The organism is Pseudodesulfovibrio profundus, from assembly GCF_900217235.1.
Classification (GTDB): Bacteria; Desulfobacterota; Desulfovibrionia; order Desulfovibrionales; family Desulfovibrionaceae; genus Pseudodesulfovibrio; species Pseudodesulfovibrio profundus.
In genome coordinates this window covers 1,639,049-1,696,719 of sequence record NZ_LT907975.1, presented here as the reverse complement: position 1 = coordinate 1,696,719, position 57,671 = coordinate 1,639,049, and the positions used below count along the sequence as shown (strand labels likewise).

Sequence of the window (57,671 nt, the reverse complement as noted above, 5' to 3'; positions counted from 1 at the left end):
CACGGACTGGTTTCGTGACCAGAGGACGGTTTCGACCCCGTTGTCGGCCAGCATGTGGGCAAGGGCGGTGCCCCAGGCTCCGGCGCCGAGTACTGCTGTCTTCATGGGTATGCTCCCTGTTTGCGTCAAAAGGAGGCACAACATACGCAGGGGGCAAAAGGGTGGCAAGGGTGAAACCGGTTTTGTCACATGGAATTATTTTCAGGCTGATGCAGAGCTTTTTCCTTCCTGCTGTTGCATCCCGTCGCAGGGGGCGGTATAGACCACGCCATGGCTATTCAATTTACCGAGACCGAAGAGAAGATATTGGCCCTGGCGGGCACTGACCTGCCGGATACGGAGCAGCCGTTCAAGACCATCGCGGAAGCGGTCGGTGTTGATGAGCAGACCGTCATCGATCTGCTGGCTGACCTCAAGGAGCGTAAAGTAATCCGTCGCTTCGGAGCCACCCTGCGCCATCAGAAGGCAGGGTACGGCCATAATGCCATGGTCGCCTGGAGAGTGCCCAAGGAGCGGAGCGAGGAGGTCGGCGAGCTGTTTACGGCCCGTCCGGAAATCTCCCATTGCTACATCCGTCGCACCTATCCGGAGTGGACCTACAACTTCTACACCATGATTCACGGCGAGTACCCCGGACACGCCGAGGAAGTGGTGGCCGAGTTGGAGAAGGCCATCGGCATCGATGACAATTGCATTCTCCGGTCTCTCAAAGAACTGAAGAAAACCTCCATGGTCTACTTCAAATAGGAGCCGAACCAACATGGATTCCAAATCATTATTCGCCAAAGCGCAGACCCTGATGCCCGGAGGCGTCAACTCTCCCCTGCGCGCTTGCAAGTACGTCAATTCCGAGCCTGTCTTCATTGAAAACGCCAAGGGCGCGTATCTCTGGGATGTCGAGGGCCGACAATACATCGATTACGTTTTTTCCTGGGGCCCCCAGATTTTGGGCCATCAGGACCCGGCCGTCTCCGAAGCCGCGCACAAGGCCATTGACCATGGCTCTAGTTACGGCGCTCCCTGCTACGGCGAGATCGCCCTGGCCGAAGAAATCAACAAGCTCATCCCCTCCATGGAGATGATGCGCATGGTCTCTTCCGGCACCGAGGCGACCATGTCCGCCCTTCGTCTGGCCCGTGGTTACACCGGTCGCAACAAGTTCGTGAAGTTCATCGGCAACTATCACGGTCATGCTGATGCGTTTCTGGCTGCTGCCGGTTCCGCTGCCGCGGTTGTTCCCGGTACTCCCGGCGTGCCCGAGGAAGTGACCAGCCACACCCTGCTTGCCCAGTACAACGATCTTGATGCGGTCAAGGAGTTGTTCAAGGAATCCGGCGACGAGATCGCCTGTGTCATCCTTGAACCGGCCGCCGGAAACATGGGGCTGGTCCTGCCGACAGACGGTTTCCTGCAGGGGCTGCGTGACCTGTGCGACCAGTACGGCGCACTCTTGATATTTGATGAAGTCATCACCGGCTTCCGGCTCGCCCGTGGCGGCGCGCAGGAGCGGTATGGCATCACCCCGGACTTGACCACCCTCGGCAAGATCATCGGTGGTGGTTTCCCGGTGGGCTGCTACGGCGGCAAGCGCGAAATCATGGAGCACATGGCCCCGGTGGGCGGCGTGTTCCAGGCAGGCACACTGTCCGGCAACCCTGTTGCCATGGCAGCCGGTCTTGCCACCCTCAAGCGATTGCAGGAATGCGATTACGAGGCCCTTGAGAAGAAGACCATCGCCCTTTCAAACGAGCTGGTCTCCATCATGAAGGAAAAGGGACAGTCCGTGTATCTGGCGCAGGCCGGCTCCGCGTTCACCATGTACTTCTCCGACAAGCCCGTGACCAACATGGTTGAGTCCGGGCAGTGCAACGCCGATGCGTACGCCACCTACTGGCAGCAGATGCTGGCTAACGGCATCTACCTCGCTCCGGCCGGATTCGAGTGCTCCTTCACCTGCTTCGCCCATACGGACGAAGACTTCGAGAAGACCCTTGAGGCCGCCAGAAAGGTCCAGTTCTAGTTTTAGAAACAGGATTCCACGAATACAAAGGGATGCGTCACCACTTGTGGCGCATCCCTTTTTTATTGGGGGAAATCTAAAATGTCGCTGCCGAGATGCTTACGGGGCTACAGAAACCTGCGATTCGCTGACTCCCGATATGAAGAGTTGCGCCGGTTCAAAGGTCTTACCGAACATCTTGTAGGACGGCTTGCCGGGCTGGGAGGCGAGGATTGTTTCTTCTGTCGCGAAGAGAATGGAATGCTCGGGCTGTTCGGCAAAAACGTGATCGATGGTCAACTCGCGAATTTTGCCCGGCGGGTCCGAGGCGATGATCGACGGCATGGGAGCCTGGGTGGTCGTGGTCAGGTTGCGCAAGGTGATCTGCTTCATGGTGCCGACCTCCACGTGGATAAGACGGCGTGAGGCCACAATGAAGAGGGGCGTCTGCGCACCATCCACCTGAATGGAGTCCAGCGTGATGCCGGTCGCGTCGCCACCGTCCACGGTGGTCATGAAAATACCGGCCCGCATCTCCTTGGGCATGGGGTTGTAGATGGTTCGCCTGCCGCGCTCAACAATGCAGTCCCTGAACTCGATATTGCGAAAGCCGCCGATGGATTCCGTGCCGACCTTGATGCCGCGCTTGCCGCTGCGCAGGGTGCAGTTGCGCACGAGGATATTCTCGCTGGGCGTGGATGTCGTGGATTTGATGGCGATGGAATCGTTGTAGGAGTCAATGGTGCTGTTCTCGACCAGGACATTGCTGCACGAGTCGATATCCAGTCCGTCCGATGCGCTGCCGAACACGGCATAGACCGTGATGTCGCTGATACGGATATTGTCGCACAGCAGATACAGCTGGGTCCAGTTGGCCGTGCCTTCCAGTGCGACACCGCTGACCTCGACATTGGTGCAGTCAACGAACTTGATGATATGTGGGCGCTCATGGCGCTCATACAGTATCGGATCGATCAGCCCGAAATTGTAAATGGTGCCTTTGCCGCGAATGGCGATGTTCTTGACGCCTTCTGCGTAGAGCAGGGCGTGATTGCTGATCTTGTTGGAACCGGCTTCGGCCCGGGTTTGGATGCGGGGGAACAGCGATGGAATGGGGGCGGCGATGATTCGTGCGCCTTTCTCCAGTTCCAGCGTGACATTATCCTTGAAGAAAACCGTGCCGGTTATCCAGAAGCCGGAAGGGACGACGACCGTACCGCCGCCATTGCTGGAGCAGGTGTCGATGGCTGTCTGCAACTGGTCGGTGTGCAGCCGGGACCATGACCACTCCTGGCTGAAGTCATCAAGATTGTACGTAGCACCGAAGCATAGAGGGGCCAACAGTAGGTAAAGAGCAAGGACCCCGAGGAATATGACGGCTTTTTTACGCATGATGAGAAATACTCCAAAAAATGAAAGGAAACACCGACCTGCGAATACGGTAGGCGCATTCGTGGCGTATTTCAATCCATTCTGTCAATAATCATGCGCTCATTTATAGGGAGCGTTCGGATGAAATAGTCGAGATGGGACCCAGCTTGTTTCGTGTGCCTATGGGAAAGGTGTTGCTACCTGACGAAGTGGTTTGAGCTTGGATCAGGCAGCCACGTTGCTGCCGAATATCTCCCATGTTTTCAGGAATGTGGCGTCAAAGGTCCGGGTCTTCACATGTGATCTGGCCCGTTTTCCCATGTATTCGATGCGCTCGGGGGTATCGATCATATGGACAATGGCCCTGAGCAGGGCGTCGGTGTCGTCGGCGGGGAAGATCAATCCGGTTTCGTTGGGAATGATGTTTTCACACGGGCCGCCCTTGTCGGTGACGATGACCGGCAGCCCCGAGGCCTGCGCCTCCAGTACGACATTACCGAAGGTATCCGTGGCCGAAGGAAAGACGAACAGATCGGCACTGGCATAGGCTTGGGCCAGGGATTCCCCTTTGAGCGCCCCGGTAAAGGTCACGGGCAGCCCCTTGAGCCGCTGCTGCATCTCCTTGAGGTACGGGCCTTCCCCTACAATGACGAGTTGCAGTGAATCGCGAATTTTCGTCGCCTTGATGAATGCGTCGGTCAGGGTATCCAATCCTTTTTCACGGGATACGCGGCCCACATACAGCAGTTTGGTACGGTTCTGGATCGCGTACTGTTGGTAGAACCCGTTCCGTTTTTCCGGGTGGAAGCGTTCCGTGTCTACACCTCGTGGGTATGTGACGATCTTTTCCGGATCGATCCCCCGGTCGGCCAGTTCGAATTTGGTCGCTTCGCTGGGGGCGTAAATGACCTGCATCTGGTCATAGAACCAGCTCATATACCGCCAGCAGCCGTCTTCCAGCGTGGCATCTTCGGTAAAAGCCCCCACATATTCGGGGAATGCCGTGTGGTAGGTGCCGTGGAAAGGGAGCTTGAGAATCCTGGATATGGCCAGGGCTGCCAGACCGACGGGACCGGGCGTGGCCGCCAGGATGCAGTCATACTCCTGCTCGAAACAGTGGGTGAGCATGTCCAGAAACGGCGGGTAGGACAGGGTTATCTCCGGGTATTCGGGGATGGTGAACCGACCCACCGGAGCAAAGCTGACTGCGCCGGGGATGTCTGCCATGCCGCCGCAGGTGATAACGGTCATGTCCTTGCCGTGTCGGGCCACCATCCTGAGCTATTGTCGGATGGTGCGGGCCACGCCGTTGATTTCGTCAAAGGTATCGGTGAAGTGGGCGATCTTAAGGTTGCGCGAACTCCGGGTTTCGGCCTTTTGGCGGAACCGGTCATGACACTTCATGGAGAATTTCCGTTCGCTGGAGAACAGGTCGTATCCGACGAAATAGGGAGCGAGCAGCGCGTACAGCGATCCGGCGGAACCGATGGAGTGGAACACGTCGAACAGGTTGGCGCCGAGGGCCGAGTGGAGCGTGCGGTCCGCGAACTGGGACAGGACCCGGTTGGCGGCCAGCGACACAAATCGGGACCACTCGCGTTCCAGCTTGAGGGTGTTGGTCTCCTTGCCTTTCACTATCTGCATCAGCTCGGCATCATTGGCAATGATCTTGCCCGCTTCCTTGAGCAGCATGTGCTGAACCGAATCAGCAGTGCCGTACTCGCGGTGCAGGGTGGACTTGCCCCGCCCCAGGAGCTTGAGAAACCGGTCGACAAAGGAGTGGGTATTGTCCGGTTCCGATGCGCTCGGTTCCAATGCGCCTTTGGCAAAGCGCAGGCAGATGTGCTCGCTGGATGCGTGATCCAGACTGCCTATCCGCGAGCGGTAGAATTGATACGCGATCCCGTAGAGGTTGTGCGCCATGGTCCGGGGGGTGGCTGCCGTGCCGCTGGGCGTGGCCGTATGGCTGAGCACTCCGTCCAGCACATTGCGCAGCTCGGAAGTCCCCATGAAGGTGGTGTGCATCCGGGCGATGTTCAGTGAGCTGTGGTCGTCGGAGCCGCCGATAATGCCCTTGTTCCACGGCTGATCTCCGTACGGTTCCATGTTGTAGGTGTTGGCGAGGCGGTCCATGTCCAGCGGAGTGAGCCGGGTGAGGATATCCCGCAGCACCTGATTCTGTCGTGCGTCGCGGGTGCCGTTTTCCTCGAAAACGTCGAAGAGGAGCAGTGATCGTTCGAAGTGGGCCGGTGTGAGTCGGTCGTTGACGGCGAAGAGCGGGTGGGCCAGGGCATGGACGATGCCCTGTTCCCGCAGATAGGGAATCAGGTCGAAGATGTTTTCCCTGTGGCGCTGGATGTCCTGATGTTGCGCTTCGGTTATGTCATAGGCCAGCACGTGGAGTTTGCACTTGTCCTCGGGGAAGTAGGTGGTGATCTCCTCGCTGATGAACGTACCGGGCAGATGGGCGATCTCCAGCGCTCCGTCAATGGTATTGTGGTCGGTGATAGTCACCATGTCCATGCCGTGCGAACGGGCAATTGCGTAGAGGCTGGCCGGTTCGGTGAAACTCTCCGGGCAACCGATCTTCTGCAGCAGCCACTGGGACGGGCGGGTGGAGAACTTGGAGTGGACGTGCATGTCCACCTTGAAGCGCGATTCAACCATGGGTAACTCCGCTGTGGGTGGTTGGGGAAGTGGACGGTTAGTGGGATACACCATCTTCCACTGCGGACTGGCAGGTCACGCACAGGCGGGCCGATGGGTTGGCCTTGAGTCGGGCGATGCCGATCTCTTCGCCGCACTCTTCGCAGATGCCGTAGTCGGTTTGACTCAGCCGTTTGAGGGCGTTTTCGTATTCCCCCATGCGGGCCATACGGCGGCGCTGCATGGCGACGTTCACGCCCTGCTGGGCCAACTGGGAGGCGAAGTCGGTTTCATCGGGGCAGTTTTCAACAACAAGGCTTTGGCCGGTGGCTTGGGAACTCAAACAATCGATACCCTGCATCAGGTGATTCTTGATTTCCCGACGTTGCGTTTCAGTCATTGTGATTCCTTCTTTCCCTTTGATTGAAGTTTGCTGTTTTTTGACTGTCACCGATCTATCGGGAAACACGGGGCCGTGAATGGCGCTCCGGTTACGAAAAAACGACAATTTCGTAATGTATCGAAACTATTATCCGTGGACGAACCGTGTAAAGCCGGATATCGTTGCCCCCATGAAATGGTTGTTCATATTGCTCGGACTCCTCGCGGGAGCCACCATGCCGCTTCAGGCGGGGTTGAACCTGCGACTCAGGCACGCTCTGGATGATCCCATCTGGGCGGCGCTGATTTCCTTTGCCGTGGGGACGGCAGCACTGGCTTTTTACTGCTTTGCGTCGCGTCCGCTGCCCACGGCTGCCATGGCTGCATCGGCTCCCTGGTGGGCATGGCTCGGGGGATTTCTTGGTGCGTTTTTCGTATCCATGACCATCGTGCTGGCCGCCAATCTCGGGGCGACCGCAACCATGGCGCTTTTGTTGGCCGGTCAGTTCACGGCCGCGCTGCTGCTGGATCATTACGGATTGGTCGGGTTCGATATTCACGCCATCAGTTGGCAGCGGCTGGTCGGCGTCGGACTGCTGATCGCCGGGGCGTTGATGGTCAATCGATACTGATGCCGAGCGTGCGCGGGGGAGTCTCCCGCGGTGTTGCGATGGTCCTTTTCTCAATGCATTTTACGGAAGTCGGGGTGGATGACACCCTGTAGCCTTCCTCAATGACGATGCGGTGTTACGCTTGTACCGATTCATGCCCTGTGGCGTGGGTTGAGACGAAAAATGGAGACAGATATGGCTTTTAAGAAAGATTTCATTGCCGTGTGTCGGATGATCAAGATCGAACACTCGGTGTTTGCCCTGCCTTTTGCCTATATCGGCGCATTCCTGGCTGCCGGAGGCTGGCCCGGGTTGTACAACATGATCGTGCTGACCATCGCCATGGTTGCCGTGCGCTCCTTTGCCATGGCCTTCAACCGGTATGCCGATCTGGATATCGACCGGGACAATCCCCGGACCAAGGATCGGCCACTGGTCACCGGCGAGCTGTCCACTTCGTTCACCCTGATGTTCATCATGGGAGCGGCTGCCATCTTCGTCATCATGTGCGGATTGATGAATACCCTGTGCCTGATGCTCTCCCCGCTGGCACTGGCCCTGTCGGCCTTCTACAGCTACTGCAAGCGGTTTACCTACTGGTGTCACTTTGTACTGGGCATGGTGCTCGGTCTGGCTCCGGTGGCGGGCTGGCTGTGCGTTGATCCGACCCTGACCCTGCCTGCGGCGCTCTTCTTCTGCGGCGTGACGCTGTGGGTGGCCGGATTCGACCTGCTCTACGCGAGCCAGGATGCCGAGTTCGATGCCGAACGCGGGCTGTGGTCCATCCCTGCGCGACTGGGCATCCCCGCGGCGCTGGCCATCTCCACCCTCAGCCATGTGGTCACGGCGGTGCTGTTTCTGCTGGCTGGCTGGGCTGCCGGTCTCGGCTGGGTATACATGCTGGTGGCAGGGGCCGTTGGAATCATTCTCGTAGCCGAGCACCTGCTGGTCAAGGCGGATGACATGAGCCGTGTCAATGTCGCCTTCTTCACCATGAACGGTGTCATCGCCGTCTGTCTCTTTTTCGGCGTGCTCCTTGATATGTTCCTTGTCTCTTGATAGCCAATAGAGAATCGAGGATTCCATGGAACAAACCGTACAATCGATATTGCAGTTTCTGCTGGACTGGTTGCACACCAATGTCCTGACCATGACCACCGCTGCCCAGTGGGTGTGCGTGGGTATTTCCTTTGTTCTGACCGCTCTCATCTGGCGCGGATTCGAACGCCGCCTGTACGAGGCCATCGATCGACGGGAGACCAGCGATATATTCCGCTCCGTACTGCGTGCCGTGGTGGATGTGGGCAATGTGCTCGCATTCATCGTGTTGCTGCAGATATGTGCGGCGGTGTTCGAGTCGCTGGAGCACGTTCCATGGGTCTTGAACGCAGCCAGTGATCTGGCCGTGGCCTGGATCATCATTCGGCTGCTGACCAGCTTCATACCCAATCGCTTCATGGCCCGGGTGGTGGAGTTGACCGTATGGATCGTGGCGGCCTTGTCCATTTTCGGCCTGCTGACGCCGATCACGGGATTCCTCGAAGGAATCAGTTTTTCCATTGGCGAAAACTCCTACAATGCGCTGGGCATCATCAAGGGACTGGCACTGGCTGCCGTGTTCCTGCAGGCGGCTTCGGTTGCCGCACAGTTTGCCGTGGCCCGCATCGAAAAAACTGAAGGGCTGACACGTTCCCTTCAGGTACTGCTAGCCAAGGCCATCAAGATGCTGCTGTTCACGGCGGCGATCCTGTTCGCCATGTCCAGTGTCGGCATCGATCTGACCAGCCTCGCCATCTTCTCCAGTGCCCTTGGTGTGGGTATCGGTTTCGGACTCAAGACGATTTTTTCCAACTATGTTGCCGGTATCATCCTGCTCATGGATAATTCCATCAAGCCCGGGGACACCATCGAGGTCAGCGGCGTCTACGGCGTGGTCGGTAACATGCACGCCCGGTACGCCTCGGTCCTGACCCGCAGCGGCAAGGAATATCTTATTCCCAACGAACTGCTGATCACCGGCGAGGTGGTCAACTGGACCTTTTCCGACAGTAACGTGCGCCTCGAAATACCGGTTGGCGTCGCGTATGAATCGGACGTACCCAAAGCCCTGGAGCTGATGAAGGAGGCTGCCAAGGATGTGCCGCGCGTGCTGCGCAATCCCGCTCCGGTCGCCTGGCTGATGGGATTTGGCGACAGCTCGGTCGATCTGGAGTTGCGCGTCTGGATAGCTGATGCAGAGAGCGGCGTGGCCAGTGTGCGTAGTGGTGTACTGCTTAATGTGTGGAACCTGTTCCATGAGCATGGTATCGCCATTCCATTCCCCCAGCGGGACGTATTGCTCAAGCAGGATTCGAGCCTGGCCGTACATCTAGAAACACCGGAACAAACCATAACGGAAGGCCCCCCGGAAAACAGCAAGGAGTAGCACATGCGCGGATTGGGAATGTTCGTTCTGATAATCGGCCTGTTCGTCCTCTGGGACGTGGGGTGGTGGATCGGCGGACATGTGCCTCCGCGCAGTCCGTGGACGCTCAAGGAGCAGGTTCGAGATGGCAACCTGCCCACGATTGTCGATGTCCGTACACCGAGCGAATACGAGGCTTTCCACATTCCCGGCGCATTCAATATTCCCTACCCGGCCTCGATCGAAGAGGTGAAACGGATCGCTCCGGACCCAAACGAACCCGTGGTGGTCGTGTGCATGTCCGGTCATCGTTCTCCACCGGTGGCGCACAAGCTTGTTAAAGACGGCTATACCAATGTCTCCAACCTGACATGGGGGATGCTCGCGTGGAAGGTCTTCGGCGGCGAAACCATCTCGGGGAGAAGATAACAGGCCGGGGAACGACCCGCGAAATTCAGTCGGCGCATCACGCATGTGCACGCATATTGAACATGTTGGCCTCTGGAGCATTGACCCGGGGCGGGACCTGCCTTATTTCACCAGTCATGAGCGAATACATCGACAATCTCGACACCGACTCCTCCTTAGGAGTGGTGGAACGCCGGGAGTTTTCATTCGGCAGCACAGAGGAGCCTCTGGTGCTGGAGAGCGGACGGACCTTGTCCTCCGTTACCCTTGCCTATGAAACCTACGGCCAATTGAACGCGGACAAGTCCAATGCCATCGTGGTCTGTCACGCCCTGACCGGCGATTCCCATGCCGCGGGCGTCTACTCCGAAGACGACCCGAAACCGGGATGGTGGGACATCATGGTCGGTCCGGGCAAGCCCATCGACACTGATAAATATTTTGTCATCTGCTCCAATGTGATCGGCGGGTGCATGGGGTCCACCGGGCCAGCCAGCACCAACCCGGAAACAGGGCGTCCTTACGGCGCGGATTTTCCGGTGGTGACCATTGGCGATATGGTTCGCTGCCAGCGACGGCTGGTTGATCATCTCGGCATTGATAAGCTGCTGGCCGTGATCGGTGGTTCCGTGGGCGGCATGCAGGTGCTTGAGTGGGCGGTTCGGTATCCCGAGCGCGTCTGCGCTGCCATGCCCTTGGCGACCACGGCCAAACATTCGGCTCAGGCCATTGCTTTCAACGAGGTGGCCCGTCAGGCGATCATGGCCGACCCCACCTGGAACAGCGGCGATTATTACGAGACAGGACGCCCGGAGCATGGGCTGGCCGTGGCCAGAATGGTCGGGCACATCACCTATCTTTCCGACGAATCCATGCGCCACAAATTCGATCGTCGGTTGCAGGACCGGGGCGAGCTGTCCTTTGATTTCGAGGCGGATTTTCAGGTGGAAAGCTATCTGCGCTATCAGGGGAATAAGTTCGTGGAGCGCTTCGACGCCAACTCGTTTCTGTACCTGACCAAGGCGGCTGATTATTTCAATCTGGAAAATGAACACGGCGACGGTTCGCTCATGGCCGCCTTTTCCCGTTCCAAATGCCGGTATCTGGTCGTGTCGTTCACATCGGACTGGCTGTACCCGACCTATCAGTCCAAAGAGATGGTCAAGGCCATGAAGAAGAACGGGCTGGATGTCAGTTTCTGCGAGATAGAAGCGCCGTGGGGGCATGATGCCTTCCTCCTTCCCAATGAACGGCTCAACTCCCTGATGCGGGGATTTCTGGAGCGTGCTGCAATGGAAATGAACGGAGGTTCCCATGCGTTTTGATCTGCAAGTCATTGCCTCCTGGATCGAGCCGGAATCCAAGGTACTTGATCTTGGCTGTAGGTCCGGGTCCCTGCTCGACCATCTGCGTCAGGAGAAACGGATCGTTGGTACCGGTATCGAGATAGACGAAGTGGCGGCCGGAGAGGCCATTGCCAAGGGCTTGTCCGTTATCCACGGCGATATTTACGAGGAAATCGAGGATTACCCGGACAACGTGTTTGATTACGTGATCCTGTCCCAGACGCTGCAACATGTCTATGAGCCTGAGAAGCTCATCCGCGAGATGTTGCGCGTTGGCAAGCGGTGCATTGTCTCCTTCCCCAACTTCACGCACATCAAGAACCGGTTCCAGATGTTCTTTACGGGGCGCGCGCCCGTGTCCAAGGAATTGCCCTACGAGTGGTACAACACGCCCAATATCCGCGTCATTCCCATTACGGATTTCCGGCGGTTCTGCAATCAGCTGCATGTGCCTATCGTCAAGGAAGTGGCTATCGCCACCCATCATCACGACACCAAAGGGTTGGTAATCACGTTCCTGCCCAATCTGTTCGCCACCTTCGGCATCTTCATGCTGGGGCAGGCCGAGTGGTAGCTGCCACGGTCCGACTGGCGACCTGATCCGAGTGCATCCTTTCGCGAACCGGTGATTGGCTTTTCTCCAATGTTTGGTGTAGCGTACCGGTGCTTTAAATTACACTAACCATTCCCGTTGGTTCGACGGGTCGGAGGCTGGCATATGAGTACGATTTTTGTGGCCGGAGCCAATGGCAGAATAGGTGGTGCGGTCCTGAATGCCCTCATTGGTGCGCAGATGGACGTTGTCGCTGGAGTACACAGCGAGGAACGTGCGGAAGCGTTCCGAAAGGATGGACAGGAAGCCCGGGTTGTTGATTTCACGGATCAGTCTTCCATGGTTGCTGGCATGGAGGGGTGCGACAAGCTGTTTCTGGTCTTGCCGCTCGTTGAAGGCATGACCCGCATGGGCCATCTGGCGGTGGAAGCGGCCAAGGAAGCCGAGATTACATATATCGTACGATCTTCCGGCTATGCTGCTTCATCAGATGCCCATTGGATGCTGGGCCGCGAGCACGGCATGGTCGATCAGTTTGTTGAAGACTCCGGCATCGACTTCACGGTGCTGCGTCCCAACTCCCTCATGCAGAATTTTTCGACTGCTTTGGCACCCATGATCCAGTCCGGCAATATCATGCTGCCGGAAGATGATGCCCGGGTCAGTTACCTCGACGCCCGTGATCTGGGCGCGTGCGCTGCGACTCTGTTCCAGGATGCCGGGGAGCATCGCAACAAGATGTACGCCCTGACCGGTCCCGAAGGACTGTCTCTTGCCGAAGTCGCCACCACCCTGACCGACGTGGCAGGACACAGCGTCACCTATACGCCCATCGAAGAGGATCAGTATGTGGAAGGGTGTGTGCAGGCCGGTGTGCCTGAATGGACCGTTCGGATGCTGGTGTCCCTCAGTCGTGTGGTCAAACTCGGCATGGCCGGAAACGTGACCAAAGCCGTGGAATACATCACCGGCTCCCCGGCTCGTACCTTTGGTGATTTTACCCGGGAACACGCGGATATCTGGAAGTAGGCATAGTGGAAAAAGGTAAGGGGCTGTCCTAGCTAACTAGGATTTTCCCCGCTGATTAATCCACTTTTTCAGTTGCTTAAGTAACATTTTATGGTCACCACAATTGAACCGCCACTCACACTCTTTAAGGAACAGGAAAAAACTGTCCCTGGGGATGCCGTTGAACCGGCGGAGGTGGCGCTTGGCTTGGTTCCAAAAGTTCTCAATCCCATTGATGTGGTTTTGCCTGTCCACGAACCTTTCAGAGTGATTGATCCGCACATGGTGGAAGTCCGAGACATCCAGCGCATCATAGCTTCTGAAAGCGTCAGTGTACACGATACTGTCCGGCAAGATCATACGCTCCATGATGGGGAGAAGTGTCGTGCTCCGGGCGTTTGGGATCATGACCGTATAAACCCGCCCTCCACGCTTCAACAAGCCGAAAACAGGGACTTTCCCTGCAGCACCTCGACCGCGCTTGCCTTTCCTGACTCCTCCGAAGTAGCTCTCATCAACTTCAATCTCACCGTCGAATGGCGATGCCTTTTCCATCTCATCGGCAATGATTTTCCTCAGCCGAGTGAAAAACGTGGCCGCCGTGTTCTTGTTGACGTCCACCAGTTGAGCGGCAGCACGTGCCGTTGTGCCGGCAATGAAGTGCTCAATGAGCCTGGCCCGCTTCTGTGGGCTGAGCCTGCTTTTCCTTTCGTACATGATGCCATCCTAAGCCTAAGCGGAGTGCTTAGCTAGGACAGCCCCAAAGGTAAAGAGCGCCTGCTGGCCGCCATCAAGGATGTGGCAGCGGGGAATTATTCCAACGAGATAATGGAACTGACCGGCCCGGAGTACCCGGAAGATGTCCGGGAACTGGCCGAAGCTGTTTCGGTGATGATGGTCCGCATTGAAGCCAGAGAGCTGCATTTGGAGCAGCTTAATGAACGGATCAAATACAATACGCTGAATACCGTGACCGCTGTTGCCGATGCGCTCGGTGCACGGGATGCCTACACCGAAGGGCACGGTGAACGGGTTGGTGCCTATGCGGAACGACTGGCTCGCAGGCTCGGGCTGGACGACCTCAAGGTGGAGCAGGTTCGTGTTGCCGGTATCCTGCATGATATCGGCAAGATCGGTTTCAGTGATCAGGTCTTTTCCAGCGACGGTACGGCCGACAATGCCGATCTGCTGCTCGAAATCCGGTCACACCCCCAGTGGGGCTATGACATCCTGCGCAATCTCGATTTTCTTGGTCCGGCAGTGGATTTTGTTTACGGCCATCATGAGCGCATTGATGGGCGGGGGTATCCTCGTGGGTTGTCCGGCGAAAACATCCCGCTCGGGGCGCGTATTCTTGCCGTTGCCGACTGTTTCGATGCCATGACGACCAATCGTCCCTATCAGCGTGGGCGCACCCCGCAGGAGGCGTTCGGCATCCTGTGCGAGCTGGCCGGAAGCGCCCTTGACCCGGACATCGTGGAAGCGTTCATCGAAGAGGTCGAGTCCGGGGGCATGGAAGAGTGACCACGGGCGAAACCCTGGAAGAAAAGATTCAGCGCGTTCTTCGCGATCATGTGGAACTGGTCGAATATGATCCTGCATGGCCTGCGATGTTCGAGGCGGAAAAAAAGCACCTGCTGGGTCTGTTTCCCGGTGGGTTGATTCGCCGTGTCGAGCATTATGGCAGCACCTCCATCCCGGGCATGACCGCCAAACCTATTGTGGACATGCTCATAGAGGTCCGCGATCTGGAAGAGACCCGTCAGGCTGTACCACCTGTTCTGGAAGCTCTGGGCTATGATTTCTTCTGGCGGCCCTTGGGTGAAAACGACGGGCCGCCGCACTATGCGTGGTTCATCAAGCGGGACAGACAGGGCCGTCGGACGCATCATCTGCATATGGTGGAGGCGGATTCCTTTGTATGGGAAGGGCTGGTCTTTCGGGACTACCTGCTTGCTCATCCTGAATGGGCTGCCCGCTATCTGGAACTCAAGCGGGACCTGTGCCGACGGTATCCCGATGATCGAATCGCCTACACCCATGGAAAAGGCGACTTTGTTAGTCAGGTTCTCAAACTGGCAACATCCCGGTAAACCTGAAAAACTGTTGTCAGCCGTGGAAAAGCGGCGTGCGCAAGCGGGAAAACAACGTAGATTCTCATTGACTTTTGTGGTGTGGACCTTACTTTCTCTGCCTCTGGAGAGAGAAATAATACATGAGAAGTATCCTGACCATTTTCATACTGGCAGTGGCAGTTTTTGCGCCTGAAGCGGCGTACGCCTGGGGGCCGGGAGTCCATCTTGCCCTTGGCAATTCCGTGCTCGGCAACCTGGGGTGCCTTCCGCCACTGGTGGGCGGTCTTCTGGCGTGTCATAAAAACGCCTTTCTATACGGATGTCTTTCCGCGGATATTTTTATCGGCAAGGGAACGACATTCCGACCGGGCCACAGCCACAACTGGGTGACCGGTTTCAAGCTGCTTCAGTCGGCCAAAGATCCGCGTGTGACAGCCTACGCCTACGGATACCTTTCCCACCTCGCTGCCGATGTGGTGGCGCATAACTACTATGTTCCCAATGCCCTGTGGCGGATGTCTTCCGGTGGTAAAATCTCGCATGTGTATGTCGAGGCCCGTGCCGATTCTCGTTTTGAAGAGGAACGCGAGCTGGCGCTGCGGCTGTTCAAGCATCCTAACCGGGATACCGATAACACACTGCTTTCCGCCATGGAGCGAAGAAAGCTGCCCTTTCTGCTCAAGAAGCAGATCGTCAAGGGAAGCCTGCGCGTGACCGGGTCCAAGGAGTGGGGAAATTCCCTGCGATTTGTGGATAATCTGCTTCCATGGCCCCAGAAGACCAGCGACCTTGATGAAATGGTCAACCTTTCACGTAATCTGGTGTTCGAGTTTCTGTCCGACCCCAAAGGATCCTCTGCTGTTTCATTTGATCCCATCGGGTCTCGCAATCTGCGTGTTGTTCGCGAGATGCGCTCCAGAAACAGGCGCCGTAAAGACAAGTCGTCCCTTTTTCAGCCCCATGCGACTCTTGCCGGAATCGCAGCGCCCTGCCCTGTGGAGGGTGTCGCTGCTGTTGCCGGCGCTTCAGGATAGTTGCTCCTGTTTTTGCATTTGATTGGTTGATTTCGTGGCACCTTCTGCTAAGGTGTTGCGAGATAACCCTTTTAAAAACCAATGAATGCAAAATATGACGCGACGTACCGCATATCTCATTCCGCTCATTGTCGGCTTTGCCCTTGCCGTTGCTCTCTTTATTGAGTTGCACGCGGAAAACGAGCGCCATATGCAGGCTTCACGTCTTGAAGTCTTTTATAAAATGTCGGTTGTCCAGGGTCATCTGGAAGAAGCGGTTGCCACGCGATTGCAATTAGGTGGCGCTTTCAAGGCGTTTGTCATGCTCAATCCCGAGGTCGAGCAGGAGACCTTCCAGGCCCTTGTTCGATCCCTGTTGGGCAACATGAGTGGCGTGCGCGCCATTTTGCTGGCGAAAAACAATATCGTCACGCATGCCTTTCCTAGGGATATCGAGGAAGTGGTCCTCTCGAAGAGCCTCTTGAGTGACTTCCCTGTCCCGTTGCAAAATCTCACCAGAAAAATGCTCCACGCCCGAGTGCGTCAGGTCTCTCGGCAGTTTCCTCTGGAAGGGCGGGATGTTGTCGCTATCATGACCCCTGTCTATCTGCCGGACCCGACCACCCTGACCACCAGTCGCTACTGGGGTAGTGTGGTTGTTTTCATCGATGCACAGACTATCTACCGTGAAGCAGGGCTGATAAGTCATAAGCCGACACTGGAGATGGCACTGCGCTCCATAAGCGACGGTTCCGGAGCCGGAGAAATGCTGGTGGGGGCGGAGAAAGTCTTTGAAATGTCGCCGGTGACCATGAATATTTCCATCCCCGGAGGCTACTGGCAGATGGGGGCGGTTCCCAAGGGGGGCTGGCCGCCTTCTCCGTATCAAAACCACTTGATATACGGGGGCGGAGCTGTGGTCCTGGCGATCACGGGACTACTTCTTGCCACCGTGTATTTTCTGTTGAACGGTATCAAGGAACGCGAAAAATACCGCTACCTTGTCCAAAATGCCAAATCCATCATTCTGCGCGTCGATGTCAATGGCGTCATTACGTTTTGCAATGAGTATACGGAGTCCTTTTTCGGATATGAGCCGGGAGAACTTGTCGGGAAGGAGCTTGTCGGGTCGCTGATTCCGGCCAAGAGTCTGGATGGCAAGCCCATGAAGCGTATCATCAACCGTCTTATTCATACCGAGAAAGGGACGGTTTTCAACGAGTACCTTCACAAGCGGAAAAACGGTGAAATGGTCTGGGTGTCATGGGCAACTGAGCCGGTTCTTGGGCGTGACGACGTTGTCATGGAATTGTTGTGTGTCGGGACGGACATCACGGATCGAAAGATTACAGAGGAAGCCCTCAGGCAGAGTGAACGGCAATACCGCATGCTTGCGGAAAATATCACCGACATCATCTGGGGGTTGGATGCGGGAAGGCGATTCACGTATATCAGTCCGTCCGATGAGTCCCTTCGCGGTTTCAAACGCCATGAGGTGCTCAGCCGACCCATTGGCGAGTTTCTGACTCCCCAGTCTTTGCGCGAGTTCGAGGAGTCCGTGAAGCGACTGCTTTTCCATATCGCAGATGAAGGGAATCCACCCTCCACCATTCTTGATCTTGAATTCTTGTGTGCTGATGATTCCACTGTGTGGCTGGAAACACGGATCGGACTGATGCTCAATGATGATCGGGAATTGATCGGCCTTCAAGGGGTGGGGCGTGATATCTCCGACCGCAAGCGAGCCGATGCCTTGCGTGACGATGTGGAGCGCATCGCTCGGCATGATCTCAAGACGCCGTTGGGGGCCGTGGTAGGTCTTCCCGAAGAGATACGTCGCCTGGGCGGGCTGAGCGGTACACAGTATGAAATGCTGAGCACCATTGAGACTGCTGGTGAGACCATGCTTGATCTGATCAATCGATCACTGGATCTCTTCAAGATGGAATCAGGGACCTATGAGCTGAGAAAAACGAGCGTCGATGTGCTTAAGGTCATTGATTGCATTCGCAAGGAGTCCCGAGCCATCATCCATAAAAAAGGGATCAGCCTTGGTGTCGAAGTCCTTGATCAGACCTTCACCAATGAATTTAGGGTGTTTGCCGAAGAACCGCTGCTTCGCTCCATGCTCTCCAACCTGTTGCTCAACGCGTTCCAGGCATCACCGGAAGGGTGCTCTGTCACCGTCACACTGACGCGGACGCCGGATGTGGTCATCGTTATTCGGAACAAGGGCGAGGTGCCGCCGGGCGTTCGTGAAAATTTCTTTGAAAAATATGTCTCGTCCGACAACAGCAGCGGGTCCGGTATCGGAACATATTCCGCACGCCAAATCGCCCGGACACACGGCGGCGATATCATGGTGGACACCTGTGAACCCGGACATACCTGTGTGACGGTTTCCCTGCCTCGATAATTCCTTCGTACTCAGCTGCACATGGCTTCCCTTTTCAGTGTGCTTGTTTTGATATGGAGCGGGTACCAATTCCGGTGTCCGCTTTTTTAGTCTTGCCCAGTTAACTAAGATCCATAGATACGTTGAATTATGCCGCTGGAATAGCGTTTTGACCCTACCGTTGCGCGTTGGGAAGCACGCCATTCCACTCTTGTTTAACGTCAGTGACGAATGGTGACAAATCAATAGAAAAGGCCGGTCCCGCATGAGCGGAACCGGCCTTGATGTGCTGTGTCGCTGCTGGCTAGTTCAGCAGGTCGGGACGGGCAATCACGATGTTCGCTTCCTTGCGGAGGTCCGTCATGAATGCGGTCAGCGCTTCGGTCTGGTAGTTGCGGCTTGCCTGTTCGATCCAGGTGTCCTTCTGCTGTTCCCACATTTCTTCAGGGGCAGCGATACGTTCATGCAGCTTGGCAACGATAATCGAGCCGGAAGGCATGACGTAGGATTCGGACAGCCACGTGGTACCGTCGGAGTCAAAGACAGCCTTGGCGAGCTTCACGTTGCGTCCCAGGCCGGGAACAACGCCCTGACGGGAGAACTGCTCAGAGGTCTTGATACGATCAGCCAGCTCCTTGGCACCTTCGGGTGAGGAGAGCTTGGCGAGAATCTCGTCAGCAGCAGCTTTGGCCTTTTCCGTGGCTTTCTCGGTGGTGATGGCGTTGATGATGACCTGCTTCACCTGATCCAGCTCCATGGGAGCGGCAGGGATGTCCTCGACCTTTTCGAGCAGCATGTAGCCGCCGTCGATGGCAAGCGGGGTCTGGTGGGCTTCACCGGCCGGAATGGCCATGATGACCTGAGCAGCTTCCGGGGTCATGCCGAATGCCTGCGGCAGCGAGGATTCGGGCATGGGACGGGAAGTGACGGCCAGCAGACCGAGTTCGTCGGCAATGGCTTCGAGGTCCATGCCGGACACAAGACGGTCCATGGACTGGTCAAGCATGTCAGAGATGACTTCAGCAGCCTTTTCTTCGGCAATGGCCTGAGCGATCTGGTCCTTGACGTATTCAAGAGACTTGCTCTCGGGGTCCTTGCGATCATCTACGTAGATGATGTGCCAGCCGAACTGCGTCTTGATCGGTTCGGATACCTCTCCCTTGGGAGTGGCAAAGGCGGCTTCTTCAAATTCCGGCACCATGGCGCCGCGTCCGAACCAGCCCAGTGCGCCGCCATTGGAAGCGGACGGGCCTTCGGAGTAGGTCTTTGCCAATTCGGCGAAGTCTTCACCGGCCTTGGCCTTTTTGTAAATGCGGTCGATCTTGTTGCGCGCTTCCTTCTGGACGGACTCGGTGTCGGAGTCCTTGGTCATGACCAGGATATGGCGGGCGTTGACCTCTTCTCGCTGAACGAGGTTGTCGGCGTTGGCATCATAGTATGCCTTGATCTCTTCGTCGGTGACTTCCTGGTAGGTTGCCAGAGCCTTGGGAGTGAAGGTCAGGTAGCGGATGCTGGCCTGTTCGGGAACCATGAAGCGGGATTCGTTCTCGGTGTAGAACTGGCGAATCTCTTCGTCAGTCACGTCAATGGCATCAACGAACTGGCGCGGGGAAGTCTCGATGTAATCGATGGTCACTTCTTCGCCAACCCAGTTGTAAAGCTCACGGGTCTGCTCTTCAGTGGCGTTGCCGGTGGAGCGGACCATATCCTTGACTTTTCCGGCGATATATTCGTTGCGGAAGTTCGCTTCGAACTGGGCCGGGGTCATGCGGATGGAGCGCAGGGCAGCCTGGTAGATATTCCGGTCAAACTTGTCTTCGGCATTCCAGAAGATGGATTGGCGGGTGATGGCGGCAAATACTTCTTCGTCGGATGCTGAGATGCCGAGTCGCTCGGCTTCCTCCAGCAGCAGTCGGGAGTTGATCAGTTCATTGAGAACAAGCTGCTTGAACTGTGGGTCCTGCAACTGAGCGGAAGTAACGTTCGGATTGGCCTTGCGCAATCCTTCTGCGGCGCGCTGGAAAGCGTCTTCAAACTCGGCGCGGGTGATGATCCGGTCATTGACAGTAGCCAGCACGGGATCATTGCTGGTGTCCAGCCCGCTCATACCGAAGGCGAAGACGAAAACGATGATGATAATGGCAAAGAGGATCTTGACGATCCACCCCGAAGCGTTCTCACGCATGATGTCTAACATTGTGTCTCCAACAAATGCTTTTTACGCCACCTCCCACCAATGGGAGGTGGCGATGTATTTCATCCGTTACGATTGGTTGTTGCGGACTGCATTGAGCAGACCACCTGACTGGATAATCTCCAGTTCCTTTTTGGTCAAATCATTTGTGACCGCGACAGTCTTGCCGGAAGCGGTGGTGATATCGATAGTGCCACCGGGAGTCATTGCACCCGCAGGAATGACGAGATCGTCACCTTCCGACAATTTGTCATAATCAGAAGGATCGACAAGAAGCAAGGGCAGGATGCCGAAGTTGACAAGATTTGCCCGGTGAATGCGAGCCAGCGACTTGACGATTACGGCCTTGACGCCCAGATGACGGGGGCCGAGAGCCGCATGTTCGCGACTGGAACCCTGGCCGTAGTTTTCGCCGCCGAGAATCACACCCGTGCCGTGTTCCTTCATCCGATTGACGAATTCGGCGTCCACGCGGCTGAAAATGTACTGGCTGATGGCCGGGATATTCGAGCGCAGAGCCGTGATTTCGGCACCGGCAGGCAGGATGTGGTCGGTGGTGATGTTGTCCTCGACCTTGAGCAGTACCTTGGCCTCCACGGTTTGGGGCAGTTCGTCGAAATCTTCAAGGGCCACGATGTTGGGGCCTCGCAGAATCTCCACCACACTCTTGTCTTCGGGCGGGAAGACGAATAGGTCGCGGATGGAAGGCACATCCTTGGGCAGTTCCACACGCTCGGGCGCAGGACCCCAGGTGGCGGGATCAGTGAACTCGCCTTCGAGTGCAAGGCGGGCCGCTGTCTGCGCAGAAGCCAGATAGACCTGCCCGTCAAGGGTGCCGGAGCGTCCCTCGAAGTTGCGGTTGAAGGTTCGTACAGACACACCGGCAGAAGTCGGAGAACCACCCATGCCGATGCACGGGCCGCAGGAACATTCCAGGACGCGTGCGCCCGCATCGAGCAGCGGTTCGATCAGCCCTTCTCGGGCCAGCATCTTCACCACCTGCTTGGAGCCGGGGGAGATGAGCAGGTCCACTTCGGGCGGCGTCTGCTTGCCGGACAGGATCTGGGCCGTATTCTTGAGATCGGAATAGGAAGAGTTGGTGCAGGAACCGATGGCGCACTGGTCGATCTTCTTGCCGGCCAGGTCTTTGACCTTGCACACGAGGTCGGGCATGTGCGGCTGGGCAACCATGGGCTCCAGTTCGCTCAGGTTGATCTCGATGACCTCGTCGAACACGGCGTCTTCGTCAGCCACCAGTTCGATCCAATCGTTGCCGCGACCCATCTTCTCAAGGAAGTCCTTTGTCTTGGCATCGGACGGGAAGATGGAGGTGGTAGCGCCAAGTTCAGCACCCATGTTGGTGATGGTGGCGCGATCGGGCACGGAAAGGGATTCCACGCCAGGGCCGCCGTACTCAAATACCTTGCCGACTCCGCCCTTGACCGTCAGGCGGCGCAGCAACTCAAGGATGACGTCCTTGCCAGCAGCCCAGCCGGTGAGCTCGCCGGTCAGGTGGACTTTGACGACCTTGGGCATGGGAATGAAGTACGCTTCACCGGCCATTGCCAGAGCTACGGACAGGCCGCCCGCTCCCATGGCCATGGAGCCGATGCCGCCCGCGGTGGGGGTGTGGGAATCGGAGCCGATGAGGGTCGCGCCGGGTTTGGCGAAATTTTCCAGATGCAACTGGTGACAGATACCGGTGCCTGCCGGGGAAAAAACGGCGCCGGATTTGGCAGCCACGGTGCGCAGGTAGCGATGATCGTCCGGATTGCGGAAGCCCATCTGCAAGGTGTTGTGGTCGACGTAGGATACGGAAATGTCGGTCCGCACTTCACCGATGCCGATGGCCTCGAACTGCAGCCATGCCATGGTGCCGGTGGCATCCTGGGTGAGTGTCTGGTCGATGCGGAGGCCAACCTCCGTGCCGGGCACCATCTCGCCGCTGACGAGGTGCTGCTCAATGATCTTGTGGGTTATGGATTTTCCCATCAATCTGCTCCTGCTTAGTGGTTATCGGGGTACTCTCATGTCTCCGCAAGTCCTTTGCAGGTTCGCCCGTGCGGCTCTCTCGTACCGTTGGGGCGTGTGTTTGCGGGGTGAAATGAAATAGTCACATGTTACGTTTTGTTTCAGCTGGCCCTGTTTCTTCGTGTGCCGAGTCAATTGATTGAGGCGGTTGAAGCAGGAAACCATATATAAAGAACAGCCGGATGGATCATCTCCATCCGACTGTCCAATACTATGCTAAAACAGGAATCCGCTCTTCACACCATCGCTGACCTGGCTCTCGTCCATGCCGAGATTGATCCGGTTGATCTTGTTGGTGCGAAACTTGATGTCCACGTCCAGGCGCAGCTTTTCCTGCTGCATCTGGAATATCTCCTCGTGATGGAAGATCTTGTTGGCAGGGTCTTCTGCGTCCCGGAGGTCGCGGATTGCCTGCATGACCTTTTCACGGTGGAGGGTCATCTCGGCCACCTCGGCTTCGAGGGTGGGGATGTCGTCGCTCAGCCGAGTTTCTTCCGGCTGTTCGGGATTAACGGACTTTGATTCTTCTGCGTGTGTCATCTTTTTTCTCTTGTACCGGTTTCGGTTTCATCTTTCCGGTGGGCAGGGAGTTGTAGAAGTTCCAGAATTCCGGCCAGGTGGCGGTTACTTCACCGTGGTTCTCCAGCTTGATGCCAGGTACGGCGTAGGCTGTCAAAGCACAACCCATGGACCAGATCGGGGCCGGGCTGTACCAGGTGTCGGACCAGCTGCGTTCGCCGGAAAGGATGACGATGCCTTCTTCGGACTCTTCATAGGCAACGCTCATGCGGTCCAGAAGTTCAATCATGGTTTCGTCGGATGTACCCTTGATTGTGGCTTTTTCGAGCTTCATGGCGAGGGCCATGGTCAACGGGCGCAGTGCTTCATTGTCGCCCAGTGTCAGGGTTGCTGATTTCGGCAGCTCGCCTTCCATGGTCGCAATGACGTTCTCTGTGGCGATATCGATGCGCAAACCAAGTGCCTTGAGCTCTTCGAGGACGCGGTCCCCCATTTCGCTCTTGGGCCAGTTGCCTTCGATGTTGATGGAACCACCAGCCATGATGGGCAGGGCCATGAGCATGGAGCACAGCGGTACGGACAGCGGGAGCACCGGATTGGTGTCGATGGTCGGAACGCCGTCGGAAACGGTGACGGAGTCTTTTTTCAGCTCTGCCTTGATGCCGCAGGCAGTCAGCACGTCCACCACTTCGGCCACGCGCTCACGGGCAGCGGAGTTCAGGCCTTTAATGGTCAGGCCGCCGGGATAGGTCCATGCGGCCAGGGTCAGACCGGCTGCGAAGTCGGGATGCATGCCGCCGGGCAGGGTGATCGCCTCGTCCATGGGACCGCCGCATTCCAGCCGTGCAGGAAGGCCGGGGTTGTTGGGGTTCATGGGAACCAGTCGGGCGCCGAGCTTGGGCAGAATCTTGTTCAGGCTGGAGATATCCATGAGCTGGAGCGCGGGCTTGCCGGTGAATTTGCATCGTCCGGCATGTGCCAGGGCAAAGCCAAGCAGCATGTAGAAGTTGAAATTGTCTTCGCCCACGAAAATCATGTTGTTTTCGAAAGCAAGGGTCTTGCCGCCCTCGTTGCGAATGAAGTCGTCGTCCCAGGAGATGGGAGCGCCGGCCTGCTTCAGGGCTTTTGCGAGGTCTTTGTTCGGGGCGTTCATGGTCACAGGAGCCAGACGGGTCTCAGCTCCGGCGCTGGCGGCCATGGCCAGCATCATCCGGGTGTAGCGAAACGAGCGCGGGCCGGAGATGGAAGCCTGGATCGGCTCCACACGCGGGGCCAGCTTGTAGGCGTCGCCGGTGAATTTCTTGCGGATATCGGCAAGGGAGAACTGGTTGAGCAGGGTGAACAGCTGCTTGGTCAGCTTGGCGTCCAGCCCGAGTTCGCCGGCCTGTTTGTCAAAGGAGGCGCGGAGCAGTTTCTCCAGCTTGGGGTCTACCAGAGACTTCTGGCGGGACTTGCGCCATGCTCCTTCCTTGCGGATAAGGAATGCACGCTTTTCCAGCAGGCTGAGAACCTGTCGGTCGATGTCGGAAATATCGTTGTATCGGTGATTGGAGACAACTTCGGATTTATCGATGTCGTTGTCGCTGCCACCGCGGTTATCTCTGCCGCCACGGTAGTCACTGCCACTACGGTTGTCTCTGCCGGAACGGTTGTCCTGGCGTCGGTAGTTGCCGGTCTTTTCGAATCGACGCGGCCCATCACTGTTGCTGCGTCGGTGGTCACCGGAGGGACCACGCCTGTCGTCTTTACGGATCTTGATCATACGTCTTACCGTCTTCCTTATAAAATAATATGGTCTCCCTCCTTGCAGAGGGGAACCGCTTTCCTATCGTGAATTTTGTTCGGATGCAAGTGTTGGATTTCAGGTCGGAACCTTTGGGACGCCGGGGTTTTCAGTGGGTTGAAAAGACCTGAAATCGTGGTGAAATATGCGGTTGAAATGGTGGGATGGTTGACTGCGAGGGGAATTAACAACGCTGTGAACCGATTATAAATTGCTCAAAAAGGGCACGCCCGGACCGCGCATGGCGATCCGGGCGTAAAAACAGGTGTAACCGGTCGGGCTAGACGTAATCGCCGCGATTGAACTTGAACTGTTCGGTTGCGGTGAGCGTTTCCAGTTCATCGACAATGGACTTCAGCCCCGGGTCAAGGTTTGGCTGGCTTTCCTTGATGGCTGCCACTTCATTGGCGATCTCATCAAGGGTGCCGTATGCGGACTTGAGTCCGGATTCGGAGCCGGCAAGGCTCGCTGCATAGTTGTCCCACTTGTCCAGAACGGATTCCACTTGTCCGGCCACGGCGGAGTCAACGGCATTCGCATTGGTTGCCGTCGCTGCCTCGGCTGCGATCAGGGGATTCACTATCAGGGGCGGCGCGACGCCGACCGGAGCCATGGGAGCATTGCCCTTGGCTATTTCCTGATTGAGAAGATCCCCGAAGGCTTGCCCCGGCTCTTGTGCCTTGTTCTTCCGTTGCGTTTGCTCCGGTTGAACGCCCTCGATCTGATCAGGACGGATCTTCATGGTTCACACTCCTATCCTGTGGTTTGTCTATACTTTGCAAAGAGCTTGCCAAACAGGCCGCCTTGACAATTTGTTGAAAATACTTACTAATTTTACAAGATGGCTCGGCAAAAAATGCCGTTTCTCCTGTTTTCCCTTTTCAGGGGACCATTTCATGGTAAAGCAGAAGAAAATAGTTGTCTATGGTCTCTGCCTCTGGCAGATAATAGTAATAGATATAGTAATACAGGATGCAGGTGCCGTTCATCGTGAAATGGTGTTGCATCAGCGAAACAAGGAGGACGAATATGGCAGATATCAAGAAGATTATTTGTGCGGTGGATTTTTCGGACTATAGCCCCAAGGTGGCGGAGTATGCCAGCATGATTGGTGGCTGCGTCAATGCACAAATCGTTGTTCTCTATGTCGCGCCTTCTCTCAGCCAGTATGTGGGCTTCCATGTCCCGCCCAGCTCCATCGAAAGCTTTGTTGGCGAAATCGTCACCGGCGCAGAGGATACCATGAACGAGTTTGTGAAGGACAATTTCAAGGATCTGAACGTGCAGGGCAAGGTTGTGACCGGCTATCCCGCCGAGGAAATCCTGTCCATTGCCGAAGCGGAAAAGGCCGACATGATCGTCATGGGAACCCATGGACGAAAGGGCATCGATCGCATCCTGTTCGGTTCTGTTGCCGAGAAGGTGGTCAAGTCGTCCTCCGTGCCTGTGCTTACCGTGCGTCCAGAGTAGTATTATGCCTCTTTACGGGCGTGGATAAAGTTTATACAAAGGACGGCTTCGGCCGTCCTTTTTCATGTTGTATCGGTTTTCTTCGATACCTTAGGCCCTCACTGTACCAACAGGAATGGAACATATGAGAGAATTCACCGTCCGCCCGGAGATAATGGAGTTCGATCCGTACAAGCCGGGTCTGACCATAGAACAGATTCAGGCCCAGTATGGACTTGATACCGTCATCAAGCTCGCCAGCAATGAGAATCCGCTTGGCGTGTCGCCCATCGTGCAAAAGACTCTTGATCGCAATGCGGCCAAAGTTTTCCGGTATCCTGAAAACCATTCCCCCCGGTTGACTGAAGCCATCAGTCGTCATGTGGGTGTGCCTAAGGAATCCATTCTCGTTGGAAACGGCTCCGACGAAATCATCGACATGCTCTTTCGCATGAAGGCCCGACCCGGGAAATCCAATGTGATCTGCTATGAGAACTCCTTCTCCATGTATCGCATGTGTGCCAAGCTGGCCGGGGTGGAGTATCGCGAGGTCAAGCGCGGCGAAGATTACGAATTGCCCCTGGACAAGCTGGCCGAGGCCGCGGACGAGGACACCGCCATGGTTATCGTCACCAGCCCGGACAACCCGACCGGTCTTGCCGCAGGCATTGAAGATATTTCGGTGCTGGCGGGTGTGTTGCCCAAGGACTGTCTGTTGGTGGTGGATGAGGCCTACATCGACTTTGTCTGGCCGCCGGAGTCCTATACCCCGGTGCAGGCGTACGACAAGTTCGACAATCTGGTTGTCCTTCGCACTTTTTCCAAGGCGTACGGTCTGGCCGGTCTGCGTGTGGGCTACGGCATCCTGCCGCAACCGCTTGCCGCACTGCTGAAGAATGCCCGCATTCCGTTCACGGTCAATCTGCTGGCCGAAGATGCCGCCATTGCCGCACTTGAGGATGACACCTTCTACAACGAAACGCTGTCCGTGGTCATGCGGGGGCGTGAATATTTCACCGAAGAGTTGCGTAAACTCGGTTGCAAGGTGTGGCCCAGTCAGGCCAACTTCGTGATGTTCGAGCCGACCAAACCGGCCCAGTCCGTGTTCAAGGCGCTGCTCAGGAAAGGCATCATCGTTCGTCCCCTTGCCAGCTTCGGCCTTGGCAAGAACATACGGGTCAACGTTGGCACCGATGCAGAGAACAAACAGTTCATTCGCACGCTGGGAGACATTCTGAATGGCTAAGCGTATCGTCACCATTGATGGTCCGGCCGGCGTCGGCAAATCCACCATGGCCAAGCAGTTGGCCCGTGAACTCGCTATTCCCTATCTGGATACCGGAGCCATGTTCCGGGCCATTGCCTGGAAGCTGGGTGAGGGATCCTGGGAGTGGGACGAAGCACGATTGGACGAGGCGTTGGCTTCATTTGATTTTTCCCTGTCCGGGGTGGGCGAAGATTCTGTTCTCGCCTTGAACGGTGTCCCTATCGGTGCTGAAATCCGCACCGAGGAGGTCGGCATGTGGGCTTCGAATGTAGCCACGCTGCCGGTGATCCGGTCGTTTCTCAAGACGGCCCAGCAATCCCTTGGCGAACGGTTTTCCCTTGTTGCCGAAGGACGCGACATGGGGACGGTCATTTTCCCTGACGCCACCCACAAGTTCTTCCTCGACGCCACCGTGGAAGAGCGAGCCCGACGACGATATCGCCAGTTGCAGGAGATGGGAAAGGATGCGGACCTCGAGTTGCTCAAGGAGCAGATCGCCAAACGTGACGATCAGGACCGCAACAGGGCGGTGGCTCCGCTCAAGGCCGCAGACGACGCGGTGACCATCGATACGACGACGCTGACGATCCCGGACGTGTTCCAGGCGCTTGTGGATGGAGTTCAGCGCTGATTTCAGGTACATGAAACGGTGAGGTTTCTGCCGGTCCCAATAGTCGGGAAGGCAGGCCCGGAGCCGGATGACACATTTTTCACTGCTTGGATTGCCGGGGCAAACGTGCTAGTGCCCGCAGGACGAGTTTTGAGTAAGGAGATACCAACGCATGAGAGCGAAAATACATCTTGAAAACGCATTGAAAGCGGTTCTGGCCGACAAGGGCTGGGAATGGCCTGAAAAGGCTGTGATCGAACCGCCCAAAGATAAACAATTCGGCGACATGTCCGTCAACGTGGCCATGATGCTTGCCAAGCAGGCGAAAAAGGCCCCGCGTGCCATTGCCGAAGATATTGCCGCAGCCCTTGAAGGGGATGCACACATCGAAAAAATCGATATCGCCGGACCCGGTTTCCTCAACTTCACCTTCAGTCAGGCCTTCTGGCACGAGACTGTGGGTGTCATCAAAGAGGCCGGAGAATCCTACGGTAACTCAACCATGGGTAACGGCACCCGTATTCAGGTGGAGTATGTCTCTGCCAACCCGACCGGCCCGCTGCATATCGGCCACGGACGCGGTGCTGCTCTTGGTGATTCCCTGACCCGTATTCTGGAAAAAGCCGGATACGACGTCGAGGCGGAATATTACATTAACGATGCCGGACGCCAGATGCTCATCCTCGGCGGTTCCATCCTCTACCGCGCCAAGCAGTTGGGCGGACAGGATGTGGCAGAGCCGGAAGATTTCTACAAGGGTGAATACATCAAGGATATCGCCGCGGAAATGCTCAAGCGCCAGCCCGACCTGTTGGAGCTTGACGAAGCCGAGGCCACCGAGCTGTGCAAGGATTACGGCAAGGACGTCATCCTTGAGGGCATCAAGGAAGATTTGGCTGCCTTCGGTGTTCGCCACGATGTCTGGTTCTCGGAAAAGTCGCTGGTCACCGACGGCAAGGTCGATGAAACCTTTGCCGACCTGACCGCTTCCGGCATGGGATACGAGGCAGACGGCGCGTACTGGTTCAAGTCCACCGAGTTGGGCGACGACAAGGACCGTGTCCTGCGCAAATCAAATGGCGATACCACCTATTTCGCTTCTGACATCGCCTACCACGACAACAAGTTCAAGCGTGGATTCGATCTCGTGGTCGACATCTGGGGTGCCGACCATCACGGTTATATTCCCCGCATGATGGCTGCCTGTGAAGCCCTTGGCAAAAAGGACGGCCTGCACGTCATTCTGGTCAACCTCGTCAACCTGCTGCGTGATGGCGAGCCCATTGCCATGTCCACCCGTGCCGGTCAGTTCGAGACCCTCAAGGACGTTGTGGACGAAGTCGGGGCCGATGCCTCCCGGTTCATGTTCCTTTCCCGCAAGTCCGATTCCAAGCTCGATTTCGACCTGGAATTGGTGAAGCAGAAGTCCATGGACAACCCGGTGTACTATGTGCAGTACGCCCACGCCCGTATCTGTTCGCTCAAGAAAAAAGCGGATGAAGCTGGCGTTGAAGCGGCTACTATCTCTCCGGCATCACTCGCCTTGTTGGATACAGAGTATGATATGCAACTGCTCAAGCTTCTCGATCAGTATCCTGATTATGTGGAAGCCGCGGCCCGTGCACAGTCTCCGCATCTGATCAGCATGTATTTGCAGGAGCTTGCATCAACGCTCCACAGATACTATACCAATTGTCATGTACTCTCCGCAGAGGCAGATATCGCCGCTGCTCGACTCATGCTGCTCGGCTGTGTGGCCGGTGTTGTCGCCAATGGATTGGGGCTGCTCGGTGTGAGTGCTCCTGAATCCATGTAGCTGAAATATCAGGGAAGATAATAGTATGGCTGACAAAGATGGTCCCAAAGTCAAGATCCCGAAGTTGAAAGCGACTAACAAGACTTACGACTTTTCTCTCACGCTCCCCGGCATGATCAGTGCCGTGGGAGCGGGAGTGTTGGCCCTTACATTCTTTTTCGTGATGGGGATACTCATCGGCCGGGGCTATCGTCCGGAAGCCGATGTGCCGCAATTGCAGGAAATCATGCCGTCCAAGCAGCACGGCGAAATAGCTGAAGGTTCGGACAAGCCGGAAATTCTCAAGTTGGAAGAGCTGGAATATCCTGACCGGCTCAAGGAAGAACCCGGAAAGGTCATGGAAGTACAAAAGCCGAAGGCTGCCGAGCCTCAAAAGGCTGAACCGAAAAAGGTTGCTTCCAAGCCTGAGCCCAAAGTTGAAAAGCCTGAAAACACCTCTCCGCCCAAGCCTGCTGAAGTGAAGCAACCGGCGACCGGTGAAAAAGTATACAGCTACGTGTATCAGGTGGCGTCATTTCGTAAGCCGGAAATGGCCGAGACCTTGTCTGCCAAACTCGTCAAGGATGGTTTACGATCCGCAATTGAGTCCGGATCAGCCAAGGGCAGCACGTGGTACAGGGTGGTAGTACACCACCACGGCACGCCTTCTTCCACTGCAAACATGAAGGCCGTATTGGAGAAATACGGCATCAAAAAGCCGCTGCTGAAGAAGAAAGTCGAAGCACAATAGGCATCTCCAGCTGTCTTGCGCCCCGATTACTTGTATTAGTTACCGCGATTATACCAAAGAATCATTGACGATATCTGTCTATACCTCTATAGGCGGTTTTTTAACCGTATTGTAGAGGTTGCTATGAACCTATCCAAAATAGATGCCCATCTGCTGTCAGGGTTTGTCATTCTTGTGGCAAGCCTTGTCGTAGGTTGTCTGGTCGGGCACTTCTTCTGGGCTGTGCCGCCCGTCGTTGTCTGGACTGCCGGTCTGTGCCTCATGGCGATCACTTCGATCGTCTTTTTTGTGTTGCGTAAAGCGTTCAGTGCCCACGAAGCCCGTATTGCCGATCTGTTGCAGCGAGTTGCGCTTGATGAGGCTGTCAAACCCGCCGATCAGCTTGGCGAGGGACAGCTTGCCGAAGCCGTCAGTGAACTGGCTGCGAGTCTGTCTCGATTCAAGGGGCTGAGCGAAGGCATCATCAAGGGGCTGCCCATGCCGTTCCTGCTGGTCGATCCTGATGAGCGCACCCTTTATACCAATCAGGCCTGTCTCGATATGGTTGAGGCCGATGGCTCTGTTGAGAGCCAGTTAGGCCGGACGCTGGCCGAAATTTTCTATAATGATCCAGGCCGTGAAACTGCGGTCGGCAAGGCCATGAACCAGGGGCAGGTCTTCCGCAATCTCGAAGTGGCCATTCAGGGACACAAGGGCGGCACTCGCCATGTGCTTGCCAACGTGTACGCCCTGAAGAACAGCCACGGCGATTGTATCGGTGGCTTCTGTCTCTACCTCGATATGACCATGCTCAAGGAAAAGGAAGCCGAGCTGAAAGAGCAGAACGAATTGATCAGGCAGACTGCTGACAAGGCGGATTCCATTTCTGATCAGTTGGCCTCCGCATCCGAAGAGATTTCCGCTCAGGTGGATCAGTCCAGCAAGGCATCCGAAGAATCCCGTCGCCTCACCGCCGGTGTTGCCGTCAGTGTGGAGCAGATGAATGCCACGGTGCTTGAAGTTGCTCGTAATGCTGCCGCTGCCGCGGAGATATCCGATCAGGCCCGCTCCGAAGCCGAGTCGGGTGCATCGATTGTCACGGAAGTCATCGCTGGCATTTCCTCACTGGAAAAGCAGGCGACCCAACTCAATACCGATATGAATTCCCTTGAACGGCAGGCTGACTCCATTGGCGATATCATGGCTGTCATCTCCGATATCGCGGACCAAACCAACCTGTTGGCGCTCAATGCTGCCATTGAGGCGGCGCGTGCCGGAGAAGCCGGACGCGGGTTTGCCGTTGTTGCCGACGAGGTGCGCAAACTGGCTGAAAAGACCATGGACGCCACCAAGAACGTCGAGGAAAACATCAGCGCAATCCAAAAGAGTGCCGAGTCCAATCTGGACTCCACCCGTCAGACCGTGGTCGTCATCGAAGAGACCGTGGAGACAACCCGACGGGCTGGGCAGGCACTTGATTCCATCGTCAACTTGTCTGGTCAGACATGGGAAAACGTGCAGTCCATTGCCACGGCCGCAGAAGAGCAGTCGGCCGCCAGTGACGAGATTGCTCGTTCCGCTGGGGAGATCAATGTGGTTGCCGATGAGACTTCGCGTGCCATGCATGAATCAGCCTTGGCCGTAACTGATCTGGCCCGATTGGCTGGGGAGTTGCGCAATGTCATGAGCACCATGCGGACAAGCGATGATAACTGATAATGTTGATTAAAGAATAAAAAAGACGAGGCGTCCCAATTGGGACGCCTCGTCTTTTTTGTGAAGTTCTTTTGCCGTTACGCTTCTTTTGCCGCAGGGTGGTCCTTCCGGAATAACCGCTTGGCAAGATAGATGAACGGCGTATCCAGTGCAGCCACGGCTACCTTGATGATGTAGGTGGACAGCATGATTTCCATGAAAATGTTCAGGGGGAAGACGCCCCAGAACGCGATGGTGCAGAAGATGGCGGAATCAAGGAACTGGCTGATCATCGTCGACGCATTGTTGCGCAACCACAGCATCTTGCCGCCAGTGCGCTGCTTGATGGCGTGGAAGGCCCATACATCATGCATCTGCGAGACAAGATAGGCGAACATGCTGGCCAGCGCGATGCGCGGCATGAAACCGAACAACGCCTGCAAATGCGGCTGTGCAAAGTCGTCGGTAGCAGGCTGGAACAGCAGGGCGATCTGCATGTATCCGACCATCATCAGCAGGGTGACAAAGCCGAGCAGGACCCCTTTTTGGGCTTCTTTCTTCCCGTAAAATTCACTGAGCAGGTCGGTGGCGAGGAAGACGCTCGCGTATAAGACGTTACCAAGGGTCGTGGTCAACCCGAAGAGTTCCACGGTTTTCAGCACCTGAATGTTGCACAGGAGCAGGTTGAAAACCATCAGCCCGAACAGGCCGACTCGTCCGAAAAAGCGATATACGGCCAGGACCATGCACAGGTCGACCAGCGCGAAAAGTATCCATAGTGTTTCATTCATGGTGAGTGCCTTGCCCGTTGGGTCGGCTTATGTCAAGAAGGAATCTTGGTGGTTCTTCTCGGTAGGATTGAGCTAAGTGCTCATAAATAAATACTATTCACCAAGATATGCCTTGCGAATGTCCGGGTTGCTCAACAGGTTGGCGCTGTCGTCTTCCATGACCACCGAGCCGGTTTCCAGAACATAGCCGCGTTGGGCGCATTGCAGTGCCAGGTTCGCGTTCTGCTCCACTAGCACCACGGTCACACCCTGCTCATTGATCATCTTGATGATGTTGAAAATCTGTTGAACCAGCAGCGGCGCCAAGCCCATGGACGGCTCGTCGAGGAGCAGTACTTTGGGGCGGCTCATGAGCGCACGGCCCATGGCGAGCATCTGCTGTTCGCCGCCGGAAAGGGTGCCGCCCGATTGTTTGCGGCGCTCCTTGAGCTTGGGGAACAGCTCGAAAACCCGCTCCATATCCTCTTTGATACCGGCCTTGTCCTTTCGGAAAAAGGCACCCATATCCAGATTCTCGAGAACGCTCAGACGGGGGAAAATGCGGCGACCTTCGGGTACCTGACACAGGCCCATGGATGGCAGCTGTTCGGAACTGACATTGTTGATGCGTTCGCCCTTGTAGAAAACATCGCCCTCGACCGCCTGCACCACGTTGCACATGGTCATCAATGTGGTGGATTTACCGGCACCATTGGCACCGATGATGGTCACGATCTCACCTTTGTAGACCTTGAGCGATATTCCCTTCAATGCCTTGATTCGACCATAGGCCGAAACCACGTTCTTCATTTCCAATATGGGCTTCTGTTCAGCCATGTATGCCTCCGACAGTTCCTCCGGGAGGAGAAACCATGTGCTCTCAAATCGTGTTATCGCGGTTCGGAACGAATAACTCCCGAACCCCTGTGGTGACCGGCTTTCTGTTGTGGGCCGGTCCCGTTGTGTTCTCAGTATGGTCCATGCCGCTCCCTGAAGATGCGATGAGCATCTTCAATCACGGACCTCCCAACATTCAGCGCTAATCCATTTCTTCCGACCGTTTACCCATACGCTTGGCAGGCCAGATTCCCTTGGGCCGGATGAGCATCATCAGCGTCATTGATCCGCCGAAAATGAACATTCGGTATAGCTCGAAGTCTCGGAACGCCTCGGGTAGGGCAACCAGAGCCAGTACGCCGAGTATGACCCCGGGGATGGACCCCATGCCTCCGAGAACGACCATGGCCAGCACCATGGCTGACTCAAGGAATGTAAATGATTCCGGCCCGACAAATCGCATTCGTGCGGCAAAGTAGGCTCCGGCGAAACCGGCGAAGACCGCGCCCGAAGCATAGGCCAGCAGCTTGAGCAAAAAGGTATTCACACCCATGAGTTCGGCCGCTGTTTCGTCTTCGCGAATGGCTTCCCATGCCCGTCCGATGCGTGAGTAATTGAGTCGATAGACGCACAGGATGGTGAACACGGCAATGGCAAGGATGACATAGTAAAGCATCCAGAGCTTTTTGAGCATCAGCGTTTCAAAAGTGAAGTCGCCGAAATCAAACCACCAGATGCTGGGCTTGCTGATACCCAGAACACCGTTGGGCCCATTGGTCAGCTCCATCCAGTTGTTGAGGATGAGCCGGACGATTTCACCGAACCCGAGGGTGACGATGGCGAGGTAGTCACCGCGCATACGCAGTGTGGGGTAGCCGATGATGCAACCGGCAATGGCGGCAAAGCCACCTGCAATGGGCATGCACAGCCAGAAGGGCATGTCATAATTTACATTGAGCAGTGCATAGGTATACGCGCCCACACCATAGAAGGCGATGTACCCCAGGTCGAGCAGACCGGCCAGACCGACAACGATGTTCAGTCCAAGACCAAGACAGATGTAGACAAGAACCGAGCTGGCAACGTCATGGGCGTAGCGTCCTGTTACCAACGGGAAAATGATCGCCGCCGTCAAAAGCGCACCCAGCATGATCCAGGTGGGTGTTTTTGCGTAGATCGTCTGGATGTACTCGGCCACTGACCTGATGGGAGTGCCAACGGAATCGAGCTTTCCGGCCTGTTGGATCTGGTACACGGCCATGATGCAGATACCTGCCACGGCAAACTTCAGGAAGATGTCGAATGTCTTGGCAAACTCCAGCCCCTCGGGTTTGATGCCGAGCAGCGGCCAGAGCAGGGCCAGGAACCAGAGAAGACCGACGGCCAGTGCGATCCAAAGTTTTTTAGACTCTTGTATCGTCAACGTTCTCTCCCATGATGCCGGTGGGTTTGAAATAGAGCACACCGATAAGAATGATGAAGGCGAATACGTCTTTGTACTCACTGGACAGATAACCCGCGGCGAAAATCTCGACCATGCCGATGATCAGCCCGCCGATCATGGCCCCGGTGATGTTGCCGATGCCGCCGAGGACGGCTGCGGCAAACGCCTTGATGCCGGGAACAAAGCCCATGCTGTAGTTGACCGATCCGTAGTAGAGGCCAACCATGATACCGGCGGCAGCGGCGAGTCCGGCGCCGATGGCAAAGGTCAGGGCAATGATCCGGTTGGAATTGATGCCGACCAGAGCGGACATGACCTTGTCCTGGGCTGTGGCGCGCATGGCTTTACCTATGCGGGTCTTGAAGACCAGAATATTCAGTCCGATGAGGAGTGCGGCGGTCAGGCCGACAATGAGCATCTGCATGTAGGAGATGGTAATCAGGCCGAATTCCAGCCCGCCGGAAGTGATCTCCGTGGGATAGGGCTTGTCGTAGACGCCCTGTGTCAGCATGAGGCCGTTCTGCAGAAATATGGACATGCCGAGCGCGGAAAGAAGCACGGCGAGGCGTGAAGCCTGTCGCAGGGGCCGGTAGGCAAGTCGCTCGACCGCCATGGCGAGCAGTGCGCAGTAAATCATGGCCAGAACCAGGCTGACGGCCAGACATACATATGGATGGTAGCCCTGGGCGGCCATCCAGGAAATGAAAATAACGCCCATGTATCCGCCGGCGGCGAAGAATTCACCGTGGGCAAAGTTGATGAGCTGGATAATGCCGTAGACCATCGTGTAGCCAAGGGCAATGAGCGCGTAAACGCCCCCGAGCGTGATCCCGTTGATCAATTGCTGTATGAAAAATTCCATGGTGTTCCAATATGCGGGGGGATGCCGTGTGGCAGCCCCCCGCGGTTGTATCGTGCTGGGTCGTGATTACATGAACTTCTTGTTGGTCAGGGAATTCCAGTAAGGCTGGAACTTGCCGTCCTTGATGATGTAGACGGTGTAGTTGGAACCGGAATCGCCGTTCTCTTCGTACTTGAGCAGCTTGGAAGCGCCGACGAACTCGGTCTTCAGCAGTGCTTCGCGCACAGCGTCGAAGTCGGTGGTACCGGCAGTCTTGACGGCGCGCATGTAAGCCATGGCAGAGTCAAAGGCGTAGGCGGAATAGGCGCCCGGACCGGTGTTGAACATTTCCTGGTACTTCTCCATGAGAGACCTCTGCGCATCCCCTTTTCGCGTCCGTGCCTTGCGCTCCGCACCCAATTTGATGTTCTGACCGCACCCCAGCTTGGGCTCATTCCCGGCCTTTTCCTGCCATTTCTGGCCGAAATGCCGGATTTTGGACGCACCTCTCCCTTCAGGCTCGCGCCAGTCGAACAGCTTTTTTCAAATTGAACGCCATGGCGAGGATGTGGAACTCTCCCTCCACCTTCTCACGACCCACGTATCGGGACCGAAAGAATGCGTAGCCACGTTTGAGTGTGCCGAAGGCCCGCTCGACTATTTGCCGAATGCTGCTGATGTCACGGTTGCGGGTCTTTTCGAAGTCTGTCAGCCTGCCGCCACGAGGCGTCTTGTCCATGGTTCCGTCCTCCAAATCGCGATCAAACAGAATGTCCCGGTTCTTCCCGCTGCAATAGCCCTTGTCCGCATAAACCCGTGCGCCGGGATCAAGGCCGACGCCATTCACGAGCCGCTCGAATTCGCCCGTGTCCGAATGGTTCGCGGGAGTGATGTGACCACAGAGCAGAAACCCGTCTCGACTGTCCGTCGCGGCATGGAGCTTGTAGCCGTAATAGGCCCGATTTCTCTTGCGGAGCCAGGCCGCCTCCTCGTCATCCGAATAGCTGACCCGGCAGTCCACCGGCCCATCCTGTTCTTCGGCGTCCTCGGAACGGTCCTCAGGCATCACGTCGATAACCTTGCGCGGCCGCCGCTGCGACTCGACTACCGAGGCGTCCACCACGGCTCCCTCACGGACAAGAAGCCCTTGTCCTTCAAGCTGGCGGTTAAGCATGTCGAGCAAGGAGTCCAGCACCTTCAGGCGGATCAAACCGTTACGGAAACGGCATATGGTGGTCTCGTCCGGCACGTCGTCCTCGATGGAAAAACCGGTAAATCTGACAAAGGAGAGCCGGTCGAGCAGCGCCTGCTCCACGCCCGGATCACTCAGGTTGTACCAACGCTGCAAGAGCAGAATCTTGAACATCGCCAGAGGCGGATAGGCGGGATTGCCCACGGCGTTGGCCTTGCGCCTGATCTTCTTGCACAGAAAGGCGTTGATGGGCTGCCAGTCGATGAGTTCGTTGATCTCATCCAGAAATGTGGTCTTGGTTCTGCGGTGCCCCAGGAAGTAATCACCCAACCGAGGTCCTTTCTGCCGAATAGCCATGCCTTCCTCCTTTGGATGGAGAAATAATAGCATAATAAATCAAATAGTTAAAGAGTAAAAGTGTGGGATTTGCCGTGCAGAGGTCTCATATGTCAGAGTAAAGCTCTCTATCGATCTTTGCCAGGCGATAGCATGTGCCTTCGCCCGGTGTGGCTTCAAGATTGTAGAGATTGCCGGTTTCTTCCTGGAATTGCACAACCAATCGACGCAAGAGGTTGAGCGTTTGTTGCATGAGGCGTGAGCCGGATGGTGTGTCCACTCCCTTGCCCAGCAGGTTCATGCATGCTTCATGTCCGCCGATGAGGCCGATAGTTGAGAAGTGGCCCTTGAAGCCGTTCTTCAAGTACCGGCGAGAGAAGGGAAACATCCCAGCACTCAGGTTTTTTTCAACTATTTTTCGTTTGTATTCCAGAGACTCGCTTGCCAGTTGGGCATACTCGGTTATCAGGTCAAAGAAGTCTTCTTCATTATGAGCAAGGTATGCAAGTTTGGACAGGTTCAGGGTAACGACGCCGATAGATCCAGTCAGATCGCCTGCTCCAAACAGCCCTCCAGTCTTTTTACGAATCTCACGCAGGTCCATCTGCAAACGGCAGCACATGGAGCGAACATCCTCAGGGTTGAGGTCCGAGTTGATGAAGTTCTGGAAGTAGGGGGCACCGTATTTTGCAGTCATTTTGAGCAGCAGCTTCCCTTCTTCGGATTCCCAGGGGAAGTCTTCGGTCACGTTGTACGTGGGGATGGGGAAGGAGAAAATGCGTCCGTCAGCATCGCCTTCGAGCATTACTTCGAGGAAAGCCCGATTGATCATGGCCATCTCTTCCCCGTATTCGCCATAAGTGGAGTCCTGCAATTGACCGCCAATAATGACAGCCTCCTTGGCGATATGGGCCGGAGGCACGACATCGAAGGTGAAGTTGGTGAATGGACTTTGCCCTCCCCAACGTGACGTGGCATTGAGGTTGTGGAGCAATTTCTGAATCTGTTGTTTTACGCTGGCATAGTCGAGGCTGTCGTACCTGATGAATGGGGCCAGATAGGTGTCGACATTGTTAAATGCCTGAGCGCCTGCCCATTCATTTTGGAGGGTTCCGAGGAAATTAACGATCTGGCCGCAGGCCGCGTCAAAGTGCTTGGCCGGAGTGGAGGAGCACCTGTCGCGCAAATTAAATCCTTCCAACAGAAGGTCGCGCAGGCTCCAGCCGGAGCAATAGCCTGCCAGACCGAAGGAAAGATCGTGGATGTGGAAGTAGCCGTGATTATGGGCCATTCGCACTTCCTCCGGATACTTTTCCAGCATGTATCGAGCTTGGACTGATCCAGCCATATGCAGGATCAATCCCTGATAGGAGTGAACCATGTTGGAGTTTTCGCTGACGCGCCAGTCGATGTTATCGAGGTAGCTTTCAGTTATTCCTGAGATGTCCAGATAGGCATCGTTTTGAGATCTCAGTTCCCTGCGTTTCTCGCGGTAGATGATGTAGCGTTCTGCGACTTTGTACAACCGGGCCTCCATGAGAACCTGTTGCACCGTGTCTTGGACTTGTTCCTGCTCAGGGACATCGATGTCTGCGAGCTTCTTCTCAACTTTTCCGGCCAGGCGGTCAGCTAAAAGCGGGTCCTTGATGCCGCTGCCTTTGAGGGCTTTGAAAATGGCGTTACCAATACGTTTGGTTGACCACGTTTCGATGCATCCATCACGTTTTTGAATTTGAATAGGCATAAGAATCTCTTGCAAACAGCAGAGTGCGGATGGTTTCCAGTGCAGGCCAATGGCCTGAAGCTGAAACTGTTTGCTCGGTTGCCAATAGTGAACTCAGCAGCAGAACCACTGAAAACCTGGCAACAGTTGGAGAGTGAGTCCGTTCATGTCCGTGTGCAATCTCCGCGGATCGCATTCGGCAAGAAACGCTTCAGGTAGGTCTTCTGGCTTTCCTCGTCTGCTCCGCCTTCCCGCCTTGCGGCAGTGGCTAGTTGGAGTCAGAACTTCAAGTGAGGATTACAGCGGCGGGACCGCTCCGGATTCGCACCGGATTCCCTGTTATGGCCTTGGCGGCCACCTGAAGGACATCGTGATGAATAAAAACTATCGCAAGGCAGTGGATAGGGCAAGGGGGAATGCTAATTGAGTTCAAACCGAAAGGGGATGGTTATCCGGCTCGATATCGGACGGCCTTGGTGGAGGGCTGGGCGAAATTTCCAATGCTTCAAGGCGGTACATGCGCACTTGTCGAAAATACCTTCGGGCGACGATTTAATAATAATTGGGTCCGCTACAGATCCGTCGATGTTGACGATGCAAGAAATAACGACTTTACCGGTAATACTGCGCTGTCGGGCGCGACGTGGATACTCTGGGCGTACTTGATGGATCGCCACGGGAATTGTATTCGTTTTACCTATCCCGTCTCTTTTATGTCCATGACCAAATCCTCCTTGTCCGTGAGGTATCCCATTGGGATCACTCTCAGTGAGGCCTCTTTCTGCGGTCATGCTGTTTCCATTATCTGTCCATTTTTGAAGGGCATCGGTTTGGCTGATTGTTGATCCTGCATGCAAAGAAATATTGTCCGGAGACTTTCTTTTGGATTGATTGGATTCTCCAGTGTTTTGTTTTGAGGCTTTTTCTTTGAGTGCACTATGTTTGTTGCGCGGTTTTGGAGAAGTTATGAGCCCTTTGCTTGTCTTTTCGGCATTGGCAATCCCTGTCCCTCCCATTCCGGAAGTGCCTAGAAGCGTTACCTCATAGGTACTCCATGTCGTTGAGCGAACTTCGGCTTTTGTGGATGAAAAACCGATAAAGGCACCAAGTGACAGGTGGAGTATGATCGACGAAAACAAGAAGTACTTCAGCATAGTAGAGTCAAATGGCTTGACAGTCAGTTGAATTATTGAATAAGTGTTCTGCTTTGTTGGGCTCTAATACATTCATATGTTCGAGTCCATGGTTAACTATAGTTACCTTTCGGGTCCCTGCTCAGCAGGGATAATTGGGAAGTTCGGTGAGAAACCGACGCTGGCCCGCAACCGTGAGAGGGGACGAAAACCGCATAATGCCACTGGGGATATCCTGGGAAGGCGCGGTGAGTAGGTCGATCCTCGAGCCGGGAGACCAGCCCTTAAGGTGGATTTTGTAGGCTTCGAGGCAAAGCCTGGGATCACGATCCGCCGTGCACGCTGTGCTGGCTGGTGCTCTATTCCCTATTTCCCCCCTCGAAGCCTCCTGTAACGCTACAACAGGAGGTTTTATTATGAGTGTCGTAGCTCTGCTGCTGGCATTTTGTTTATTCATCCCAACTGCCTGGGCCGCCGAGTCCAGAGTTGATCCATCTTCGGGAGTTCTTCCCGAAGTGGTGGTCACTGCAACCTCTGTTCCTACCCCGAGCAAAGAGGTTCCGGTTCATGTCCAGATTGTCACATCGGAAGAAATCAAAAACACTGACGCCAAGGATGTTTCAGACGTTCTGGCAAAGTTTGTTCCCGGACACTTTCACAAGTATGGGGCAGATTACTCTTCTGTGGGGCTTCGTGGATTTAGAAGTAACAGTATGGCCGGTACGGATCTAAAGAGTAAAACATTGATCCTTATAGACGGCATGCGAGCTGGAACTGGGCGTGTCAGCGTGCTTCCGGTGGATAATGTGGATCGTATCGAAATCGTTCGTGGACCGGGGTCTGTAATCTATGGTGGCTCTGCCATGGGTGGTGTTATCAACATCATCACACGTAGAGGCAAAGGAGATGTGTCCGGTAACATCGGTGCCGAGGCTGGCTCCTTCGGTCAATATAGGGTGAAGGCGAACGCCTCCGGTGCAACAGAGAATGACACCGGCTACTCTGTTGCCGGACATGGAGAACGACAAGGGAGCTATGTTACGGGAGGTGGAGAAGAGATTGAAAACTCCCAAATGACCGACAGAGGGCTTTCCGCCAGCCTAACGTATAGGAAAGATGCAGCGAATGACCTTCATATGGCTGGTATTTATAATCATAGTGACAAAGGTTCGCCTGGCTCCGGTCGGTATCCTAGTGCAACCGACAATAGCAAAAGCACATACAAGCGTATGGCCTTTGACTGGACCACTGATCGAGGAGATGCCCCTCTAGGTTGGTATGCTAAAGGGTATGCCGTCAAACATGCGTATGTCTGGAATGATCATGCAACGGAGATCGATACTACTACCGGTGGGCTTCGAACCGGGGCGGACTTAGAGACGGGTAGCTTTGGCAACCTGTTGTTGGGTGTAGAGTACGACAGGATCAAGGAGGAACAGCGTAAGAGCGTTTGGGGACCTAATACTGAGTATAATAATTATGCTCTATTGGCTGAGCAACGCATCACTGCTGGTGATTTTCTCTTTTATCTTGGCGGTCGTTTTGACGACTACAACATGAAAATGAAAGAAACCCCCTCCATTACGGTTGCAGAAGGTAGCCGTAAGTTCACCAATCTGAGTTGGCGAGGTGGTGCGGTCTATGATGCCGCAGAGTGGTTGAGCTTTCGCACTGCAGTGGGTACCGGATTTCGTGCTCCGTCTGCTGAAGAGTTGGCAGGATCGTATACCACGAGTTGGGGTGCTACCTATTCAGGTAATCCAAACCTTAAGGCAGAAACTGCCACCACTGCAGAAATAGGGACCGATTTCTATTTGGGGGATATGACAGCAGGAGCAACGCTGTTTCATACACAGAGCAAGAACTCTATTGTTACCACAGGTAGCTTTCCCAATTATACCTATGAAAATATCAAGGGCATCAACCTGACGGCGTTTGAGGGGTATCTTCGTTCGTCGCATGATGTGACATACAATAAGACCAAGATAGTTTTTCAGCCATACCTGAATGGAATCTATTATCTTGATCGTAAGAACATGGATGATGCACTGACCAATGCCAGAGGAACCAACACTCCGCTGTACATATCTGAGATGAGTCTCACAGCTGGACTAACAACCCACATTGGTAAACAATTAACCCATGACCTGAATATGGTTTATGTTGGTGATCAGAAAATTCAGAGTTTTAAAACGACACCGTCAACTTACAAAACGATGTCCGGGTATACGGTGTTTGGTACTCGTCTGACATTTAAACCAGGAGCCAACATCAGCACATATATTGATGTGCAAAATTTGTTGAATAAGAAATACGATTGCGTAGATGATTATACCATGCCCGGCAGAAGTATGAAGCTGGGTGTTAATTACGACTTCTAACTATTCCGCGCCCGTTTACCGGGCGCGGTTTTTATTATTATGAACCTTAATCCGTGAACAGCATCAATGTTTACAACATTAGCATAGCATTGACAACTTTTCTTTCCCCTGGATTTCTGGTATGTTGCGAAAGACAACATCGGCTGAGAATATTTCACCCGAGAGGTGCGCAGCATGGCCAAAATGTCCTTGAAACTTACCGATGAACCGTTGGTGGGGCACGCCGGCCTTATTTCCATCGGCGAGATGCTCAGGATCGCGGCGATCGATGAAACATGCCTGCACAGAGAATCCATGGCCAAGCCCATCAAGGAACGCGACATCTTGCGCACCATGTGCGGGCTGCTCACGCTCGGCAGGACCGACTTCGACCATATCCGGCCCTTTCGCAAAGATGAGTTTTTCGCCCGGTCCCTGGGGTTGCGGCAAGTCCCCTCCGAGGCCTCGCTCAGGCAGCGTTTTCAGCAAATGAGCGAGGACCGGCGTTTGCTCGACGCCCTGCCGGGCTGCTCCCTGCGGCTGTGGAAGAAACTCGACTTCAAACCCCGCATCATCGAACGCGACAATCGCAAATGGGTTCGGGTCGACGTGGACCCCACCATCCTGGACTGCTCGGACGCCCCCAAGCGCGAAGGCGTCGCTTTCGCGCACAACAACGTCCTGGGGTATCAGCTTGTGTGCGGATTCCTCGAGGGCGGCTTCATGCTCGCCTCGCAGCTGCGCACCGGAAGCGCACACGCCCTTTGCGAAGGCGGCGTCGACTTTCTCAAGGAAGTCCAGAAGCGGGCGAAAAAGCTCACCGAAACCAGACTCCTCAACGTCCTCGACTGCGCCTTTGATAGCGCCGAGGCCATCGGTCTGTACCGGCGCGACCCGGAAGCCGACTTCATCATCAAGCACAACCTGCGCAGGGAAAGCGTCACCGGCTGGCTTGAGACGGCCAAGGCCCATGGCGTCGTCCATTCTCCGCGCCCAGGCAAGACCGTCTGGCGCGGCAGCATCACGCGCGAGGTCAAAGATGTGGGGCCGGTGCGATTGGTCTTCGAAGTGACCGAGCGAACCGAAAAGCATGGGCAGCTTTTGTTGTCGCCTGAAATCACAGTCTTTTCCGTATGGACAAACCTCGACCTCCCGGAAAAAGACGTCTTGAGACTCTACCGCGACCGTGGGACCTGCGAGCAGTATTTTGCTGAACTCAAGAGCGAGCTTGATCTGGAGCGCCCGCCGTCCGGCAAGTTCACTGCGAACGAATTGTTCTATCAGGTCGGCATGTTGGCCTATAACATGCTGCGAATGATGGGAGATTGGCTTCTCCGCGCCGATGGTCTGGGACTGAAAAAGGCGAACCGCAGACGGCTTCGCACGGTAATGCGCGGAGTCATGCACATGTGCGGGCGAATGGTGAAGCACGCACGGCGACAATGGCTGAACGTCGTTGGCGGCAGAGGCTGGGGCGAAGCGCTGATGGCCATGCACGCGCGCCTCTGCTCGGTTTGAGACGAAAGGATTCGAGACAACCAGATAAGGACAGGAGAAGTGCGCCCAATAACGCTCAAAATCCGGGTCCATGGGCTCGAAAACTTCTCCTGAGAGAAGAGAGCACGAGGGGTGGGATGATCTAAGTCCTACTTTCGGCATTACGGGTCTCAAAACTGTCTCTCAGGATGAGGTCGGAGCACTGTTCTTGTCCATCTTCACGGATTCAGGGTATTATATTAAGTTGTTGTTTTCGTTGAAGTACAATGCGCTTGTCTTCCATTGCCCCTCTGAGGTCCGGTACGCCAATCCATTTATCTGACGACGCTCCTCGCCGATGCGTAAGTCCAAGTGGTACTCGCGGTAGTATGTTCCACTATTATCTTTGTATGTCATAGTTGGGGTCACGGTGACAGCAAGGTCGCCCGTATCGGCCTGCCATTCCTTGGATGTTCTGCGCAGGGAATTCTCCAAGGCATCTTCAATTACAGGGGTGAAGCTGGCCGGGATGTAGCCAACCATGCCATATGGTATGGCCTGTTCACCGCGATCCAGCAGCATACCGCTTCCTAAGCCTACAAAAAGTAACACGATGGCAGCAGCCACCTGTAGCATTCTGGGAAATCCTACCTTTTGTTGATAGCGGGTCGGAGCATTGATTGTTTCCAACAGCCGCTCAGGGATATCTTCTGCCAGCACGGCATTCATTTCGGCTTTGAGCCAGGCGGTGCTTCGAGAGGCTTCAAGCACATAGGCTTGCGCATCTATACTCCGCTCAATCAGCGAGTCTATTTCAGCCATCCCGACACTATCGAGTTCACCGTCCAGATATGCCTGTAATTCCATTCTATTGTATTCGTGAGTCATTGTTACTCCTCTCGAACTTCTTGTTCGTTACGTTCTCCCTCGGCCCTTGAAAAGAGTACCTTTCCAAGTTGTATCCTTCCCCGTCCAACCCGGCTGGCCACTGTCCCAGATGGAACTTCCAAAATTTTGGCCGCCTCGGAATAGGAGTATCCCTCTATGCATACCAGCATGACAGCTGAGATTTGGTCATCAGGCAACGTTTTTAATGCTCGTTTGATGTCTATATTTTCATCTGGACTGCCTGTACTTCCGTCTACGATGGAATCCGAACTGTCTTTGTCTCCGACCAAGGAGAGGTGTTCGAAGCGGACTTTTTTCTTGCGCAGACAGTCAATCCATCGGGTTTGAATGATCCGGAACATCCAACTGTCAAAGCGCGTGCCTTTGCGGACCTGGTCCAGCCGTTCAAGGGCGCGCTCACACGCATCTTGAACCAGGTCGTCCGCAATGACTGGATCTTTAGTCAGCCCCCTAGCAAAACGACGAAGTCGGGGAAGGAGGGCTACCAGCTCTTGCCGTAGCACCTCCTTCTCCATTTTATCCAAGTTAAGTCGTTTGAAGCTCAGTATCTTCATAGTGCACTGCTATTTGTCTTTTAGCTATTGTGTCTCTTCCTGATTCTCGATGTCACCCTGCTGCTCCATTTCCTGGCTCTGGGTTCTGGCCTGCTGTTGGTCCCGTGTCTGCACAGTGTCGCCCCAGTGACCAACCAAACTAGCTTCTTCTTCAGGATCGATAGAGGTCAGATCTTGGACGCTGCCCGCCTTGACACCGCCAGTAGTGCTTCCACCCTGACTTGCCTTTGTGGAACCTCCATTCTGAGATCCTCCACCACCGTGGCTTGCGTCGGGGCCATTACTGCCGTCAGGACCGCCACCATTGCCACCGCCGCCGCCATTGCCGCCGCCACCGCCTCCGCCGCCGCCATTGCCGCCGCCACCGCCTCCATTGCCGCCGCCACCGCCACCGCCATTGCCGCCGCCACCGCCTCCGCCGCCGCCACCGCCACCGCCATTGCCAGCAAAGGCTACGGATGCGGAGAACGTTTGGGTATCAGGGCTAAATCCGTATGGCATGGATACCATTGCAAGCATCATTATGCCCGACAACAATATTGCCAAAGCGCGTTGGAGCATTCCGTTGGAACTAGTTTCTGTGATTTGTGTGATCTGCAACATGTCAATCTCCTTTGGTCGGTGTATTGGTGTGTCTTCACTCTGACAACGTTTGAGGAGGTCGTTTTTATCCGGCCAGGATTGTTTTTTCACAGAAAAGCAGATTTGGCTGTAGTCAAATTTGCTTGGCGCGTCTCATTTTTCCAAAAGATCTTACTCTTTATGATATTTATGGTGAGCAATAAATGAGTTCGACCAACGGGTAGGCTCGGCAACACCTTTTGTATAGAGGTAATGTGATGTCCACGCTTCCTTACGATTTGAGACCTCTGCGCATCCCCTTTTCGCGTCCGTGCCTTGCGCTCCGCACCCAATTTGATGTTCTGACCGCACCCCAGCTTGGGCTCATTCCCGGCCTTTTCCTGCCATTTCTGGCCGAAATGCCGGATTTTGGACGCACCTCTCCCTTCAGGCTCGCGCCAGTCGAACAGCTTTTTTCAAATTGAACGCCATGGCGAGGATGTGGAACTCTCCCTCCACCTTCTCACGACCCACGTATCGGGACCGAAAGAATGCGTAGCCACGTTTGAGTGTGCCGAAGGCCCGCTCGACTATTTGCCGAATGCTGCTGATGTCACGGTTGCGGGTCTTTTCGAAGTCTGTCAGCCTGCCGCCACGAGGCGTCTTGTCCATGGTTCCGTCCTCCAAATCGCGATCAAACAGAATGTCCCGGTTCTTCCCGCTGCAATAGCCCTTGTCCGCATAAACCCGTGCGCCGGGATCAAGGCCGACGCCATTCACGAGCCGCTCGAATTCGCCCGTGTCCGAATGGTTCGCGGGAGTGATGTGACCACAGAGCAGAAACCCGTCTCGACTGTCCGTCGCGGCATGGAGCTTGTAGCCGTAATAGGCCCGATTTCTCTTGCGGAGCCAGGCCGCCTCCTCGTCATCCGAATAGCTGACCCGGCAGTCCACCGGCCCATCCTGTTCTTCGGCGTCCTCGGAACGGTCCTCAGGCATCACGTCGATAACCTTGCGCGGCCGCCGCTGCGACTCGACTACCGAGGCGTCCACCACGGCTCCCTCACGGACAAGAAGCCCTTGTCCTTCAAGCTGGCGGTTAAGCATGTCGAGCAAGGAGTCCAGCACCTTCAGGCGGATCAAACCGTTACGGAAACGGCATATGGTGGTCTCGTCCGGCACGTCGTCCTCGATGGAAAAACCGGTAAATCTGACAAAGGAGAGCCGGTCGAGCAGCGCCTGCTCCACGCCCGGATCACTCAGGTTGTACCAACGCTGCAAGAGCAGAATCTTGAACATCGCCAGAGGCGGATAGGCGGGATTGCCCACGGCGTTGGCCTTGCGCCTGATCTTCTTGCACAGAAAGGCGTTGATGGGCTGCCAGTCGATGAGTTCGTTGATCTCATCCAGAAATGTGGTCTTGGTTCTGCGGTGCCCCAGGAAGTAATCACCCAACCGAGGTCCTTTCTGCCGAATAGCCATGCCTTCCTCCTTTGGATGGAGAAATAATAGCATAATAAATCAAATAGTTAAAGAGTAAAAGTGTGGGATTTGCCGTGCAGAGGTCTCCATGAAGGAGATGAAGGCAGGGGCAGACTTGTCGATGTCACCAAAGGTGCAGAACATGCCTTCAACAGCACCCTTGGCGATGTCGATGATCTGCGGATGGTAAACGGCGTCCTGTCCCATGAGGGCTGCATCGATGCCGAGGCGCTTGGCCTGAATGACCATCAGAGCGCCGGTGGAGGAGTTCTGCAGGGAGATGTAGAAGATGTCGGGGTTGGCGGTCTTGACCTTGGTCAGGATGGCGGAGAAGTCCTTGTCGCCCTGGTTGATGTGGTCGTGACCGAGAACATTCATGCCTGCTTCCTTGGCAGCAGCGGCCACGCCGTCAGCGATGCCCTGGGAGTAGGTGGTCTTGTCATCAACGATGTAGATGGACTTGTAGCCCTGGACTTCGGTCATGAAGCGGACAGCGGCCGGAGCCTGATGGTCGTCACGTCCGCAAGTGCGGAACATGTTTTTCAGGCCTCGGCTGGTGACATCCGGGTGGGTGGATGCCGGGGTCAGCATGAAAATATCTTCTTCCGCCAGCGTTTCCGAGGAAGGGATGGTGGAGGAGGAGCAGTAGGCACCGATAACGGCCAGAACCTCTTCGTTGATCAGCTTGTTGGCGGATGCAACAGCCTGACGCGGGTCACAAACGGTGTCGCCGGGAGTCAGAGTGATGTCGTCAAAGCCCGGAACGCCGCCTTCGGCTTTCATGACCTCGATGGCAACACGGACGCCGTTGGCAATGTCGTTGCCGTCAGCAGCGTACGGACCGGTCAGGGGACCCATGGAACCCAGTTTCAGGGTACCGGCAAATGCGGTTGTTGCGGCCAGCACCATGATGCAGGCCATGAAAAGAATGCGTTTCATACTCTCTCCCTTTCGTTTCGGTTCAGCCAGTTCTCTCTTCTACTGGCCCAAATATGCCTCAATCACGTCGGGGTTGTTCTGAATTTCTTCAGGCAATCCCTTGGCGATCATTACACCGTGGTCAAGAACGACGATGCGGTTGCAGATACCCATGACGACTTTCATGTCGTGTTCGACCATGAGAACATTGATTCCCAGGTCGGTGATATGGCCGATGGATTCCATGAGCTGCATGGATTCGGAGGGGTTCAGCCCCGCGGCCGGTTCGTCGAGAAGGATGGTCTTGGGCTCGCTGGCAAGTGCGCGGGCGATTTCCAGTCGGCGCTGATGGCCGTAGGGCAGATTGGCCGCCACTTCATTGCGATAGTCGCCAAGGCCCATGAATTCGAGGGCGTTTCGTGATTTCTCGCGGATACGTTCCTCTTCACGTTTTTGGGACGGGCTGCGAAGGATGGCGCCAATAACGCCTGTCTTGGATCGGCTGTGCTGGGCCACCATGCAGTTCTCCAGCGCGGTCATGTTCTGGAACAGGCGAATGTTCTGGAATGTCCGGGCGATACCCATGGACAGTACTTGATAAGGGCGCAGGCCGGTTATGCGTTTTCCGTCATAGGTGGCAGTGCCGGACGATGCGGTATAGACACCGGTGATAACGTTGAAAATTGTAGTTTTGCCTGCTCCGTTGGGGCCGATCAGACCGACAACCTCCCCCTCGGACAGGGAGAACGATACATCGGTTAACGCCTGCAGTCCGCCGAAGCGGACACAAATGTCTTCTAGTACAAGGTTAGCCATAACTGCTCTATATTATTATATTTCGTTGTGAGCCTTCTCTCCCGTAAAACACAATAACTCAATCTCAACAGGTTGAAATGTGGGAGTTTTTTAGAGAAGGACGCTATTTATTACATCATTTACAAATTAATGTCTATTTTGCACAAAGAATGTTGATCTGCTGACGATAATTGTCAAAAAAACTGATTTGGCCGAACAAAATTTTTTTATCACAATTCATATCCATCGATAGCTTGCAACAATCGGCGTCAAACCGTATTCACATGGGTGTAGGATATGTAAACACGGTATTTTCTTCGTCGAAATCCTCATAATGGCGGTTTTTCCTGACCGGATTGGTCGGGCTGCCTGTTTTGTCGATTGTCACAGAGCGTGTTTGCTAATTATGTTAATCTACCTCCAATCTAGTAAACGTAGGAGAATATTATGTCGAAAACCGTACTCATCACCGGAGCGACTGCCGGTTTTGGTAAAGCCATGGCCGAGCGGTATGCTGCCGAAGGATGGAAAATAATCGTCACCGGTCGGCGGCAGGAGCGTCTTGATGAGCTGAAGACCACCCTTGCTCCGGCATCCGTGCACACCATCTGCTTCGATGTTCGCGACAAGCAGGCCGTGGACAATGCCATTGATTCGCTGCCCGAAGAGTTTCGCGAGATCGACGTGCTGGTGAACAACGCCGGTCTGGCGCTGGGTGTTGAGCCTGCCTACAAGTGCGACCTTGATGAGTGGGAGTGCATGATCGACACCAACATCAAGGGACTGCTCTACATGACCAAGGCGGTTCTTGCCGGTATGGTCGAGCGTGACAGGGGGCATGTGGTCAATCTGGGGTCCGTTGCCGGGACCTATCCGTATCCCGGCGGCAACACCTATGGCGCGACCAAGGCCTTTGTGAAGCAGTTCTCCCTCAACCTGCTGGCCGATCTCCTCGGCACCAAGCTCCGCGTGACCAACATCGAGCCGGGTCTGTGTGAGAGTGAGTTCTCGGTCGTTCGTTTCCGGGGTGACAAATCCAAGGCGGACGATGTGTATGCCGGGACCGAACCCATCCGTCCTGAAGATATCGCCGAGATCATCTATTGGGTGACGTCGCTGCCGCCGCACGTCAATATCAACTCACTTGAAGTGATGCCGGTTGATCAGGCGTTCTCGCCATTCGCCATCAATCGCGCCAAGTAGTACACAACAAAGGCCGCTCCAAACGGGGCGGCCTATTCATTTATATATTGAGACGAATCCTCCCCGCGACGTCAAAATAAAAGAGACTCCCCCGGAGGAGAGCCTCTTTCCCGACCAATCCATTCTATTGGGTTGGTTGTGGCAACAAATCTTTAGTCTGCCAGTTTCTTCATCAGCCAGGCCATGTTCTTGCCCAGATATTCCATGGTCTCCATGCCTTCGACATCGTTGAGCACATCGCCCTTGTCCAGTCCGCGTCCGGTGTTCCAGTAGCGTGAGCCGGGAACGATCATCTGCTCGATGAAGAAGAAGGTGTTCAGCGCATTGAAGACCTGCATGGCGCCGCCACGACGATTTGCCACGACAGCAGCGCCGACCTTGCGGGCGAACATGTCATCGTTGGCGCGACCGACCATACCGGCCCTGTCGATGAGCGCTTTCATCTCCGGGGTGACGTTGGCGAAATAGGTAGGTGAAGCGAGGATGATTCCGTCCGCTTCATCCATGGCCTCGATACAGTCGTTCATGTAGTCATTGGCCACGGCGCATTTGCGGTTCTTATTGTCGAAACACTTGTAGCAGGCGATGCAGCCACGCATGGTTTTCCCGGCCAGTTCGAGCATTTCCGTTTCAATGCCTTCGGCCTTGAGTTCAGTGAAAACACGATTGACCATGTCGGCGGTATTTCCGCCTTTGCGAGCGGAACCATTGATTGCCAGTACTTTCATGTTGTCCCCCTAAAAGGTGTTGTAGTGGATTCTGCTTTCATCAAAGCGGCTTGTGGATTTGACTTCCTGCGCGGGCCACCCCATGGGCACAAATCCCAGCGGGATGATGTGTTCCGGCATGTTGAACATGGTTTTGAACGCGCTCATGCGATCTTCCATGGGTGTAATCCCGGTCCAGACGGCTCCAAGTCCCTTGCCGTGGGCTGCGAGCAGCAGGTTCTGCATGGCGGCAGAGCAGTCCTGCACCCAGTAGCCCGCAAATTTTTCTTTGCTCAGGTCGCCGCAAACAATGATGCCGACCTGTGCCTTCGTGACCATCTTGAGATACGGATGAAGGTCAGCCATGGCATCCAGCCGTTCCCGTTCGGTCACGACCACAAACTGCCAGGGCTGCGCGTTTCCGGCGCTGGGCGCCATCATTGCCGCATCGAGAATCTCTTTTATCATCTCGTCTGGAACCGGTTCATCCGTATATTTCCGAATGCTCCGTCGAGTATGTATGGCTTGCATTAGTTCCAATTTCAGCCTCCTTGGTGTCGGTTTGCAGTTGTTTACCGTGAGAATGTTTTCTGCTAACAGTAACAAAAGGTCAAGTACGCACGTTAAAGTGCTATAGTTACCAAAAAGAAACCATAGGCAGCCTGTCCGGCACCATAACATGGATTCAGGTTGTGCCAGCATACCATAAAGAGGTGGAGAATGGGCAATGAGTGTCAGTTGAAAATTTGTGGCGACAAGAAATATTATTGCAGCATGGAGCTGACGTTGCAGGTCATCGGCGGCAAGTGGAAGCCGATCATTTTGTACAAGCTGGGCCAGGAAGGGGTGCTGCGGTTCAGCGAGATCAAACGGGCCATCCCGAACATTACGCAAAAAATGCTGACACAGCAGCTGCGAGAGCTGGAAACCGACGGGCTGGTACATCGGGAAGTATACCCCCAGGTTCCTCCCAAGGTCGAGTATTCATTGACTGATTTGGGCAAGAGCGTCATGCCGATCATGGGCTCACTCTGTGAATGGGGTAAGCAGTTTGAGAAGTGGCATACCGAGCAGCAGACATCGGCAGAAGCAGTATAGCCATTACTATTTCGAAAAATACTTGGTTTACTCTATGCACTTGGGCTAGTTTCAATATCCTATGGAAAACGAGGTTGCTATGAGTGAACAAGTTTCGGCTGACAGTGAGACTCGATCTCTGCATGCGCTCCGGGTTGATCTCCGCAAGCGTCTGGATTCCCTTGCCGCCATTTTTGGCGATGAGCATGCTGCTGTTTCGGCTGTTATGAATGATCTTGTTCAGTATCATGATCAATTGGAAAAGCGGGAGCGGAGCCTGCAATCCACCCTTGCCAACCTTCTGGAAGACATGTCCCAAACCAGCCGGACACTGAACGAAACCGGCAACCGGCTTGATGCCATCCTGCACGCGGCAAAGGGGCTGGCTCTGGTTATCGTGGGCAATGAGGAAGGCAATCCCATCCTCGAATTCAGCCGTGGAGCCGAAGAAATCTTCGGGTACGAGCGTTCCGAGATACTGGGCCATTCCATAGACCGTCTGTACCCGGTAGAGGTTGCCAATGTGTGCGCCCTGGAAGATCATTCCAGTATCCGTACGCGTATGATCCGAAAAAGCGGGGAAGAATTCCCGGCCATGCATTCATGCTATCCGTTGCATGATTCGGGGGGGAACCATGTCAATTCACTTATCATCGTGATGGATAACTCCCGTCACGAAATGACCCAGAAGTTGATACGGGAATCCAACGAGCGGTATATGGCCCTGGCTCTGGCCGCCCCTGTTTCCATCCTCACCTTTGATCACGAAGGTACCATTACTTTTGTCAACGACTGGCATATGCGGATGGTGGATCGCGGGACCACCCATGAATATTTCCTTGGCAAGAAGGTTTTCGACCTGCCTCCTGTCATTTATTCCGGCACTTCAAAAAAGCTGCGCACGGTCATGGACGGCAAGCCGGTCCATATGGAGGATGTGCATGTTCCTGCTTACGGCGATAAAAAGGGCGGCTGGTATAATGTCCGTTTGTCTCCTCTGGTAAAGGAAGGCACATTTTCCGGCGGCATCCTGATCCTTGAGGACGTCACACGGCGCAAGCGAACCGAGCTTGAACTCAAGATGCTGATCGACAATTCACCCATCCCGCTACTCAAGGTGGAGCCAACGGAAAACGGTGGCATTATCCGATCGCTCAATCCTGTGGCTGCTGCGATGTTTGGGCGACAGGCATTGAACAGCCCTATCGAAAAGTACCTGAAGGTGATTGTGGATGAGGGCGAACTGCCGGAAAAGAATCATGGTGAGCGGTGCGAAGTGCAGACCAAGTCCGGAGTGCGTCAGGTCATCAGAACGACACACCATCCCGGTGGGCGCTTCGAGGTGCAGGCAATCATGGATGTTACCGTCCTGATAGAGGCCAAAGAAGCCGCAGAGGACGCCAGCCGGGCCAAATCCGATTTTATCGCCAACATAAGCCATGAGATTCGCACTCCGCTCAATGTCCTGCTTGGCATGCTGCAGCTTTTCAGCGAAGAGGACCTGAGTGATGAACTGGTGGAGATGGTGGAACACGCCACCGGAGCAGCCAATTCACTTCTGGCCCTGCTCAATGATATCCTCGATTTTACCGTGGTCGAGGCGCGGGCCATTGCCCTGGATGTGCAGGAGTTCAATCTGCGGGAAGTGATCAAGCTGTTGATCACGCCGTATGCGCTGGAAGGTGCGGCAAAGGGAGTGGACCTGCAGTATGCCATTGCCGAAGACGTTCCCCCTCTTCTGTGCGCCGACGTCCGGCGGCTTCGTCAGATTCTTTTCCATGTCATCAGTAACGGCGTTAAGTTCACAGACGAGGGCCGAGTATTGGTCGAGGCGGTGTGGGAACAGGAAGGCGACAGCCAGGGCAGTATCCATATCACTGTGAGCGATACGGGCATCGGCATGAGTCAGGAGCAGATGGAACATATCTTCGAGCCCTTCCGTCAGGGCGATGGCTCACGTAACAGACGTCATGGTGGGACAGGGATCGGATTGGCCATAGTATCGGAATTTGTCCGGGCCATGGGCGGCAGTCTGACCGTTGAATCACGGCTCGGCAAAGGGTCCCAGTTCAAGATCGAAGTGAAGGCCTCGTTACCCCCCTGCTGATCCTCTGTCGGGTATTGCGCAAACCCGTATTGATAATGCTAACTTCTTTTGCTTCCGTTGGCGTCTTCGTGTACACTCCGTCAACGGTAAAAAAGGGGTACCTATGTCCGTAGATCAATTCGATATCTTTCTGACCGAGGTCAAGGCGGGATGGTTGGAATGCCGCATTGTCCACAATGGCTCTCATTACGATCTCAGCGTGAACAGCACCTTTTCCGAACCGCTTAAGGATTTATTCCTGTGCCTGTGCGATGTGCACACTCTGGACGCACCCACGGACATGCAGGAGGACTACCGGCATATCGAGTTTGAGTGGGGTGGCGAGGGGTGGCTCTACTACTGGACCGTGACCCCAAAGCCTGACGGGATGCTGGATATAGCCGTTGAATTCAAGGGTAAACGAGAAGTCGGCGGGGTCGAGCACCCTGTTTGGAAAATCCAGTCTGTGGTGGCCTGGGAAGACCTGTCGCGCCAATTATTCACGCAGGCATCCGAGATGCTCTGGATGTATGGGTTTTCCGGCTACTATGATCGTTGGGCCAAGGAATTCCCGGTCGGGCAGATGATGCGACTCGGCCACCTGTTGCATGATCAGTCAGTTGATACCAACGATTTGTCCCGGGAACTCGGGTATCTGGCAGAGACCCGCTAATATCGCCAGGGCTCGCAGGGTTGGCTGTGGATGGCTGTTCTTTGGCAATTGGCTCTGCCCTGCCTCTCTACCTGCCGTAATGGAAACCCATCCTTTCAGTAAACGGCACGATGCGGCTCAAGCTGGCCATACGGTCCAGATTCGCTTCTTCAATGAAGACAATTTTCCCTTTTTAGATGCAGATGCAATGGTGTCATGAACCCTGTTTGTCACATTTCTAATAGATAAATTTTGATAATCTGGTGCAGTATAGCTCGTAAGGTCGGTGGTTTGACAAGGTGTTGAAATAAAGAAATCAACATTGCTTTGTAATTATGAACAAACAAATTCTACTCAAGATACTATTCATCATCATCTCATTTACGCTGCTGGACAGTGTGATACAGTATCAGCTTGTTCAAAATCATAAAAAAACACAGATAGTTGATGTAACCCAGGAGCTGTCGACCCTTCGGGCGAAGATAGAAAAGGAAGTTACATCCAACCTGCTGATCATTGAAGGAACGGCGAATTTCGTCAGCATGGTTCCCGATATTGGGCAGGAGCTTTTCAGTCGGTACTCGAAAGAGGCGCTGAGTGAAAGCTCCATCCTGAGGAACATGACCGCTGCTCCGGATTTCGTCATGAAATTCGTATATCCTCTGGAAGGCAACAGGCAGATATTGGGATTGAATTATCGCAAACTGAAAGGCCAGTGGGAACAGGCGTTTGCAGCCAAGGAGTCTGGCGAAATGGTTGTTGCCGGTCCAGTCAATCTGGTCCAGGGAGGGCTGGGGCTCATTGGACGGGCGCCGGTGTTTGTGGATCGTAATGGCGAAAAGGATTTCTGGGGTATAGTTTCATCCGTTATCGATATGGATAAACTCCTTCAGGCTGTCGGGCTTGATTCCACAGATTTGAATATCGGGATTCGGGGCAAGGACGGTAAAGGATGGGAAGGAGATATCTTTTACGGTGACCCGGTATTGTTTGACGGCGATACCTCTGTGCGGATGATCGTTAATATCCCTGCCGGGTCATGGATCATAGTAGCTACCCCTAAAGGGGGATGGTCATCCTCCTCGGAATATTCGTTGTACGTGCATGCTGCCATAGTGATACTGGCCCTCGGCATGTCTTTGGGGGCATACCGTAACAGCAGGCACAACGCGATTATCCGTCAAACACAAGACAGCCTTAATCAGGCTCAGGCCATCGCACACCTCGGTAGTTGGCGTTTTGATCACACCACAGGAGCCGTCTGGTGGTCGGAAGAAACGTATCGGATTTTCGGTGTTTCCAAGGAGACCTTCACTCCCTCTTTTGAAGGCTTTCTGAGTATGGTTCTTCCCGAAGACAGGGCGAAGTTTCTTGAGGCCTTTCAACCATCTGTGGAGGGCTGCTGCGGCTATTCAATGGATCATAGGATCATGCGGCCGGATGGCGAGATACGGCATATTCAGGACAGGGGCGAAACAACCTGCAAACCTGGCGGATCTCTTCCGCATATCTCCATGGGAACGGTTCAGGATATCACGGAGCGGAAGCGGGCCGAGGAAGCGCTGCAGGCAAGTGAAGAGCGAATGCGAGCCATGGCCGAAGCGTCTTACGATGCCCTTATCGTGGTCGACTCAAGTGATGTTATCAGTTTTTGGAGCCCCGCGGCCGAGCAGATGTTCGGCTGGAGCAGGGACGAAGCCATTGGTCAGAAGATGCACAAGCTGATCAGTCCGAAGCGGTACCAGAAACAGGCTTTTGAGGGGCTTGAGCGATTCGGGGGAGATGGCACAGGGCCCATTATCGGGACGGTGCAGGAGATGACCGCTGTTCGTAGAAATGGTGAAGAATTTCCGGTTGAACGCTCTGTCAGTGCTTTCAAGCTTGGTAATTCGTACATGGCAGTGGGCAGCCTGCGCGATATTTCCGATCGGAAAAAGATAGAGTCGGAGCTGAAGAAGTACGCGGATCGCCTGACGCTGGCTTCAAAAGCAGGTGGCATTGGAGTCTGGGAGTTGAATGTACAGACCAATGCACTCCATTGGGATTCGCAGATGTTTCGCCTGTACGGAGTGCAGCCCGGAGAATTCAGCGGGTTGTACGAGGCATGGCGCAGTCGGGTGCATTCCGAAGACCTGGAGCAGGCCGAGGGGTCGTTGCAGCATGCGATACTGACGCAGGCTCTCTGGGATTGGGAGTTCCGTGTAGTCTGGCCCAACAAGGAAGTCCGACACATTAAGGCGGCAGCGCTGGTGCAGGCCGATAGCAATAATCGCCCGGAATACCTGATTGGTGTCAATTGGGGTGTGACCATGGCCCGCAAACAGGAGGAACA

At 55.1% G+C, this 57,671-nt stretch carries 53 protein-coding genes, 1 pseudogene and 2 riboswitches (2 of these 56 running past the window's edge); of the genes and pseudogenes, 26 read left to right on the top strand and 28 right to left on the bottom strand.

Annotation, left to right across the window (positions count from 1 at the left end):
* Positions 1-105 carry the start of an NAD(P)H-dependent glycerol-3-phosphate dehydrogenase gene (locus DPRO_RS08125; protein WP_097011591.1) on the bottom strand. Its footprint begins 888 nt before the window's first position, so the window shows 105 of its 993 coding nt (coding positions 1-105); the start codon lies at positions 103-105; its stop codon lies beyond the left edge, outside the window.
* A 165-nt stretch (positions 106-270) separates the two neighbouring features.
* On the opposite strand from DPRO_RS08125, the gene ahbB reads away from it, so the two are divergent.
* Together ahbB and hemL are read left to right on the top strand one after the other, a co-directional pair.
* Positions 271-747 carry a siroheme decarboxylase subunit beta gene (ahbB, locus tag DPRO_RS08120; protein ID WP_097011590.1) on the top strand — a complete coding sequence of 159 codons (477 nt, stop codon included), beginning with the start codon at positions 271-273 and terminating at the stop codon, positions 745-747.
* Positions 748-760: 13 nt separating this feature from the next.
* Positions 761-2,020: a glutamate-1-semialdehyde 2,1-aminomutase gene (gene hemL, locus DPRO_RS08115; protein ID WP_097011589.1), complete on the top strand. Its 1,260-nt coding sequence runs from the start codon at positions 761-763 to the stop codon at positions 2,018-2,020.
* 99 nt (positions 2,021-2,119) lie between these two features.
* On the opposite strand, the gene DPRO_RS08110 is transcribed toward hemL, so the two are convergent.
* From DPRO_RS08110 to DPRO_RS08100, 4 genes are all read right to left on the bottom strand, one after another.
* Positions 2,120-3,391, bottom strand: coding sequence for a glycoside hydrolase family 28 protein (locus DPRO_RS08110; RefSeq protein ID WP_097011588.1), 1,272 nt, complete (start codon positions 3,389-3,391; stop codon positions 2,120-2,122).
* 204 nt (positions 3,392-3,595) lie between these two features.
* The gene (locus DPRO_RS20730) at positions 3,596-4,645 is read right to left on the bottom strand and encodes a glycosyltransferase family 4 protein (RefSeq protein ID WP_407681399.1); all 1,050 of its coding nucleotides are present in this window, start codon (positions 4,643-4,645) and stop codon (positions 3,596-3,598) included.
* Between the two features lie 6 nt (positions 4,646-4,651).
* A complete protein-coding gene (locus tag DPRO_RS20725; RefSeq protein WP_407681398.1) occupies positions 4,652-6,037 on the bottom strand; it encodes a PHP domain-containing protein in 1,386 nt (461 codons plus the stop codon).
* A 37-nt stretch (positions 6,038-6,074) separates the two neighbouring features.
* On the bottom strand, positions 6,075-6,416 hold the full coding sequence (locus DPRO_RS08100) for a TraR/DksA family transcriptional regulator (protein WP_097011587.1): 342 nt from the start codon (positions 6,414-6,416) through the stop codon (positions 6,075-6,077).
* Positions 6,417-6,531: 115 nt separating this feature from the next.
* On the opposite strand from DPRO_RS08100, the gene DPRO_RS08095 reads away from it, so the two are divergent.
* The 7 genes from DPRO_RS08095 to DPRO_RS08065 all read left to right on the top strand — a co-directional run bounded on the left by DPRO_RS08095 (position 6,532) and on the right by DPRO_RS08065 (position 12,748).
* Complete coding sequence (locus DPRO_RS08095) at positions 6,532-7,029, top strand: DMT family transporter (RefSeq protein WP_232005747.1); 498 nt, start codon at positions 6,532-6,534, stop codon at positions 7,027-7,029.
* A 174-nt stretch (positions 7,030-7,203) separates the two neighbouring features.
* The gene (locus DPRO_RS08090; protein ID WP_097011586.1) at positions 7,204-8,067 is read left to right on the top strand and encodes a UbiA-like polyprenyltransferase; all 864 of its coding nucleotides are present in this window, start codon (positions 7,204-7,206) and stop codon (positions 8,065-8,067) included.
* Positions 8,068-8,092: 25 nt separating this feature from the next.
* Positions 8,093-9,433, top strand: a complete 1,341-nt coding sequence (locus tag DPRO_RS08085; RefSeq protein ID WP_097011585.1) for a mechanosensitive ion channel family protein — start codon at positions 8,093-8,095, stop codon at positions 9,431-9,433.
* Positions 9,434-9,436: 3 nt separating this feature from the next.
* Entirely contained in the window at positions 9,437-9,841 is a 405-nt protein-coding gene (locus DPRO_RS08080; protein WP_173806765.1) for a rhodanese-like domain-containing protein, read from the top strand.
* Between the two features lie 116 nt (positions 9,842-9,957).
* A complete protein-coding gene (metX, locus tag DPRO_RS08075; RefSeq protein WP_097011584.1) occupies positions 9,958-11,145 on the top strand; it encodes a homoserine O-acetyltransferase MetX in 1,188 nt (395 codons plus the stop codon).
* Positions 11,135-11,740 (top strand): methionine biosynthesis protein MetW, encoded by a 606-nt coding sequence (gene metW / locus DPRO_RS08070; protein WP_097011583.1) that lies wholly within the window; start codon positions 11,135-11,137, stop codon positions 11,738-11,740. Before metX ends, metW begins: the two co-directional genes overlap by 11 nt.
* A 144-nt stretch (positions 11,741-11,884) precedes the next feature.
* Positions 11,885-12,748 carry an NmrA family NAD(P)-binding protein gene (locus tag DPRO_RS08065; RefSeq protein WP_097011582.1) on the top strand — a complete coding sequence of 288 codons (864 nt, stop codon included), beginning with the start codon at positions 11,885-11,887 and terminating at the stop codon, positions 12,746-12,748.
* Between the two features lie 36 nt (positions 12,749-12,784).
* Here the strand turns inward: DPRO_RS08065 and DPRO_RS08060 are convergent, their stop codons facing one another.
* Positions 12,785-13,444, bottom strand: coding sequence for an IS1595-like element ISDae1 family transposase (locus tag DPRO_RS08060; protein WP_013515367.1), 660 nt, complete (start codon positions 13,442-13,444; stop codon positions 12,785-12,787).
* Between the two features lie 81 nt (positions 13,445-13,525).
* On the opposite strand from DPRO_RS08060, the gene DPRO_RS08055 reads away from it, so the two are divergent.
* From DPRO_RS08055 to DPRO_RS08040, 4 genes are all read left to right on the top strand, one after another.
* Entirely contained in the window at positions 13,526-14,251 is a 726-nt protein-coding gene (locus DPRO_RS08055) for an HD-GYP domain-containing protein (protein ID WP_232005746.1), read from the top strand.
* A complete protein-coding gene (locus DPRO_RS08050) occupies positions 14,248-14,820 on the top strand; it encodes a GrpB family protein (RefSeq protein WP_232005745.1) in 573 nt (190 codons plus the stop codon). Before DPRO_RS08055 ends, DPRO_RS08050 begins: the two co-directional genes overlap by 4 nt.
* 122 nt (positions 14,821-14,942) lie before the next feature.
* Positions 14,943-15,836: a zinc dependent phospholipase C family protein gene (locus DPRO_RS08045; protein WP_097011580.1), complete on the top strand. Its 894-nt coding sequence runs from the start codon at positions 14,943-14,945 to the stop codon at positions 15,834-15,836.
* 94 nt (positions 15,837-15,930) lie between these two features.
* Entirely contained in the window at positions 15,931-18,231 is a 2,301-nt protein-coding gene (locus tag DPRO_RS08040; protein ID WP_097011579.1) for a PAS domain S-box protein, read from the top strand.
* Between the two features lie 283 nt (positions 18,232-18,514).
* Here DPRO_RS08040 and DPRO_RS08035 read toward each other — a convergent pair whose 3' ends face one another.
* The 6 genes from DPRO_RS08035 to DPRO_RS20620 all read right to left on the bottom strand — a co-directional run bounded on the left by DPRO_RS08035 (position 18,515) and on the right by DPRO_RS20620 (position 25,744).
* Positions 18,515-20,407 carry a SurA N-terminal domain-containing protein gene (locus tag DPRO_RS08035; protein ID WP_097011578.1) on the bottom strand — a complete coding sequence of 631 codons (1,893 nt, stop codon included), beginning with the start codon at positions 20,405-20,407 and terminating at the stop codon, positions 18,515-18,517.
* Positions 20,408-20,473: 66 nt separating this feature from the next.
* Positions 20,474-22,396, bottom strand: a complete 1,923-nt coding sequence (locus DPRO_RS08030; RefSeq protein ID WP_097011577.1) for an aconitate hydratase — start codon at positions 22,394-22,396, stop codon at positions 20,474-20,476.
* Between the two features lie 255 nt (positions 22,397-22,651).
* Entirely contained in the window at positions 22,652-22,975 is a 324-nt protein-coding gene (locus tag DPRO_RS08025; protein ID WP_097011576.1) for a hypothetical protein, read from the bottom strand.
* Positions 22,944-24,716, bottom strand: a complete 1,773-nt coding sequence (locus DPRO_RS08020; RefSeq protein ID WP_097011575.1) for a chorismate mutase — start codon at positions 24,714-24,716, stop codon at positions 22,944-22,946. Before DPRO_RS08020 ends, DPRO_RS08025 begins: the two co-directional genes overlap by 32 nt.
* Positions 24,717-25,017: 301 nt before the next feature.
* A complete protein-coding gene (locus tag DPRO_RS08015) occupies positions 25,018-25,479 on the bottom strand; it encodes a hypothetical protein (protein WP_097011574.1) in 462 nt (153 codons plus the stop codon).
* Between the two features lie 139 nt (positions 25,480-25,618).
* Complete coding sequence (locus DPRO_RS20620; protein WP_269459709.1) at positions 25,619-25,744, bottom strand: hypothetical protein; 126 nt, start codon at positions 25,742-25,744, stop codon at positions 25,619-25,621.
* A 22-nt stretch (positions 25,745-25,766) separates the two neighbouring features.
* Between DPRO_RS20620 and DPRO_RS08010 the strand changes: the two genes are divergently transcribed.
* From DPRO_RS08010 to DPRO_RS07985, 6 genes are all read left to right on the top strand, one after another.
* Positions 25,767-26,207, top strand: coding sequence for a universal stress protein (locus DPRO_RS08010; RefSeq protein WP_097011573.1), 441 nt, complete (start codon positions 25,767-25,769; stop codon positions 26,205-26,207).
* Between the two features lie 124 nt (positions 26,208-26,331).
* Entirely contained in the window at positions 26,332-27,432 is a 1,101-nt protein-coding gene (gene hisC, locus DPRO_RS08005; protein ID WP_097011572.1) for a histidinol-phosphate transaminase, read from the top strand.
* A complete protein-coding gene (cmk, locus tag DPRO_RS08000) occupies positions 27,425-28,084 on the top strand; it encodes a (d)CMP kinase (RefSeq protein ID WP_097011571.1) in 660 nt (219 codons plus the stop codon). The genes hisC and cmk overlap by 8 nt, the downstream gene beginning before the upstream one ends.
* 151 nt (positions 28,085-28,235) lie before the next feature.
* Positions 28,236-29,879 (top strand): arginine--tRNA ligase, encoded by a 1,644-nt coding sequence (argS, locus tag DPRO_RS07995; protein ID WP_097011570.1) that lies wholly within the window; start codon positions 28,236-28,238, stop codon positions 29,877-29,879.
* A 25-nt stretch (positions 29,880-29,904) separates the two neighbouring features.
* Complete coding sequence (locus tag DPRO_RS07990) at positions 29,905-30,609, top strand: SPOR domain-containing protein (protein ID WP_097011569.1); 705 nt, start codon at positions 29,905-29,907, stop codon at positions 30,607-30,609.
* 123 nt (positions 30,610-30,732) lie between these two features.
* The gene (locus tag DPRO_RS07985) at positions 30,733-32,304 is read left to right on the top strand and encodes a methyl-accepting chemotaxis protein (protein ID WP_097011568.1); all 1,572 of its coding nucleotides are present in this window, start codon (positions 30,733-30,735) and stop codon (positions 32,302-32,304) included.
* Between the two features lie 77 nt (positions 32,305-32,381).
* Here DPRO_RS07985 and DPRO_RS07980 read toward each other — a convergent pair whose 3' ends face one another.
* The 8 genes from DPRO_RS07980 to DPRO_RS07945 all read right to left on the bottom strand — a co-directional run bounded on the left by DPRO_RS07980 (position 32,382) and on the right by DPRO_RS07945 (position 40,580).
* Positions 32,382-33,074: a queuosine precursor transporter gene (locus DPRO_RS07980; protein WP_097011567.1), complete on the bottom strand. Its 693-nt coding sequence runs from the start codon at positions 33,072-33,074 to the stop codon at positions 32,382-32,384.
* Between the two features lie 93 nt (positions 33,075-33,167).
* A complete protein-coding gene (locus DPRO_RS07975; protein WP_097011566.1) occupies positions 33,168-33,890 on the bottom strand; it encodes an ABC transporter ATP-binding protein in 723 nt (240 codons plus the stop codon).
* Positions 33,891-34,092: 202 nt separating this feature from the next.
* The gene (livM, locus tag DPRO_RS07970) at positions 34,093-35,313 is read right to left on the bottom strand and encodes a high-affinity branched-chain amino acid ABC transporter permease LivM (RefSeq protein WP_097011565.1); all 1,221 of its coding nucleotides are present in this window, start codon (positions 35,311-35,313) and stop codon (positions 34,093-34,095) included.
* The gene (locus tag DPRO_RS07965; RefSeq protein WP_097011564.1) at positions 35,294-36,196 is read right to left on the bottom strand and encodes a branched-chain amino acid ABC transporter permease; all 903 of its coding nucleotides are present in this window, start codon (positions 36,194-36,196) and stop codon (positions 35,294-35,296) included. The genes livM and DPRO_RS07965 overlap by 20 nt, the downstream gene beginning before the upstream one ends.
* A 66-nt stretch (positions 36,197-36,262) precedes the next feature.
* Positions 36,263-36,541, bottom strand: a complete 279-nt coding sequence (locus DPRO_RS07960) for an ABC transporter substrate-binding protein (protein WP_232005744.1) — start codon at positions 36,539-36,541, stop codon at positions 36,263-36,265.
* Positions 36,542-36,689: 148 nt separating this feature from the next.
* A complete protein-coding gene (locus tag DPRO_RS07955) occupies positions 36,690-37,757 on the bottom strand; it encodes an IS5 family transposase (RefSeq protein ID WP_097010253.1) in 1,068 nt (355 codons plus the stop codon).
* Positions 37,758-37,809: 52 nt separating this feature from the next.
* Positions 37,810-39,447, bottom strand: coding sequence for a ribonucleoside triphosphate reductase (locus tag DPRO_RS07950; protein ID WP_232005743.1), 1,638 nt, complete (start codon positions 39,445-39,447; stop codon positions 37,810-37,812).
* 176 nt (positions 39,448-39,623) lie between these two features.
* Positions 39,624-39,803: riboswitch (cobalamin riboswitch) on the bottom strand.
* 42 nt (positions 39,804-39,845) lie between these two features.
* A complete protein-coding gene (locus DPRO_RS07945; protein WP_097011563.1) occupies positions 39,846-40,580 on the bottom strand; it encodes an energy transducer TonB in 735 nt (244 codons plus the stop codon).
* A 94-nt stretch (positions 40,581-40,674) separates the two neighbouring features.
* Positions 40,675-40,859: riboswitch (cobalamin riboswitch) on the top strand.
* A 116-nt stretch (positions 40,860-40,975) separates the two neighbouring features.
* Here DPRO_RS07945 and DPRO_RS07940 point away from each other — a divergent pair.
* Complete coding sequence (locus tag DPRO_RS07940; RefSeq protein WP_097011562.1) at positions 40,976-42,940, top strand: TonB-dependent receptor plug domain-containing protein; 1,965 nt, start codon at positions 40,976-40,978, stop codon at positions 42,938-42,940.
* Between the two features lie 174 nt (positions 42,941-43,114).
* Positions 43,115-44,437, top strand: a complete 1,323-nt coding sequence (locus DPRO_RS07935; RefSeq protein WP_097011561.1) for an IS1380 family transposase — start codon at positions 43,115-43,117, stop codon at positions 44,435-44,437.
* A gap of 213 nt (positions 44,438-44,650) precedes the next feature.
* Here DPRO_RS07935 and DPRO_RS07930 read toward each other — a convergent pair whose 3' ends face one another.
* From DPRO_RS07930 to DPRO_RS07905, 6 genes and pseudogenes are all read right to left on the bottom strand, one after another.
* Positions 44,651-45,283, bottom strand: coding sequence for a hypothetical protein (locus DPRO_RS07930; protein WP_097011560.1), 633 nt, complete (start codon positions 45,281-45,283; stop codon positions 44,651-44,653).
* Between the two features lie 2 nt (positions 45,284-45,285).
* Positions 45,286-45,858 (bottom strand): RNA polymerase sigma factor, encoded by a 573-nt coding sequence (locus DPRO_RS07925; RefSeq protein WP_197706503.1) that lies wholly within the window; start codon positions 45,856-45,858, stop codon positions 45,286-45,288.
* A 24-nt stretch (positions 45,859-45,882) separates the two neighbouring features.
* Entirely contained in the window at positions 45,883-46,461 is a 579-nt protein-coding gene (locus tag DPRO_RS20305; protein ID WP_173806715.1) for a hypothetical protein, read from the bottom strand.
* Positions 46,462-46,866: 405 nt separating this feature from the next.
* On the bottom strand, positions 46,867-47,934 hold the full coding sequence (locus DPRO_RS07915) for an IS5 family transposase (protein WP_097010253.1): 1,068 nt from the start codon (positions 47,932-47,934) through the stop codon (positions 46,867-46,869).
* Positions 47,935-47,988: 54 nt separating this feature from the next.
* Positions 47,989-48,840: pseudogene (locus tag DPRO_RS07910) on the bottom strand (branched-chain amino acid ABC transporter substrate-binding protein); the annotation flags it as partial.
* A gap of 39 nt (positions 48,841-48,879) precedes the next feature.
* Positions 48,880-49,635, bottom strand: coding sequence for an ABC transporter ATP-binding protein (locus tag DPRO_RS07905; RefSeq protein WP_097011558.1), 756 nt, complete (start codon positions 49,633-49,635; stop codon positions 48,880-48,882).
* Positions 49,636-50,061: 426 nt separating this feature from the next.
* On the opposite strand from DPRO_RS07905, the gene DPRO_RS07900 reads away from it, so the two are divergent.
* Complete coding sequence (locus DPRO_RS07900) at positions 50,062-50,817, top strand: SDR family oxidoreductase (protein WP_097011557.1); 756 nt, start codon at positions 50,062-50,064, stop codon at positions 50,815-50,817.
* A gap of 152 nt (positions 50,818-50,969) precedes the next feature.
* Here the strand turns inward: DPRO_RS07900 and DPRO_RS07895 are convergent, their stop codons facing one another.
* Both DPRO_RS07895 and DPRO_RS07890 read right to left on the bottom strand, forming a co-directional pair.
* Entirely contained in the window at positions 50,970-51,545 is a 576-nt protein-coding gene (locus tag DPRO_RS07895) for a flavodoxin family protein (RefSeq protein ID WP_097011556.1), read from the bottom strand.
* A 9-nt stretch (positions 51,546-51,554) separates the two neighbouring features.
* On the bottom strand, positions 51,555-52,064 hold the full coding sequence (locus tag DPRO_RS07890; protein WP_097011555.1) for a nitroreductase family protein: 510 nt from the start codon (positions 52,062-52,064) through the stop codon (positions 51,555-51,557).
* 180 nt (positions 52,065-52,244) lie between these two features.
* Between DPRO_RS07890 and DPRO_RS07885 the strand changes: the two genes are divergently transcribed.
* The 4 genes from DPRO_RS07885 to DPRO_RS07870 all read left to right on the top strand — a co-directional run.
* Entirely contained in the window at positions 52,245-52,622 is a 378-nt protein-coding gene (locus DPRO_RS07885) for a winged helix-turn-helix transcriptional regulator (protein ID WP_097011554.1), read from the top strand.
* A gap of 79 nt (positions 52,623-52,701) precedes the next feature.
* Positions 52,702-54,708: a PAS domain-containing sensor histidine kinase gene (locus tag DPRO_RS07880; protein ID WP_162291159.1), complete on the top strand. Its 2,007-nt coding sequence runs from the start codon at positions 52,702-52,704 to the stop codon at positions 54,706-54,708.
* A gap of 103 nt (positions 54,709-54,811) precedes the next feature.
* On the top strand, positions 54,812-55,360 hold the full coding sequence (locus tag DPRO_RS07875; RefSeq protein ID WP_097011552.1) for a hypothetical protein: 549 nt from the start codon (positions 54,812-54,814) through the stop codon (positions 55,358-55,360).
* 314 nt (positions 55,361-55,674) lie between these two features.
* A protein-coding gene (locus tag DPRO_RS07870) for a diguanylate cyclase (RefSeq protein ID WP_097011551.1) crosses the window boundary here: on the top strand, positions 55,675-57,671 show its 5' portion. It continues 520 nt past the right edge of the window; only the first 1,997 of its 2,517 coding nucleotides appear in the window; it begins with the start codon at positions 55,675-55,677; its stop codon lies beyond the right edge, outside the window.

Bases quoted from the DNA above. Each gene is read 5' to 3' on its own strand.
- ahbB (WP_097011590.1), top strand. From the start codon at position 271: ATGGCTATTCAATTTACCGAGACCGAAGAGAAGATATTGGCCCTGGCG.
- hemL (WP_097011589.1), top strand. From the start codon at position 761: ATGGATTCCAAATCATTATTCGCCAAAGCGCAGACCCTGATGCCCGGA.
- DPRO_RS08110 (WP_097011588.1), bottom strand. From the start codon at position 3,391: ATGCGTAAAAAAGCCGTCATATTCCTCGGGGTCCTTGCTCTTTACCTA.
- DPRO_RS20730 (WP_407681399.1), bottom strand. From the start codon at position 4,645: ATGGTGGCCCGACACGGCAAGGACATGACCGTTATCACCTGCGGCGGC.
- DPRO_RS20725 (WP_407681398.1), bottom strand. From the start codon at position 6,037: ATGGTTGAATCGCGCTTCAAGGTGGACATGCACGTCCACTCCAAGTTC.
- DPRO_RS08100 (WP_097011587.1), bottom strand. From the start codon at position 6,416: ATGACTGAAACGCAACGTCGGGAAATCAAGAATCACCTGATGCAGGGT.
- DPRO_RS08095 (WP_232005747.1), top strand. From the start codon at position 6,532: ATGTATCGAAACTATTATCCGTGGACGAACCGTGTAAAGCCGGATATC.
- DPRO_RS08090 (WP_097011586.1), top strand. From the start codon at position 7,204: ATGGCTTTTAAGAAAGATTTCATTGCCGTGTGTCGGATGATCAAGATC.
- DPRO_RS08085 (WP_097011585.1), top strand. From the start codon at position 8,093: ATGGAACAAACCGTACAATCGATATTGCAGTTTCTGCTGGACTGGTTG.
- DPRO_RS08080 (WP_173806765.1), top strand. From the start codon at position 9,437: ATGCGCGGATTGGGAATGTTCGTTCTGATAATCGGCCTGTTCGTCCTC.
- metX (WP_097011584.1), top strand. From the start codon at position 9,958: ATGAGCGAATACATCGACAATCTCGACACCGACTCCTCCTTAGGAGTG.
- metW (WP_097011583.1), top strand. From the start codon at position 11,135: ATGCGTTTTGATCTGCAAGTCATTGCCTCCTGGATCGAGCCGGAATCC.
- DPRO_RS08065 (WP_097011582.1), top strand. From the start codon at position 11,885: ATGAGTACGATTTTTGTGGCCGGAGCCAATGGCAGAATAGGTGGTGCG.
- DPRO_RS08060 (WP_013515367.1), bottom strand. From the start codon at position 13,444: ATGTACGAAAGGAAAAGCAGGCTCAGCCCACAGAAGCGGGCCAGGCTC.
- DPRO_RS08045 (WP_097011580.1), top strand. From the start codon at position 14,943: ATGAGAAGTATCCTGACCATTTTCATACTGGCAGTGGCAGTTTTTGCG.
- DPRO_RS08040 (WP_097011579.1), top strand. From the start codon at position 15,931: ATGACGCGACGTACCGCATATCTCATTCCGCTCATTGTCGGCTTTGCC.
- DPRO_RS08035 (WP_097011578.1), bottom strand. From the start codon at position 20,407: ATGTTAGACATCATGCGTGAGAACGCTTCGGGGTGGATCGTCAAGATC.
- DPRO_RS08030 (WP_097011577.1), bottom strand. From the start codon at position 22,396: ATGGGAAAATCCATAACCCACAAGATCATTGAGCAGCACCTCGTCAGC.
- DPRO_RS08025 (WP_097011576.1), bottom strand. From the start codon at position 22,975: ATGACACACGCAGAAGAATCAAAGTCCGTTAATCCCGAACAGCCGGAA.
- DPRO_RS08020 (WP_097011575.1), bottom strand. From the start codon at position 24,716: ATGATCAAGATCCGTAAAGACGACAGGCGTGGTCCCTCCGGTGACCAC.
- DPRO_RS08015 (WP_097011574.1), bottom strand. From the start codon at position 25,479: ATGAAGATCCGTCCTGATCAGATCGAGGGCGTTCAACCGGAGCAAACG.
- DPRO_RS20620 (WP_269459709.1), bottom strand. From the start codon at position 25,744: ATGCAACACCATTTCACGATGAACGGCACCTGCATCCTGTATTACTAT.
- DPRO_RS08010 (WP_097011573.1), top strand. From the start codon at position 25,767: ATGGCAGATATCAAGAAGATTATTTGTGCGGTGGATTTTTCGGACTAT.
- hisC (WP_097011572.1), top strand. From the start codon at position 26,332: ATGAGAGAATTCACCGTCCGCCCGGAGATAATGGAGTTCGATCCGTAC.
- cmk (WP_097011571.1), top strand. From the start codon at position 27,425: ATGGCTAAGCGTATCGTCACCATTGATGGTCCGGCCGGCGTCGGCAAA.
- argS (WP_097011570.1), top strand. From the start codon at position 28,236: ATGAGAGCGAAAATACATCTTGAAAACGCATTGAAAGCGGTTCTGGCC.
- DPRO_RS07990 (WP_097011569.1), top strand. From the start codon at position 29,905: ATGGCTGACAAAGATGGTCCCAAAGTCAAGATCCCGAAGTTGAAAGCG.
- DPRO_RS07985 (WP_097011568.1), top strand. From the start codon at position 30,733: ATGAACCTATCCAAAATAGATGCCCATCTGCTGTCAGGGTTTGTCATT.
- DPRO_RS07980 (WP_097011567.1), bottom strand. From the start codon at position 33,074: ATGAATGAAACACTATGGATACTTTTCGCGCTGGTCGACCTGTGCATG.
- DPRO_RS07975 (WP_097011566.1), bottom strand. From the start codon at position 33,890: ATGGCTGAACAGAAGCCCATATTGGAAATGAAGAACGTGGTTTCGGCC.
- DPRO_RS07965 (WP_097011564.1), bottom strand. From the start codon at position 36,196: ATGGAATTTTTCATACAGCAATTGATCAACGGGATCACGCTCGGGGGC.
- DPRO_RS07960 (WP_232005744.1), bottom strand. From the start codon at position 36,541: ATGGAGAAGTACCAGGAAATGTTCAACACCGGTCCGGGCGCCTATTCC.
- DPRO_RS07955 (WP_097010253.1), bottom strand. From the start codon at position 37,757: ATGCTATTATTTCTCCATCCAAAGGAGGAAGGCATGGCTATTCGGCAG.
- DPRO_RS07950 (WP_232005743.1), bottom strand. From the start codon at position 39,447: ATGCCTATTCAAATTCAAAAACGTGATGGATGCATCGAAACGTGGTCA.
- DPRO_RS07945 (WP_097011563.1), bottom strand. From the start codon at position 40,580: ATGCTGAAGTACTTCTTGTTTTCGTCGATCATACTCCACCTGTCACTT.
- DPRO_RS07940 (WP_097011562.1), top strand. From the start codon at position 40,976: ATGAGTGTCGTAGCTCTGCTGCTGGCATTTTGTTTATTCATCCCAACT.
- DPRO_RS07935 (WP_097011561.1), top strand. From the start codon at position 43,115: ATGGCCAAAATGTCCTTGAAACTTACCGATGAACCGTTGGTGGGGCAC.
- DPRO_RS07930 (WP_097011560.1), bottom strand. From the start codon at position 45,283: ATGACTCACGAATACAATAGAATGGAATTACAGGCATATCTGGACGGT.
- DPRO_RS07925 (WP_197706503.1), bottom strand. From the start codon at position 45,858: ATGAAGATACTGAGCTTCAAACGACTTAACTTGGATAAAATGGAGAAG.
- DPRO_RS20305 (WP_173806715.1), bottom strand. From the start codon at position 46,461: ATGTTGCAGATCACACAAATCACAGAAACTAGTTCCAACGGAATGCTC.
- DPRO_RS07915 (WP_097010253.1), bottom strand. From the start codon at position 47,934: ATGCTATTATTTCTCCATCCAAAGGAGGAAGGCATGGCTATTCGGCAG.
- DPRO_RS07905 (WP_097011558.1), bottom strand. From the start codon at position 49,635: ATGGCTAACCTTGTACTAGAAGACATTTGTGTCCGCTTCGGCGGACTG.
- DPRO_RS07900 (WP_097011557.1), top strand. From the start codon at position 50,062: ATGTCGAAAACCGTACTCATCACCGGAGCGACTGCCGGTTTTGGTAAA.
- DPRO_RS07895 (WP_097011556.1), bottom strand. From the start codon at position 51,545: ATGAAAGTACTGGCAATCAATGGTTCCGCTCGCAAAGGCGGAAATACC.
- DPRO_RS07885 (WP_097011554.1), top strand. From the start codon at position 52,245: ATGGGCAATGAGTGTCAGTTGAAAATTTGTGGCGACAAGAAATATTAT.
- DPRO_RS07880 (WP_162291159.1), top strand. From the start codon at position 52,702: ATGAGTGAACAAGTTTCGGCTGACAGTGAGACTCGATCTCTGCATGCG.
- DPRO_RS07875 (WP_097011552.1), top strand. From the start codon at position 54,812: ATGTCCGTAGATCAATTCGATATCTTTCTGACCGAGGTCAAGGCGGGA.